Annotated in this window: 57 protein-coding genes, 1 pseudogene and 1 other annotated feature; of the genes and pseudogenes, 5 read left to right on the top strand and 53 right to left on the bottom strand. The window is 43.4% G+C overall.

Translation table 11 applies throughout. The features are described 5' to 3' along the window. Positions 1-369: 369 nt before the first annotated feature. The 8 genes from FD12_RS00380 to FD12_RS00345 form a co-directional block, all read right to left on the bottom strand. Complete coding sequence (locus FD12_RS00380) at positions 370-588, bottom strand: hypothetical protein (protein ID WP_054749010.1); 219 nt, start codon at positions 586-588, stop codon at positions 370-372. Between the two features lie 193 nt (positions 589-781). Further along, entirely contained in the window at positions 782-1699 is a 918-nt protein-coding gene (gene rbsK, locus FD12_RS00375) for a ribokinase (protein WP_054749009.1), read from the bottom strand. Between the two features lie 110 nt (positions 1700-1809). Beyond that, entirely contained in the window at positions 1810-2817 is a 1008-nt protein-coding gene (rbsR, locus tag FD12_RS00370) for a ribose utilization transcriptional repressor RbsR (RefSeq protein ID WP_056981051.1), read from the bottom strand. A gap of 86 nt (positions 2818-2903) precedes the next feature. Beyond that, positions 2904-3893, bottom strand: coding sequence for an aldo/keto reductase (locus FD12_RS00365; RefSeq protein WP_056981050.1), 990 nt, complete (start codon positions 3891-3893; stop codon positions 2904-2906). A 28-nt stretch (positions 3894-3921) separates the two neighbouring features. Continuing rightward, on the bottom strand, positions 3922-4881 hold the full coding sequence (locus tag FD12_RS00360) for a ribose-phosphate diphosphokinase (protein WP_054749008.1): 960 nt from the start codon (positions 4879-4881) through the stop codon (positions 3922-3924). A 76-nt stretch (positions 4882-4957) separates the two neighbouring features. Next, positions 4958-7405, bottom strand: a complete 2448-nt coding sequence (gene recD2 / locus FD12_RS00355; RefSeq protein ID WP_056981048.1) for an SF1B family DNA helicase RecD2 — start codon at positions 7403-7405, stop codon at positions 4958-4960. Between the two features lie 21 nt (positions 7406-7426). Continuing rightward, a complete protein-coding gene (locus FD12_RS00350) occupies positions 7427-8182 on the bottom strand; it encodes a tetratricopeptide repeat protein (protein ID WP_056981046.1) in 756 nt (251 codons plus the stop codon). 9 nt (positions 8183-8191) lie between these two features. After that, the gene (locus FD12_RS00345; protein ID WP_054749007.1) at positions 8192-8848 is read right to left on the bottom strand and encodes a histidine phosphatase family protein; all 657 of its coding nucleotides are present in this window, start codon (positions 8846-8848) and stop codon (positions 8192-8194) included. 178 nt (positions 8849-9026) lie between these two features. On the opposite strand from FD12_RS00345, the gene FD12_RS13785 reads away from it, so the two are divergent. Beyond that, a complete protein-coding gene (locus tag FD12_RS13785; protein WP_156404056.1) occupies positions 9027-9200 on the top strand; it encodes a hypothetical protein in 174 nt (57 codons plus the stop codon). Positions 9201-9494: 294 nt separating this feature from the next. Here FD12_RS13785 and mnmA read toward each other — a convergent pair whose 3' ends face one another. From mnmA to FD12_RS00285, 12 genes and pseudogenes are all read right to left on the bottom strand, one after another. Further along, on the bottom strand, positions 9495-10619 hold the full coding sequence (gene mnmA, locus FD12_RS00340) for a tRNA 2-thiouridine(34) synthase MnmA (RefSeq protein ID WP_056981043.1): 1125 nt from the start codon (positions 10617-10619) through the stop codon (positions 9495-9497). A 116-nt stretch (positions 10620-10735) separates the two neighbouring features. Then, a complete protein-coding gene (hisC, locus tag FD12_RS00335; protein WP_054749006.1) occupies positions 10736-11815 on the bottom strand; it encodes a histidinol-phosphate transaminase in 1080 nt (359 codons plus the stop codon). Positions 11816-11977: 162 nt separating this feature from the next. Next, positions 11978-12298 carry a phosphoribosyl-ATP diphosphatase gene (hisE, locus tag FD12_RS00330; protein WP_056981041.1) on the bottom strand — a complete coding sequence of 107 codons (321 nt, stop codon included), beginning with the start codon at positions 12296-12298 and terminating at the stop codon, positions 11978-11980. A 2-nt stretch (positions 12299-12300) separates the two neighbouring features. Further along, positions 12301-12633, bottom strand: a pseudogene (gene hisI / locus FD12_RS00325) (phosphoribosyl-AMP cyclohydrolase); the annotation flags it as partial. Continuing rightward, positions 12630-13388 (bottom strand): imidazole glycerol phosphate synthase subunit HisF, encoded by a 759-nt coding sequence (gene hisF, locus FD12_RS00320; protein WP_054748194.1) that lies wholly within the window; start codon positions 13386-13388, stop codon positions 12630-12632. The gene hisF and the pseudogene hisI, both read right to left, overlap by 4 nt. Beyond that, the gene (gene hisA / locus FD12_RS00315) at positions 13378-14106 is read right to left on the bottom strand and encodes a 1-(5-phosphoribosyl)-5-[(5-phosphoribosylamino)methylideneamino]imidazole-4-carboxamide isomerase (protein WP_054748192.1); all 729 of its coding nucleotides are present in this window, start codon (positions 14104-14106) and stop codon (positions 13378-13380) included. Before hisA ends, hisF begins: the two co-directional genes overlap by 11 nt. Beyond that, entirely contained in the window at positions 14084-14710 is a 627-nt protein-coding gene (hisH, locus tag FD12_RS00310) for an imidazole glycerol phosphate synthase subunit HisH (protein WP_056981039.1), read from the bottom strand. The genes hisA and hisH overlap by 23 nt, the downstream gene beginning before the upstream one ends. After that, positions 14710-15294, bottom strand: a complete 585-nt coding sequence (gene hisB / locus FD12_RS00305) for an imidazoleglycerol-phosphate dehydratase HisB (protein WP_054748187.1) — start codon at positions 15292-15294, stop codon at positions 14710-14712. Before hisB ends, hisH begins: the two co-directional genes overlap by 1 nt. A gap of 5 nt (positions 15295-15299) precedes the next feature. After that, positions 15300-15953, bottom strand: coding sequence for an ATP phosphoribosyltransferase (hisG, locus tag FD12_RS00300; protein ID WP_054748185.1), 654 nt, complete (start codon positions 15951-15953; stop codon positions 15300-15302). 4 nt (positions 15954-15957) lie between these two features. Continuing rightward, positions 15958-17097, bottom strand: a complete 1140-nt coding sequence (locus FD12_RS00295; protein ID WP_056981037.1) for an ATP phosphoribosyltransferase regulatory subunit — start codon at positions 17095-17097, stop codon at positions 15958-15960. Positions 17098-17227: 130 nt separating this feature from the next. Continuing rightward, positions 17228-17479 (bottom strand) — a binding site (T-box leader). A gap of 51 nt (positions 17480-17530) precedes the next feature. Beyond that, positions 17531-18385 carry a histidinol-phosphatase HisJ gene (gene hisJ, locus FD12_RS00290; protein ID WP_054748184.1) on the bottom strand — a complete coding sequence of 285 codons (855 nt, stop codon included), beginning with the start codon at positions 18383-18385 and terminating at the stop codon, positions 17531-17533. A gap of 20 nt (positions 18386-18405) precedes the next feature. Further along, on the bottom strand, positions 18406-19440 hold the full coding sequence (locus FD12_RS00285; protein ID WP_056981035.1) for a branched-chain amino acid aminotransferase: 1035 nt from the start codon (positions 19438-19440) through the stop codon (positions 18406-18408). Positions 19441-19647: 207 nt separating this feature from the next. On the opposite strand from FD12_RS00285, the gene FD12_RS00280 reads away from it, so the two are divergent. Beyond that, positions 19648-20391, top strand: coding sequence for an SDR family NAD(P)-dependent oxidoreductase (locus tag FD12_RS00280; protein WP_056981033.1), 744 nt, complete (start codon positions 19648-19650; stop codon positions 20389-20391). 207 nt (positions 20392-20598) lie between these two features. Here FD12_RS00280 and FD12_RS00275 read toward each other — a convergent pair whose 3' ends face one another. The 25 genes from FD12_RS00275 to FD12_RS00155 all read right to left on the bottom strand — a co-directional run bounded on the left by FD12_RS00275 (position 20599) and on the right by FD12_RS00155 (position 44729). Next, positions 20599-21630, bottom strand: coding sequence for a branched-chain amino acid aminotransferase (locus FD12_RS00275; RefSeq protein WP_056981031.1), 1032 nt, complete (start codon positions 21628-21630; stop codon positions 20599-20601). A 291-nt stretch (positions 21631-21921) separates the two neighbouring features. Continuing rightward, positions 21922-22608, bottom strand: a complete 687-nt coding sequence (locus tag FD12_RS00270) for a matrixin family metalloprotease (RefSeq protein WP_056981029.1) — start codon at positions 22606-22608, stop codon at positions 21922-21924. Continuing rightward, positions 22592-23152, bottom strand: a complete 561-nt coding sequence (locus FD12_RS00265) for a CvpA family protein (protein WP_056981027.1) — start codon at positions 23150-23152, stop codon at positions 22592-22594. Before FD12_RS00265 ends, FD12_RS00270 begins: the two co-directional genes overlap by 17 nt. A 467-nt stretch (positions 23153-23619) precedes the next feature. Continuing rightward, on the bottom strand, positions 23620-23964 hold the full coding sequence (locus FD12_RS00260) for a DUF1831 domain-containing protein (protein ID WP_054748176.1): 345 nt from the start codon (positions 23962-23964) through the stop codon (positions 23620-23622). Further along, positions 23964-25121, bottom strand: coding sequence for a cysteine desulfurase family protein (locus FD12_RS00255; RefSeq protein ID WP_056981024.1), 1158 nt, complete (start codon positions 25119-25121; stop codon positions 23964-23966). The genes FD12_RS00260 and FD12_RS00255 overlap by 1 nt, the downstream gene beginning before the upstream one ends. Before the next feature lie 5 nt (positions 25122-25126). Continuing rightward, entirely contained in the window at positions 25127-25828 is a 702-nt protein-coding gene (locus tag FD12_RS00250) for a 5'-methylthioadenosine/adenosylhomocysteine nucleosidase (protein ID WP_056981022.1), read from the bottom strand. An 11-nt stretch (positions 25829-25839) separates the two neighbouring features. Next, the gene (locus FD12_RS00245) at positions 25840-26151 is read right to left on the bottom strand and encodes a hypothetical protein (protein ID WP_056981020.1); all 312 of its coding nucleotides are present in this window, start codon (positions 26149-26151) and stop codon (positions 25840-25842) included. A 12-nt stretch (positions 26152-26163) separates the two neighbouring features. Next, the gene (locus FD12_RS00240; RefSeq protein WP_056981018.1) at positions 26164-26706 is read right to left on the bottom strand and encodes an NUDIX hydrolase; all 543 of its coding nucleotides are present in this window, start codon (positions 26704-26706) and stop codon (positions 26164-26166) included. 67 nt (positions 26707-26773) lie between these two features. Further along, positions 26774-26977, bottom strand: coding sequence for a cold-shock protein (locus tag FD12_RS00235; protein WP_054748174.1), 204 nt, complete (start codon positions 26975-26977; stop codon positions 26774-26776). Positions 26978-27288: 311 nt separating this feature from the next. Further along, positions 27289-30102, bottom strand: coding sequence for an isoleucine--tRNA ligase (gene ileS, locus FD12_RS00230; protein ID WP_056981055.1), 2814 nt, complete (start codon positions 30100-30102; stop codon positions 27289-27291). Positions 30103-30841: 739 nt separating this feature from the next. Next, on the bottom strand, positions 30842-31513 hold the full coding sequence (locus tag FD12_RS00225) for a DivIVA domain-containing protein (RefSeq protein ID WP_056981016.1): 672 nt from the start codon (positions 31511-31513) through the stop codon (positions 30842-30844). Between the two features lie 16 nt (positions 31514-31529). Continuing rightward, complete coding sequence (locus FD12_RS00220) at positions 31530-32318, bottom strand: YlmH family RNA-binding protein (RefSeq protein ID WP_225427278.1); 789 nt, start codon at positions 32316-32318, stop codon at positions 31530-31532. Between the two features lie 22 nt (positions 32319-32340). Then, complete coding sequence (locus tag FD12_RS00215) at positions 32341-32622, bottom strand: YggT family protein (protein WP_225427279.1); 282 nt, start codon at positions 32620-32622, stop codon at positions 32341-32343. A gap of 33 nt (positions 32623-32655) precedes the next feature. Next, positions 32656-33009 (bottom strand): cell division protein SepF, encoded by a 354-nt coding sequence (locus tag FD12_RS00210; RefSeq protein ID WP_056981014.1) that lies wholly within the window; start codon positions 33007-33009, stop codon positions 32656-32658. Between the two features lie 49 nt (positions 33010-33058). Beyond that, positions 33059-34363: a cell division protein FtsZ gene (gene ftsZ / locus FD12_RS00205; RefSeq protein WP_056981012.1), complete on the bottom strand. Its 1305-nt coding sequence runs from the start codon at positions 34361-34363 to the stop codon at positions 33059-33061. Between the two features lie 29 nt (positions 34364-34392). Then, positions 34393-35697, bottom strand: a complete 1305-nt coding sequence (gene ftsA, locus FD12_RS00200; protein WP_225427280.1) for a cell division protein FtsA — start codon at positions 35695-35697, stop codon at positions 34393-34395. Positions 35698-35785: 88 nt separating this feature from the next. Then, a complete protein-coding gene (locus FD12_RS00195; RefSeq protein ID WP_082622106.1) occupies positions 35786-36568 on the bottom strand; it encodes a cell division protein FtsQ/DivIB in 783 nt (260 codons plus the stop codon). Positions 36569-36591: 23 nt separating this feature from the next. Beyond that, positions 36592-37683 carry an undecaprenyldiphospho-muramoylpentapeptide beta-N-acetylglucosaminyltransferase gene (gene murG / locus FD12_RS00190; RefSeq protein ID WP_056981007.1) on the bottom strand — a complete coding sequence of 364 codons (1092 nt, stop codon included), beginning with the start codon at positions 37681-37683 and terminating at the stop codon, positions 36592-36594. Beyond that, positions 37683-39062 carry a UDP-N-acetylmuramoyl-L-alanine--D-glutamate ligase gene (gene murD, locus FD12_RS00185; RefSeq protein WP_056981004.1) on the bottom strand — a complete coding sequence of 460 codons (1380 nt, stop codon included), beginning with the start codon at positions 39060-39062 and terminating at the stop codon, positions 37683-37685. Before murD ends, murG begins: the two co-directional genes overlap by 1 nt. A 76-nt stretch (positions 39063-39138) precedes the next feature. Continuing rightward, positions 39139-40098 (bottom strand): phospho-N-acetylmuramoyl-pentapeptide-transferase, encoded by a 960-nt coding sequence (gene mraY, locus FD12_RS00180; protein WP_054748169.1) that lies wholly within the window; start codon positions 40096-40098, stop codon positions 39139-39141. 23 nt (positions 40099-40121) lie between these two features. Continuing rightward, a complete protein-coding gene (locus tag FD12_RS00175; protein ID WP_056981002.1) occupies positions 40122-42281 on the bottom strand; it encodes a penicillin-binding transpeptidase domain-containing protein in 2160 nt (719 codons plus the stop codon). Beyond that, the gene (gene ftsL / locus FD12_RS00170) at positions 42278-42664 is read right to left on the bottom strand and encodes a cell division protein FtsL (RefSeq protein ID WP_056981000.1); all 387 of its coding nucleotides are present in this window, start codon (positions 42662-42664) and stop codon (positions 42278-42280) included. Before ftsL ends, FD12_RS00175 begins: the two co-directional genes overlap by 4 nt. A 22-nt stretch (positions 42665-42686) precedes the next feature. Beyond that, a complete protein-coding gene (gene rsmH, locus FD12_RS00165; RefSeq protein ID WP_056980998.1) occupies positions 42687-43634 on the bottom strand; it encodes a 16S rRNA (cytosine(1402)-N(4))-methyltransferase RsmH in 948 nt (315 codons plus the stop codon). Between the two features lie 39 nt (positions 43635-43673). Beyond that, positions 43674-44099 (bottom strand): division/cell wall cluster transcriptional repressor MraZ, encoded by a 426-nt coding sequence (gene mraZ, locus FD12_RS00160; protein WP_056980996.1) that lies wholly within the window; start codon positions 44097-44099, stop codon positions 43674-43676. Between the two features lie 246 nt (positions 44100-44345). Then, positions 44346-44729, bottom strand: coding sequence for a DUF3397 family protein (locus tag FD12_RS00155; protein ID WP_056980993.1), 384 nt, complete (start codon positions 44727-44729; stop codon positions 44346-44348). A gap of 64 nt (positions 44730-44793) precedes the next feature. Here FD12_RS00155 and FD12_RS13335 point away from each other — a divergent pair, with 64 nt between their 5' ends. Further along, positions 44794-44937: a DUF4044 domain-containing protein gene (locus FD12_RS13335; protein WP_225427281.1), complete on the top strand. Its 144-nt coding sequence runs from the start codon at positions 44794-44796 to the stop codon at positions 44935-44937. Positions 44938-45122: 185 nt separating this feature from the next. Here the strand turns inward: FD12_RS13335 and FD12_RS00150 are convergent, their stop codons facing one another. From FD12_RS00150 to yjbM, 6 genes are all read right to left on the bottom strand, one after another. Next, positions 45123-47435, bottom strand: coding sequence for a DNA translocase FtsK (locus tag FD12_RS00150; RefSeq protein ID WP_054748167.1), 2313 nt, complete (start codon positions 47433-47435; stop codon positions 45123-45125). Between the two features lie 43 nt (positions 47436-47478). Beyond that, positions 47479-47991 (bottom strand): tRNA (cytidine(34)-2'-O)-methyltransferase, encoded by a 513-nt coding sequence (locus FD12_RS00145; RefSeq protein WP_054748164.1) that lies wholly within the window; start codon positions 47989-47991, stop codon positions 47479-47481. A 14-nt stretch (positions 47992-48005) separates the two neighbouring features. After that, complete coding sequence (locus FD12_RS00140; RefSeq protein ID WP_056980991.1) at positions 48006-48857, bottom strand: methyltransferase domain-containing protein; 852 nt, start codon at positions 48855-48857, stop codon at positions 48006-48008. 108 nt (positions 48858-48965) lie between these two features. After that, complete coding sequence (locus tag FD12_RS00135; RefSeq protein ID WP_056980989.1) at positions 48966-49859, bottom strand: RluA family pseudouridine synthase; 894 nt, start codon at positions 49857-49859, stop codon at positions 48966-48968. After that, complete coding sequence (locus FD12_RS00130; RefSeq protein ID WP_056980987.1) at positions 49852-50664, bottom strand: NAD kinase; 813 nt, start codon at positions 50662-50664, stop codon at positions 49852-49854. Before FD12_RS00130 ends, FD12_RS00135 begins: the two co-directional genes overlap by 8 nt. Further along, on the bottom strand, positions 50642-51295 hold the full coding sequence (gene yjbM, locus FD12_RS00125; protein ID WP_056980985.1) for a GTP diphosphokinase: 654 nt from the start codon (positions 51293-51295) through the stop codon (positions 50642-50644). The genes FD12_RS00130 and yjbM overlap by 23 nt, the downstream gene beginning before the upstream one ends. Before the next feature lie 215 nt (positions 51296-51510). Between yjbM and FD12_RS00120 the strand changes: the two genes are divergently transcribed. Next, the gene (locus FD12_RS00120) at positions 51511-52128 is read left to right on the top strand and encodes a DsbA family protein (RefSeq protein ID WP_225427282.1); all 618 of its coding nucleotides are present in this window, start codon (positions 51511-51513) and stop codon (positions 52126-52128) included. Between the two features lie 153 nt (positions 52129-52281). Here the strand turns inward: FD12_RS00120 and pepF are convergent, their stop codons facing one another. Continuing rightward, positions 52282-54093: an oligoendopeptidase F gene (gene pepF / locus FD12_RS00115; protein ID WP_054748162.1), complete on the bottom strand. Its 1812-nt coding sequence runs from the start codon at positions 54091-54093 to the stop codon at positions 52282-52284. A 37-nt stretch (positions 54094-54130) separates the two neighbouring features. After that, entirely contained in the window at positions 54131-55264 is a 1134-nt protein-coding gene (locus FD12_RS00110; RefSeq protein ID WP_056980981.1) for a competence protein CoiA, read from the bottom strand. A gap of 157 nt (positions 55265-55421) precedes the next feature. Between FD12_RS00110 and FD12_RS00105 the strand changes: the two genes are divergently transcribed. Then, on the top strand, positions 55422-56951 hold the full coding sequence (locus tag FD12_RS00105; protein WP_056980979.1) for a gamma-glutamylcysteine synthetase: 1530 nt from the start codon (positions 55422-55424) through the stop codon (positions 56949-56951). The last annotated feature ends 245 nt before the right edge of the window (positions 56952-57196 follow it).

Raw genomic sequence — 57196 nt, 5'->3', positions numbered from 1 at the left:
ACATAATAAAACCCCTTGAATTAGATTTCTCCAATTCAAGGGGTTCAGTTCATTTTGGAATGCATTACTTTTTTGGCTTAAATGACGGGGATCTGCCGTTTGTCGCAGCAGCTTCTATCTAAGTGGCTAGGGTCATCTAAACGAATGATTATGTACTATATGTCCCGGCCTGGTTCTGTTTGATATTCATTTAGCGCCAATTTCCCGGAGTAGCTTTCTCCCGACACACCCAGAAATGTTCGACATCAATATTCATTCCAGCGCTAAGACCATCGAAGCTGACTCAATCTAATTAAGCAAAAAATAGAGCTTCAAGCAATCATCAATTGCCCCAGCCCTATTCAATCAATAAACCTCTTTAATTAAAAACTAATCCTCAGAAGCATCCATTGCTTCCAAAATCATGTTTAACTGCATACACTCTTGATTCAAGTGCTTCATTTCATTACCAAATTGTGGTCGAATCACAACTGTATCGCTGGTACCGGTTGCCTGTGAATGCACAGACTGTGCTTCTTGATCTTTTAACTCACTTAGCTTGTTTGATGCTTGTTGGTACTCTTTAAGAATTTCTAACTTATTACTCATAGCTATAAACCCCTTTGAATGTAAAATTAAATTGTAATTCCATCGAATTTAAACTTCTCACAAGGAAATGTTAGGTATTTCTTAATCATTTCCTGCTAACGATTGGATATACTACCAGATAATTTCGCCTAAAGCAACACTTTACTAAAAATGATTTTAGCGCTAAATGTTAATCTAATTTTATCGATAACTTTTATTTATATTCGTTTTCAATTTCTTGTTTTGTAGGAATTGACGGGAGCGCTCCCAAGCGTTGAACCGTAATTGATGAGGCTTTTTGGGCATAAGTTAGGGCATCTTCAATATTAGAAAGATCCTTATTTATTTGTGAACTTAATGCGCCGATAAAAGTATCTCCGGCAGCCGTCGTATCTCGCGCATGAACTTTGAACGCCGGTACGAAACCATCGTCAGCCGGTGTATGATAATAAGCTCCTCGATCTCCAACGGTAATAATTAAGTTTTTAATCCCCATTTTAGTAAACTTATCGGCATTGGCAGCCATCGAAGCAGTATCAGTAACTTCAATCCCAGTCAGTGAAGCACTTTCGGTTTCATTTGGAACAATCAAATCCGTCACTTCCGCCAAACCAGCAATCAATTGTGAAGCCGGTGCAGGGTTCAAAATCGTGGTTACCCCATGCTTCTTGGCTAATTTAAAGGCCGCCAGCGTCACTTCCTGTGGGGTTTCAAATTCTGAGATGAGTATATCTGCACCATCAATCAACGATTCGCTGTCAGCGATAATTGCCGGCTTCATTGCTTGGTTTGCCCCACCGTATACCATAATACTGTTTTGACCATGTTCATCGAGCAAAATAACCGCAGAACCGGTGCCATCTGCCTCGTCAACGTTAATGTGATCAACATTAATACCGTCACGCTTTAACGCATCAATCATAAATTGACCGTTGCTGTCCCGGCCAACCTGGCCAATAAAGCTGGTAGTTGCACCAGATCTTGCTGCTGCAACTGCTTGATTGGCACCCTTACCACCGGCAGAGTTCGTTTTACTTTTTGCACTGATTGTCTCGCCCGGTTTCGGCATCTGGGCAATATGCAGGGTGGTATCAACGTTTAAACTACCAAGAACAACAACTTTATTCGTCATGTTACGCTCCTCTTATTCTTTAAAGTGTTTAGATTAAGCAAGTAAAACCTTTCACCAATGATTCTATCAGAGATGAAAGGGTTTAACAAGCTTTTTATTCGAATGATCCGTTAGTTAATCTTCTTCACACTTTCACGTTCAACCAGCTTAACTGGCAACGTGACGCTTTGAATTGGCTCATCGCGATTTTCGATCCGCTCAATAATCATTTCGGCGGAATGTTGCCCCATCTCAAAGGCTGCCTGGTGGACCGTCGTCAATTTAGGACTGATGTATTCGGTTAGATCAATATCATCGTAGCCGACCACTGAAATGTCAGCTGGCACGTTTAAACCAGCTTCATGGATCCCGCGGTAAAGACCAATCGCAATTTCATCATTAATGGCAAAAATAGCGGTTGGCTTCATCTCAATGACTTGTTGGGTTACTTGATAACCACCCATTTTTGTGAGATCGGTCTTAACAATATGATCATTGGAAATTGGCTGCCCTGCTTTTTTGTATGTCTCCAAAAAGCCAGCCAATCGATGTTCCATATTCAGGGTTGGGTTAGAGTCTGCAACAACGACCACATTTTGATGGCCTTTTGCCAACAGATATTCGGCCAATAATGAGCCGCCCTGGTAATTGTTGGCGTTAATTTGGTCACCTTCCACAACCGGGGCTTGATCAACCAACAGGTATGGCACTTCATTTTGACTCAAGATTTTATCAATATAGTTGAGGTCGGACACTGCAGAAGCGATTATCATGCCGTCTGCGGTCCGTCTGATCGATTCAAGTAGATAGTGGCTTTCAAGGGTTTCGCTGTTGTTAGAGCCAAAAATAAGCGGTACATAGTCATGCTCCATGGCAGTGGCTTCAATCCCCCTCAAGAAACGGCTGAAAAAAGGATTATTGATATTAGGGAGAAGCACCCCAATGGTTCGGCCACTTTTTTTGATTAAGCTTTGAGCATTAAAATCCGGCACATAGCCCATATCCCGTCGAAGTCGATGCACCTTCTCAACAGTTTTGTCGCTAAATCGATCCTGTTTACCATTCAAAATTTGGGACACAGTGGTAACCGAAACCCCTGCCTTGTGAGCAAGATCAGTAATTGTTACTTTTTTAGTCATGACAATTCTCCATTCATAGCTTACAAATGTGGGGTGCTTGAATCAAAACACCCGTTTTGTCCCAGCACCCCAGCAAACTATTTGATTTATTCCTTAACAATCTTGTCAATTTGAGCTAACTCATCATTAGTGAAATCAAGATTCTTAAGTGCTTTAAGATTATCTTCAAGATGGTTTACTTTTGAAGCGCCAGTCACAACACTGGCAACCGTCTTATTATGCAGCAGCCAAGCAAGCGACATCTGAGCCAGATTCTGATCACGATTCTTAGCCAAATCATTCAGCTCATTAAGTTTCTTGACCAGTTCATCCTTGCCATGCTTGATGACAAATTCGTTACTCCAATGGATCTTAACGTCATCATCCATCCCATTGAGGTATTTGTCGGTCAACAATCCTTCAGCCAATGGACCATAAGCAACCAATGCCTTGTTTTCACTGGCAAGCGTATCGATGAGACCATCATCTTCGACACCCCGATTTAGCATATTATACGAAGCTTGGTTGACGACAAACGGTGTGTGAAGTTCATTGAAGTACTTGGTAATTTCTTTGGTCTGTTCAGCATTATAATTAGAAATCCCGATATAAAGGGCCTTGCCGGAACGCACGATGCTGTCTAAGGCGTTGGCAGTCTCTTCCAAGCTGGTGTTGGGGTCAAATCGATGACTATAGTAAATATCAACGTAATCAAGCCCCATCCGCTTCAGGCTTCCGTCCAAGGCATTAATCAAAGTCTTTCGGGAAGAGAAGTTCCCGTAAGGCCCTGGCCACATATTGAAACCAGCTTTGGTGGTAATCACTAATTCATCACGATAGGGTTTCAAGTTTGCCCGATAAACTTCGCCAAACATGCGCTCGGCAGCTCCTGCACTAGGTCCGTAGTTAAATGCATTATCAAAACAAAAAATACCGGAGTCAAAGGCTTTCAACATGACTTTCTCACTGTCGCCATAGTTGGCATCATCGCCAAAACTGTGCCACAATCCAAATGATAATGCTGGTAATTGAAGACCAGAATTGCCCGCCCTTCGTACTACTGCGTTTTCATAACGATCGTCATTTGCCTTATACATAAATCAAATCACCTTCACAATAAATTTTTTATCTGCCAAAGAGCTTGCCAACTGATTTTTGATTATGAATCAGTGAAATTGCTTCACCAAATAAATCACCAACTGAAACAACTTCCAATTTTTCAAATTGGTCTTCTTTAGCAATACTAATTGAATCGGTCACAATGACCTTTTCAATTTGAGAATCTTGAAGCCGCTTTTGGGCATCTCCAGAAAATACCGCATGGGTGGCAATCGCATAAACGTCAGTTGCCCCAGCTTTCTTCAGCGTTTCTGCCGCAATTGTCAGCTTAAATGCGGTATCAATCATATCATCCACGATAATTGCCCGTTTCCCACGAACATTTCCAATCACGGATTCCGGAACAGTTGTGGCATCTTCTGGCGATCGATTGTCAATGATCGCAATGGGTGCCTTCAGCAGTTCAGCAAACTTTCTTGCCCGAGAAACCCCGGTATGATCAGGGGAAACAACGACTAAATCTGAATCATAATGCTTTTCGGTAAAATAATGGGCCAACAGTGTGTCGGCCTTTAAATGATCGACGGGAATATTGAAGAACCCTTGAATCTGGTCGGCATGCAGGTCAAGGGTCACAACCCGGTCAACGCCGTCCATTTCAAGAAATGATGCAACTAGCTTTGCGGTAATTGGTTCCCTGGAACGAGCCTTTCGGTCAGCTCTTGAATAACCGTAGTATGGGATCACAACATTAATTGAGGCCGCACTTGCTCGTCGCAAAGCATCGACCATAATCAGTAATTCCATCAAGTTAGAATTGACAGGGTCTGAAACCGACTGGATGACGTAAACTTCGTCACCCCGAATGCTTTCATCAACACTGATTTTAATTTCATCGTCACTGAATTTTTCAACGGTAGCTTTACCTAATGGCACGCCAACCTTTTTACTAATGGCTTCTGCCAAATGACGATTTGAATTGAGAGAAAACAACTTTAATTTAGGATGCGATTTCAACTCGGTCATGATGTCCTCCAAATATTCTTGTTTAACTAAATATTACCATAATCCCAGGGTTAAATTGTACAATTTTGTGCGGGAATCACATAAAATCTTTTGGCGAGGTACTCCCCATGCCAATCATTGGGTCAATTTCGTTGTTATTGATTACTGAAATGGTTAAACGATCAGGCTCAGCAGGTGCATCCGCTTTGGCTTGTTCTTGTTCACCATCCAGCGGCTTGTTAAGTTCATCAGTTACCACCGGATGATTCGTTGGCCGCCCAACTGCATCCACCAATCGCTTCACTAAACTGGTCCGCCGGTTGACCGAAACGCTTCTGACACATTGCTCAAAGGCGTCTTGTTCGCCAAGCATAATCAAGAAATCGCTTGCCCGCGTGACGGCTGTGTAGAGTAAATTCCGTTGCAGCATTCGCGAATACTGGTGAACAATCGGCAAAATCACCATTTTGAATTCACTACCCTGAGCCTTATGAATCGACGTACAATAAGCCAAAGTGAATTGACTCCACTCACTTTTTTCATAAGTGACTTCAGTCTCGTCAAAATCAATTGTAATCTTTGTGGGTGACTTTTGGTCCTTGACGGTTTCCATCGAGACAATAATCCCAATATCACCGTTGAACACGTTTTGCTCAGGATTATTCACCAGCTGGAGCACTTTGTCACCAATCCGATAGGCATGCTCGCGAATCCTCACGACTTTTTTAGTAGGCTTATCCTGCCAGACTTCCTGCACAATGTCATTCAAATGGTCAATTCCGGCATTGCCACGATACATCGGTGCCAATACTTGAACATCCATCAAGCCAAACTGCTTTTGCTTGGCCCGCTGAGTCACTTGTTCAATAACTGAGGGAATCTGATTATCCCGACACGGAATGAACGACCGATCGGACTGATTTTCCGCAAAATTCGGTGACAATTTGCCGCTATGAATATCGTGGGCCAATTGAATAATCGACGACCCCTTTTCCTGGCGATAAATCGTATCCAGTTGCATGGCTGGAATTTGTTTGGATACCAACAAATCGTGAAAGACTTGCCCTGGCCCGACTGACGGTAATTGATCCTGATCGCCAACCAGCACGACCTGCATGTGATTTGGAACTGCCCGGACCAACGAGCGAAACAGATAAGTATCAACCATTGACATTTCATCAATGATCAGTAGGTTTCCCTCAATATCCTTGGTGGGATCAGCGTCATTTGATTCCCGGCCGTTTAAGCCTAATAGGCGATGAATGGTACTGGCTGGCAGCCCCGTTGACTCCGACATATGTTTGGCAGCTCGACCAGTCGGTGCAGCTAAGACAACTGGGAAATTGCTGTCCTTATAAGAATTGACATCCAGGGAAAGTTCATGGAGCCGGGCATAGGTGTTGACAATTCCGTTAATGATCGTTGTTTTCCCTGTTCCGGGACCCCCAGTTAAAATGAAGACCGGTGATTGAATTGCCTGCACAATGGCGGCAACCTGGGAGTCATCGTAAGTGATATCGAATTGCTTCTCGACAATTTTAAGCTGCTTCTTGATTGCAGCATCATCAAACTCACTGTCATCCTTATTCTTGATAATTCGGTTGATGTGTTCGGCAATTTGAACTTCAGCCGTATACAAACGCGTTAAATAAATTCGATCGTCTTGGCCGACAATCTTGTTTTCCTTTGCTAATTCGACCATTGATTCAGCTAATTTTTTGCCAGGAATCTTCTGGTTGGAATTGCCTTCCAGCACACTAGTTGCCATGGCAACTAACGGCGCAGTCGTGGTATACGTATCGCCATTTCGTAAGCACAATTCGTCGATGGCATACATCAAGCCAGCTCGGATCCGTTCGTTGGCATCCGGAACCATGCCTAATTTTAGGGCAATCGAATCCGCCTTCCGGAAACTGATGCCATCAATATCTTCAACCAATTGATAGGGATTTTCAGAAATAATTTTCAGCGCATCTTCGTGATACTTTTGGTAAATTGCTGAAGCTATCGAACTGGAAAAGCCATAACTGTTTAAACCAATGATGACCTTCTCCAGATTATCATCCACGGTCAAATTATCGATAATCGCGTGCTTGAGCTTCTGACTGATCGGTACAACATCCAAGACCCGTCCGTCAGCGTTGATCTTTTCAATCGCATCCTCACCCAACGCATCAACTACCCGCTCAGCCGTTTTGCGGCCAACCCCAGGAAATTGATCGCCGGATAAGTACTTGATGACCCCATCCTTAGTTGTCGCGATCAGACTTGTATAGTTGGTTGCTTGAAACTGTTTACCATAACGCGGATGGTCAATGAGTTTGCCGGTAAAATGATAGCTGTTTTCTTCTACCAAATCACCAAAATTGCCGGTGACAACAATCTCGTCTTCCGGCCAATTAATGTTGGTATCAGTGATTTCAACGAGGACAACCTTGTAAAAGCTGTCATTACTGGAAAAGAAGATGGCCTTGAGCCGACCATCTACATATTTTGCCTCGTCGTGATGATTATCTGAATCAAATAAATCTACCGAGCGGTCCACGCCATCCCTCCTCACATAACATCATGACTCCTTAGAATCATGATCCTTCGATTTGTTCATTTGAACAACTTTTTCGATATCTTTAAGCTTTTGCTGACCACGGTTGAAGTAGTCCGGATCACTTTGTTTGGCGGTCTTGAAATACTTGTCGAAGTCCTCACCGTTAACCATGGCCACCAAGCCCCGATTGAAGTTGGCCTTACCGTTCTGCGGTTCGGCTTTGAGTACATTGTCGTAAAATTCCCCGGCCTGGGCAAAATTCCCCAAGGCCAACAAATTATCACCAATCATTTCATTGATAGACGGATCGTCACGTTTACCACTCTGGGCAGATAACGCAAAAACCATTGCCCGCTTGTTGTCGCCTTTTGCCATGTAACTTTGCGCTAACATGGCATAGGCTTCAGCCTGGAGCTTCGTATCGTTAATTTCCTGAAAAATCTTGATTGCTTTATCGTATTCCTGGGCAGCGTAATAGACATTGCCCAACCCAAACTTGAGGGTATCAATCACATCGTCGCCGCTATCCTTAAATAATCCAAGCGCCTTCATCAATAGCTCTTCAGCTTGTTCATAGTCTTTGCCTTCAACCAACAATGTTGCCAATTCGTAATAATGGCGGTAATTCTTGGGTTCATTGTCAATCTTTTGGACGAGGTCATGAACCAACTTGTGGGCTTTCTTCTCTTCCTGCTCACGTTTTTTTGTATAGTTACGTTGATTTTCACGATTTTTTTCTTGTAATTTTTTTACTTTATCTGAACTATTTTCTGCCATGTTTATCACCTAGACTAGATCGGTTTCATCTAATTTTCTGTTCAAATAACTGGTGTCATTCCAATCAATCAATTGAAAGGTTTTGCCAGAATCTTGGCTCTCCAAGATGGTGGTGCTGGTATTCGCCAAGCCACCCCGTTTCCTCAGGTCGGCCAGAGGCACTCCAAGCAATGCGTTCATTTCGGCATTCAGGGCAGCCCCGTGGCTCACAATCAACACGTTGCCCTCAGGATTGTTCTGCACAATATTAACAATGGCGGGGGTCATCCGGTCAATGACTTCTTGATAACTTTCGCCGCCGATTTCTTTTGGATCATACAGATCCGGATGGTTGCGAAAGTCCTCGAAATCTTCCGGATATAGCCGCTTAACGTCTTCAAATTTCATTCCTTCCATCTTGCCAAGATGAAATTCTTCCAACCGGGACAATAGCGAAATCGGTGGGTGCTTTTTCAACCGCCGATTAATGGTCGTTGCTGTCACCCGAGCACGTTTAATTGGGCTGGCATAAATGTGATTAAAAACAATTTTCGATAGATGCTTTCCAAGCAAATTCATTTCTTCATAGCTTTGGGGAAGTAATGGCGAGTCACCGCCTGCACCTTGATAACGACTTTGAAGGTTCCATTCAGTTTTTCCATGACGAACAAAGTACAACTTAGTCAAATTCCATTCCTCCAAAACTCATTTTACTTCTTACATTATGACAGGAAAAGGCTGTAAATTCAAAACGTTAAAGCAAAAAATCTGAAGATATCCTGAAAAACAGTTAATCAATTAACGACGAAATAAATGTCCAAAAGTCTTGACATTTTTCTGAATGAGACGTTGGGCGTACCCGTCAATGAATCATTTATCAGCGAGGAACGAAGAACATGCTGACAGTTCAAAAAGTGACTTCTTCGACAACCTGGAAACTGCCTTAACAGTTGGCAGCACTTTTGCTGGGCTCGCAGTTCTCCTCTTGTTTGTTGCGGCAATTGTCCAATTTAGCTGGCGGAGAAAAATTGAAAACTGAATTCATTGGATGAAAAAAAGCGGATTAGTCATATTGGGAATCCAAATTAAAGCAGCTGGAACATATATTAATTTTTCATCGATGATCATTCACTTGGATCGCCTCAGCCACTGGGATAAAAGCTGCGCCAAACGGCTGATCCCGGCCATTTAACGAAAAGAACCAACTATTCCAAAATCAGGAATAATTGGTTCTTTTCGTTAAATTCTGGGATCAAAACGCCGATTGTCGCAGTCTGCTTGTTTTTAAAAAGCTTAAATAAAATATAAAAATCTAGCTTAAAAATCAGTTCCACTAGACGTATTGTAACTCCTTGGCCTGCTTGTAAGCCGCATCAATAATGGCCGATCCCAAGCACTCATCGCCATCATAGAAGACAACCGCTTGGCCCGGTGTGATTGCGCGGACTGGGGCATCGAAATCTACCCGGACTGACTGACCATCTTTACTGATATGAACGGTCACACCAGTATCTTTTTGGCGATAACGGAACTTGGCAGTGCAATGGAAATCCTGACCACGATCCAAGTTATTGACCCAGTGAATATCTGAAGCCTCAAGATAGTCTGCATATAGCAAAGGATTATGGTACCCCTTGCCAACGTATAAGATGTTTTGTTTTAAGTCCTTGCCGACAACAAACCAAGGTTGGTTATCAACCCCGTCGCCGCCAATTCCTAAACCACGGCGCTGGCCAATCGTGTAATACATTAAGCCATCGTGCTGGCCTTTCACTTCGCCATCGACGGTCATCATCTTACCAGGCGTGGCTGGCAGGTAATGGCCTAAGAAGTTCTTGAAGTTTTTCTCGCCAATGAAACAAATCCCAACAGAGTCTTTCTTGTCAGCAGTTGCCAACCCAGCTTCTCGGGCAATCTTTCGAACATCCGGCTTAACCATGTTACCAATTGGAAACATCACCCGGTCAAGCTGATCTGCAGAAAGTTGGCTCAAGAAGTAGGTCTGATCTTTGTTACCATCACTTGCCCGCAACAAATGATTATGACCATCTTCATCACGAGTTAATTGGGCATAGTGCCCGGTTGCAATGTAATCGGCACCCAATTCCAAAGCGTAATCCAAAAATGCTTTGAACTTGATTTCCTTATTACAAATGACATCGGGATCGGGAGTTCTGCCCTTTTTATACTCATCCAAAAAGTACGTGAACACACGGTCCCAATACTCCTTTTCAAAGTTAACAGAATAGTATGGGATGCCGATCGTATTAGCGACTTTAGCAACATCTTTATAGTCTTCAGTTGCAGTACATACGCCGTTTTCATCAGTGTCATCCCAATTCTTCATGAAAACGCCAATCACATCGTATCCCTGTTGTTTGAGCAAATAGGCGACAACTGAAGAGTCGACGCCACCGCTCATCCCAACAACAACCCGAGTTTGACTGTTGTCTTGCATAAAACCACCATCATTTCAATTAGATTCTGGAGAATCCACGAGTTGAAGGTCGTAATTTCCAGTAAACTTTATACTAACTCATTCTCGAAATGATTGCCACAATTAATGAATAGAAATTAATTGGTCAGAAATTTGGTGATCAGTTCTTGGACAGCCTGATTATCTTCTGGCTTGCCAATTGTCACCCGCAGCCAGCCGTCTCGCAACCCGTCCCTTAACAGATAGCCATTTGAAAGCAGGTATTCATGAAGTTCCTTGGAATCACCATTCTTAACCTGAAAGAAAATAAAATTAGCAGCAGAATCATAGAAGGGAAGCCCTGCTTTCATCAAAAAGTGTTCCCATTTCTTTCGCTCCGCAATGACTGTTTCAACGACTTGATCCACAAAATCGGTGTCTTTAAATGACGCAGTCGCCGCAATTTCTGCAAAGGTACTCAAGTTATATGGCAACCGAGCAGCCTGCAGATAATCGATCAACGGTGACCCACACACGGCAAAGCCAACCCGAAAGTTTGCCAACCCATAGGCTTTGGAGAATGTCCGCAGCACCACCAAATTGGCATATTGCTTGGTTAGTTGAATGACTGACGCGTGTTTATCACCCGTAAAATCAATGTACGCTTCATCCACAATGACCGTTACCTCAGCTGGAAGATCGGCTAAAAAGCTTTGGATTGCTTGGGGCGAAATGAAGGTTCCAGTTGGATTATTAGGGTTACAGATCCAGACCATTCGTGTCTTTTCATCAACCTCGCGTTTCATAGCTGAAAGATTAATTCGACCGGATTCATCAAGGTCAACCGTTCGAATTTTTGCTCCCTCAATCTGAGCATGCAGTTGATATTCAGAAAAAGTTGGGGCCGGATCCAGCACCTCATCACCCGGCTGTAAAATGACCCGACTGAGTAACTCAATAATTTCATCCAACCCATTTCCGAAGATCAGGTTATCGGGACTGATATTAAATCTGGTAGCAATGCTTGACCGCAACTCTTCGGCGTTACTATCCGGATATAAATTCGAATCGGCATAATGCCATTTGTCCAATGCTTTGGCAACATCAGGAGACGTTCCAAATGCATTTTCGTTCGCCGATAAACGCACCAGCTTATCGAGCCCACGTTGCTTTTTTAGTTCCGCTAACGTCATCTCCGGAACGTACGGGTTTAAGTGTTTGACTGTTTCTTTAACCATAGGGAGCCTCCAATTTTAGTAAATATTGATTGGTTGTACCGTAACAGATTGTGGCGGCAGTGGCAATGTTTGGGTGAGATGAAAAATGCAACATAGCCGAATCGTGCTCCGCAAAGCAGAAGTCTGCTTATGTTCCGACTTCTAAGCGCTTTGCTGCGCACACTACCATTTTTGAATCTCCGCCCGATCCTTCGTCAAACTTTTCTTGCCTTCCCTGCTTGCCAGTTCCTTTTTAATCTGGTCTGGCGTAATTCCTCTTTGGGCCATCAAAACTTCCACGTGGTATGCCAAATCGGCAACCTCCAAGATAAAATCCGGGTCCGAGTCATTTTTTGCGGCGACAATCACCTCAGTCGACTCTTCGCCGACTTTTTTCAAAATTTTATCCAGTCCTTTATTAAACAGGTACTCCGTATATGAACCCGGCTTCGGGTTGTTTTTTCGATCTAAAATTAATTCATATAGTTCATCTAAGTTCTGCATGGCTATTCCTCCTGGTTCTTATCAACAACTGTTCTATAAAAACAACTCGTGTGCCCCGTGTGGCATGCAGGCCCCGCTGGGATTACCCGCATTAGCAACGTGTCTTCATCACAATCAATTTGGATGGCCACGATTTGCTGGGTATTGCCACTGGTTTCGCCCTTATGCCACAGCTCTTTTCGACTTCGGGACCAAAACCACGTTTGCATCGTTTTTAAGCTTAATTGATAACTTTCTTCATTAACATAGGCCATCATCAATACTTGATCCGTCTTGTCATCAACGACAATGGTTGGCACCAAGCCGTCTGAGTATTTTTCAAAATCTGGTTTTAACGTACGATCACCCCATTTTGGCTTAACTGGCTTTTGACGTCTGCAATGGTTAACTCGCCAAAATGAAAAACTGAAGCAGCAAGCGCGCCATCGACGTTGGCTGCCAAAAATACGTCGGTGAAATCTTGGATATTTCCGGCACCACCGGAAGCGATGATTGGGACATTAACTGCCTTGGTTAGTTCCTGATAGAGCTTAATATCAAAGCCACTCTTAGTCCCGTCTTTGTCCATGCTGGTCACAAGCAACTCACCAGCACCCCGGGCAACCCCTTGCTTAGCCCACTTAATTGCATCCAAATCAGTTTTCTTTCTGCCACCGTTAACATAAACATTATATTGGTTAGCTTCGGGATTCCATTTGGCATCAATCGCTAAAACTACGCACTGGCTGCCAAACTTCTTCGCGCCTTGGGTAATTAATTCCGGATTGTTAACCGCGGCGGAATTAACCGCTGTTTTATCCGCCCCGGCCTTCAACAAATTTTGCATATCGGCAACACTGTGAATGCCACCGCCAACTGTCAAAGGCATAAACACTTGGCTGGCAACGGCTTCAATCGTTTCAACAATGGCTTTGCGCCCTTCATTGGTCGCGGTAATGTCCAGAAAGACCAATTCATCGGCGCCCTGTTTTTGATAGGCAGCCGCAATTTGAGTCGGATCGCCGACGTCCTTGAGGTTCACAAAATTGACCCCTTTCATCACCCGACCATGATCGACGTCCAAACAGGGAATAATCCGTTTAGCGAGCATTGGCATCCACCTCCGCTAAAGTTTTTAAAGGTAGGTCACCAGTCGCCATTGCCTTGCCGACAATTGCGGCTTTAATATTGGCAGCCGCCAATTGGTTTAAGTCAAAAACATTGCGGATGCCCCCAGAGGCAATAATTGTCGCCGTGGGAAACTTGGCTTGCAACTCACCTAATTGATTAACGTTGGGCCCACCCATCGTGCCGTCACGAGAAATATCAGTCACCACGAAGCTGTTGACCCCGAATGCAACCATTGAAGCCATGAGTTCGGCCATTTTAACCGTGCTTTGTTCCAACCAACCGGAAACGGCTACCAGCCCATCCTTGCCATCGATGCCAACCACAATTTGGTCGGCTCCAAATTGGGCAATTGCCTCTTGAACCAGTTCAGGATCATTCAGCGCCGCCGAACCTAAGATGACTCTGGAAACACCAGATGTCAGATAGTCATTAATTTGTGCAAGCGAGCGGATTCCGCCGCCCACCTCAACGGCAAGCTTGGTTTGTTCACAAATTTCTTTGATGATTGATCGGTTAACTGGCTGGCCCGACTTTGCACCATCGAGATCGACCAAATGAAGATTGGTTAACCCAGCCTTCTCGATTGCCAGTGCTTGATCGAGTGGCGAGCGATTAATGACGGTCGTTTTGCTAAAATCGCCCTGGTAGAGCCGAACGCTCTGTTGACTCTTTAAATCAATTGCGGGAATAATCTTCATTTTGAATCATCTCCTTAAATTTTGTTAACCCGGCCAATCCCACTTGACCGCTTTTTTCAGGGTGAAATTGAATTCCAATGACGTTATCTTGACGCACGATGCTTGGAATTTGGACTCCATAATCAACTGTGGCGACTATTTTGGCCTTATCAGTCGCGACATAATATGAGTGAACGAAGTAAGTAAATTGATCATCAAAGACCGTCGCCAGCGGATCGGCTTGAACAGCTCGGTTTTTATCCCACCCCATGTGAGGCACTTTGACGCCCAAATTTTCAGGAATTGGGACCACTTCTCCGGGAATAATTCCCAGTCCGTTGGTTTCGCCGAATTCCAAGCTTTTGTCAAATAACAACTGCATCCCCAAACAAATTCCCAAAATCGGAATGCCCCGCTCGGCAGCCGCTTGAATGATCGGAACCAATTTTCTCTCATTTAAAGAATCCATTGCTTTTTGAAAGGCCCCAACGCCAGGTAGGATCAGGCCATCTGCAGCTAAGATCTTTTTAGGATCAGCAGTCAACTCATTTTCAAGGTTCAAATAGTCCAACGCCTTTTTGACATTTCGAGTATTACCCGTATCGTAATCAATCACCACGATCATTAGATGACCCCCTTGGTAGATGGAATCCCCTTAATTTCAGGATTTAGTGTCACGGCGGCTCTTAGTGCCCGGCCAAGGGCTTTAAACAGCGTTTCAATTTTGTGATGGGTATTTCTGCCGTAGAGAACTTCGGCGTGCAGGTTAAGCTCAGCATTGAAAGCAAAAGCTTGGAAGAAGTCCTCGGTCACTTCGGTGTCGTAACCGCCTAAATGGTCATTGGCAAATTCTGCGTTAAATACCAGGTAAGACCGCCCGGATAGATCGATCACAACCCGACTCAATGTTTCGTCCAATGGAATCAGCGCCGAACCAAACCGTTCAATACCGGCCTTATCTCCAAGGGCTTTTTTTAACGCCATCCCCAACGCAATCCCGACATCTTCGGTGGTGTGATGAGGATCAACGTCCAAGTCACCCTTAGCTTTCACAACCAGACCGAATCGGCCATGACGGGCAAACGCATCCAGCATGTGGTTAAAGAACCCAATTCCCGTATCAATGTCGATGGTTGAATAATCATCAAGATTCAGGCTGAGTTCGATCTGAGTTTCTTTGGTATCTCTGGAAATTGTGGCTTCTCTCATCGCAATCACTCCTTGATTAAATTTGATTTGGCATAATCGGCATCCGCTTGTTGTAAATTCGTAATTAATTCCCTAATTTGTGGTTTGAACTGACGCAAGGCCAACCGGTTCACAACCAACTTGGTATTGACCGGCTGAAGTTTGGCGTAAACGTGCAAATTGTTCTCACGCAACGTATTGCCAGTCTCAACAATATCCACGATCGCATCTGCTAACCCAATCAACGGTGAGAGTTCAACTGACCCCTCGATTTTGATGATTTCAACATCCTCGCCGATCCCTTGAAAATAGCGCTTGGTAATGTTGGGATATTTAGTGGCAATGATTTTGCGGCGGGGCTGTTGAGGATTAAATGAACTGGTTGAGGCCAAAACAAATCGACATTTACCAACGCTTAAATCCAACATTGCGTACTGTGAATTTTGCTGCTCATCTAAAATATCGCTGCCGACAATTCCAATCTGGACTGAACCGTTATTCAAATAGGTCAATACATCTGGGCCTTTAACCAAAATGATTTCATAGCGGGGATCCTCATCAAAAATTAGGCCCCGCTTCTTATTCTTTAAGCCCTCGCAATTGATCCCACTGGCTTCCAACAACGGAATGACCTGCTCTTCTGTTCGCCCTTTGGTAAGGGCAATTTTTAATGGTGTCATCTTTTCACCTGCTTTTTGTTAAATCAATTAATTGACTGCCAGTACTGGTGGCAAGGCGTTGAGCCGCCGCCAAGTTGTCTGCCAGACACAACGTGGCATTTTTTAACTCACGTAATTTTGCCTCTGCCAACTGCCACTGATCTTGATTAAAATAAATCAGCGTCACTGGTTTTTCGCTCTGAACAACGGTTCGTTCAACCAGCGAATCGACGTCAAATGCGACTCCCACGGCTGACACATGGACCTTCTGAAAGTTGGTCAGCAAGTCATCATAGCGGCCGCCACTAAACAAATAGTCGGCCGACTTATCGGTAAAGCCGCGAAAGGCCATTCCAGTGTAATAAGTTTGCGGAGACGGAATGCTCAGGTCGAGGGTTACTTTGTAATCTGGAAACTGCTGGTTAATGAAAGCCTTGGTTGCGGTCAAATCGTCAATAATCTGTTGGAGTTCGGCAATCTCCGGCATGGTTTTAACCAATCGCATGGCTTTGTCAAAATCGCCAAAGAGCCAGGGCCACTCGGCTAAGAATTTTGAATAAGCCGTATTGGCAAGTGGCGAGCATAAGCTGTTGTATTTGTTCAAGTCTTTGGCATACAAAGCCGCTTTTAAGCTATCCTTGGTCGGTTGAGGTAAATCCAATGTTTGGATGACGACATCAACGAACTTGGCGTGACTGAGTTCAATGGTCAAATCTTGAATGCCCATCTCCTGACAGCCAGCCAAGGCGACAACTAAACACTCCCAGTCTGCCTTAATCCCTTTGTAGCCGACAATTTCAATTCCGGCCTGCGTTAATTGATTGTAACTGCCGGATAACCGTTTTTTAACCCGGAAAACATCGCCGCCGTAATACCATTTAACCGGCAAATCCACGCCGGTTGTACTCATTACCCGGGCAACCGGCAAAGTCAGGTCAGGCCGAAGTACTAACGGTTCGCCCTGTTCATCCAATAACTGGTAAGGTCGATAGTTATTAGCATTCAATGGCTTAAAAACATCTGAATATTCCAGAACCGGGGTCGTCAGCTTACGAAAGCCCCGTTGGCGGAATCCTTTAAACAATCGTTTTTCAATGGCCTCTTTGGTTTCGGCTTGCGTGCCTAATTCGTCACGGGTCCCATTTGGTAAATTTTTATTTGTCATGCTGTCACTTCCTGTGAATGTTTGCCTGCTTTTGTCTGAGTCGATAACTAGTAAATTGAAAGTCTTGAAGGGTGGCCGCTTCTTAATGAAAAAACCGCGATCGATCACATCTTCGAAGCTTTAGAAAGTCTTCGAGGACGAGATTAATCGCGGTTCCACCTCAATTCGCACCTACCTCACGATAGAATGCCTTACGTTGCCAACAACTCGTCATTTTCATAACAGCTGTGGCAACCCTGATAACGCTAAACATGCGAATCGGCCTACTTGGTTCAACCGGTTAAGTTCATAGATGTGTGTTCACCAGCAGAATGATCCCTTCACAGCAACGGGATTCTCTTGTCATTCTTCACTGGCTACTTGTTCTAATCAAAACTTTATTTTATTAAGATTTACTAATTATTAGCTAATAATACCACGCTTTTTATCGAAGTCAAGCCAGATCTTGATAGCCATCAACCAGTGAAGCCATGCAATTATAGCCCTGACCTACAGCATCAATACTGTGAGCATCGCTACCATATACAAATGGAATCTTTAATAATTTAGCCATTTTAATGATTTCCAGAGTTGGATACTGTTCATTGCAATAAGTCTTGTATAGGCCAGCAGCATTTAAATCAAGTTGGCGGCCTTGTGCCTTGACTGCAAGGAGAATGCCGTTAATCAACCGTTCATTTTGAACCGAAAAAGAATGGTCCAAATCAAAATAATCCTGAAACTTCTTGATTAACGTCATATGGGCAATCCGCCGAGGGGCAAATTGACCCAAATCAGCGTTCACCGAAGCTAAGACTTGCTTAAAATAGCTGACATACAGCGCTTGGGAATCGGCTGCCTGACTTAACAACCCCTCTTGAAAATCAGCGACGGTATCATCAACACACCAATAGTGATTATTTTTGCCCTTCAAAAAGTGGACCGATAATAGATTCTCATCCGTTTGGGGACCATATTCATTCAGAAAATCTTTGGTCCATTCGGTGAATTCTGGCAAGTAGTCCACTTCAAAACCAATGTGAATCTGAATTTGATCCGCATATTTTTGCCGCATCCGATTCATTTTGGCAAAATAGGCATCCAAATCGCTGGCCGCCATTGATGCCTCCGTCAAGCCAGTTGTTTGCCCTTCATAATGGGCAGAAAAGTCTGGGGGCAAGGGCGCATGTTCGGTAATGCTGTATTCTTGAAAGCCAAGCTTGATGGCTTTTTGGATCATCAATTCAACATCATCGCCACTTCCATGGGGGCAAAATTCGGTATGTGAATGTCCTTCGCGCTTCAGCATTTTTAAGCCTCGTTCCTTATTTATTCAACCTTTTGAATCCAGCCGGCTGGCGCCTCGACATCCCCAAACTGAATGCCAGTCAGCTCGTTATACAACTTCTGGGTCACCGGGCCAACTTCAGTCTCACTGTAAAAGACATGTAGATTGTCTTGATATTCGATGCCGCCAATTGGGGCAATGACAGCAGCGGTTCCCATCGCCCCGGCTTCAGTAAACCGATCGAGGTCATTAATATAAACATCGCCTTGAACGGGTTTCAGGCCCAATCGATGTTCCGCCAACCAGAGCAGCGAATATTTGGTAATACTTGGCAAAATCGAATCGGACTTCGGTGTCACAAATTCGCCATCCTTGGTAATTCCAAAGAAATTGGCCGAACCAGCCTCTTCAATCTTGGTATGGGTTGCCGGATCCAAATAAATGACATCTGAATAACCGGCTTTATGAGCCTCGTCACCTGGTAACAAGCTCCCACCGTAGTTACCGCCGACCTTACTTTGGCCAGTTCCATGAGGAGCCGCCCGATCGTAATAGGAAGTGGTGAAGTTAGTGGGTTTTAAGCCACCTTTATAGTAAGCCCCCACTGGCATCGCAAAAATGGTAAAAATATACTCAGAAGCCGGATGAACTCCAATCGTGCCGCCAACCCCAATAAGCAGTGGCCGCAAATATAAAGTTGCCCCAGTGCCGTACGGTGGCACGTAATCGGCGTTAGCTTTAACCACTTGTTTAACAGCATCCACAAATTGATCCTCTGGGAATGCCGGCATCAACAAGCGTTGACTACTCTTGGTCATTCGTTTGGCATTTTGATCCGGACGAAACAGCTGAATACTGCCATCCTTAGTTCGATAAGCCTTCAAGCCCTCGAAATCCGCCTGGCCATAATGAAGGGAAATCGACCCCTCACTAATATGTAACGTCCCATCTTCACTGAGTTCGCCATCATCCCATTTACCGTCTTTGTAATGAGCAATAAATCGATAAGGCAGGTCCATATATTCGAAGCCAAGATTGTTCCAATCAATTTCTGATGCGGGTTTTGCTTTTGCCATGAGTGTTCCTCCTCAAAAATTCTTCCGTATTAAGTTGGTCTAACCAATTTTTCACATTCTAATTGTTTTAACAGACACTGTCAACTGAAATTATTTTTGTGTATTTATCCACAAGTGTCTTCAATTGTCAATGATTTTGTAAACGGTTACAATGAAGCTGTATTTAGGCTTGGTTTGTTTCTCAATGATTGAAAGGATGGATTCATCATGGCACGTTTTGATAACAAAGTTGCTATCGTCACCGGTGGTGCTTCAGGAATTGGATTAGAAACTGCTAAATTATTTTTGAACGAAGGCGCTAAAGTGGTTATCGGCGATTTTTCAGACAAGGGGCAAGAGATTGTTAACGAGTTGAATACAAACGACAATGCCTTGTTTGTTAAAACCAACGTTACCAACGAGGATCAAGTTAAGAACCTGATCAATAAGGCCGTTGAAAAGTTTGGCCATATCGATATCATGTTTGCCAACGCTGGAATCGCTAACGATGGCGACATCACAGCCCTACCGTTGGCAAAGTGGCAGCGAACCATTGACATCAACTTGACCGGCGTCTTCTTGTCAGACAAATATGCACTCGAGCAAATGTTGAAACAAGGAACTGGTGGCAATATCGTTAATTCCAGCTCAATTCACAGTATGGTCGCCTTACCAAACGTTACGGCGTACGGAGCTGCGAAGGGTGGCGTTAAGATCTTAACGCAAACTTTGGCGGCCACTTACGCTAAGGAAGGCATCCGGGTCAATGCCATTGCTCCAGGGTATATTGATACCCCATTGCTGGATAAGGTCAATCCCGGCGCCAAGGAACGGTTGGAAAAGCTTCATCCACTTGGCCGATTGGGTAAACCGGAAGAAATTGCCAAGGCGGTCGCTTTCTTAGCTAGTGATGACGCATCGTTTATCATCGGCTCAACGTTGGTAGCAGATGGTGGCTATACGTCAGTTTAAAGTAAGCCAATCTCCCTACCGTCACTTGGTTAGAAATCGATATTTCTGTTGTTTTTCAATATCAACTTAATAAACGTGAAAACGGCAATGCATTCAAGTTCAAATGCACTGCCGTTTTCATTTAAATCTGGGACCAAAAAAGCTTTCATCCCAGTTCTGCTCACTTTGATTATTTTAAACAAAGCAACCTTTTTTATTCAACCTATTTTAGTCGAGATCGACCTTTTCAACCCAGCCATACTTATCTTCAACGTCACCTGCTTGAATGCCAAACAAGGTATCGTAAAGCTTCTGAGTAACAGGGCCTGGTTCTGTTTCACTGTAGAAGACGTGCTTCTTACCATTGTTGGTTAATGAACCAACTGGTGAAATAACAGCAGCAGTTCCCATAGCACCGGCTTCAGTGAACTCGTCAAGATCATTAACGTCAATGTGCGTTTCAGTTGGATCCAAGCCTAAGTCTTTGGCGATGGTTAAAACTGATTTCTTCGTGATCGAAGGCAGAATTGAATCTGATTTTGGCGTGTAGAATTTGCCGTCTTTACCAATTGCGTAGAAGTTGGCACCGCCAAATTCATCAATATACTTGTGCTCACGTGGGTCCAAATATAATTCACCAGCGAAACCAGCATCTTTGGCTTCCTTACCTGGTAACAAACTACCAGCATAGTTACCAGCAGTCTTGGCTTGACCAGTTCCAGCATAAGCGGCCCGGTCGTACTGGCTGACCATATATGGCATTGGATGTAATCCTTTGATATAGGCACCAACTGGGGTGGCATAGATATGGAATGTATAGGTGCTTGATGGCGCAACCCCAACAACTGGCTCAGTTCCAATCATAAATGGACGAATGTAAAGTGAACCGCCAGATCCATAAGGTGGCACGAATTCTTGGTTTGCTTTAACGACTTCTTTAACGGCCGCAACGTATTTGTCTTCAGGATAAGTCTGCATCACTAATCGCTTGGCAGAATTATTTAATCGCTTGGCATTCATGTCAGGGCGGAATAAGTTAATACTGCCATCTTTGGTCCGATAAGCCTTCATTCCTTCAAAGACTTCTTGGCCGTAATGCAATTCTTCGGCACCTTCTGACAAGGTCAAGGTTGACTTGGTGGTCAAGCCACCATTTTGCCATTTGCCATCTTTAAATTCTTCATTGTAACTGTAAGGTAAATCTCTGTATTCAAATCCTAAATTTTTCCAATCAAGGTCTTTAACATCTTGTTTTGCCATGTATCAGGATCCTCCTTAAAATATTATTAAGTAGGTGATAAACGAGTTGCTAAGTATGGTTTCTCCGTATCAAATATGTAAGAAATCAGGTTCTGAATTGCGCTTTACTGAAGGTAATTCATGTGATCGTCACTTATGCGTTTATCATCATTTCTTAATTAATATCTAATTTATCGCTTTTAAAAAGGTGTGTCAATACAGAATTTGATTTCAATGATGAGAATAGCCTAAAAACACCGTCAATTTCCTTTTTCTACTCAAAAGAGGAAACTAACGGTGAATTGTAAGATCTTATTTTTTGTAAATAGCTTTCAAAGCCGCCAAATCGTCGGCTGATAAGGTTGTTTTTCCCTGATCAATGGGGAACATAATCGAGCTGCGTTTCATGCTATGATCCAATCCTAACACATGACCGATTTCGTGCATGGCAACAGAAAGTTGAAGGCTGGATTGCGGATACTCAATATTGAGACCGGCCTTTCCTCGATTCAAATCATCGTTGTGCTCACCCAGCAACGGATAAATCTTCGGTCCGCCAAGTCCTAATTCCACCGAACTGCTTTGGACCGAAACCCGTTTTCGGTAAACGTAAAAAGTCATGATATTGGCTTGGGTACTATTTTTGTCTGAAAATGGTGTGATTCGCACAATTCCCGTCTGGTTATATTTGTGAACCGCCTCTAAAAAGACGGCCCTGGCTTTGGCAGGAACCCCGGCTGCAAACCGGTACTCGTAATGATTAGAAAGCTGCCGTTCTTGAACAATGCTCTCAATCGGAGTTTCATCAGCTTTAGAAGTCGTTGACTGAGTGGATTGGGTCAAAGTGGCTGTCTTTTGAATCCGACTGATCAACATCGCCGGCATATCCACGGCATTGTTAATTTGTCGGCCAATTGTTTTCATTGATCCAGGTTGAATAAACACATTAACCGTCAACCCAACAATAATGACCGCCACTAGCCTATTTAGCCATTTCATTGCTGATCACCCCCAACTCTGATTTCTGCTTTGCAGGACTGTGAGTGATCAAATGCCGCGACTGCCATTCAGAAATGATTGGCGTCTTTTTAACGATCGTTTGGGAAATGGTTGACTCATGATATTGATCTTGCAGCCAAGACATCGGAAATAGGATTAAAATATTTAACAGAAAAAAAGTAACGAGATATCTGGTGAGCAGCCCCATCACCGAGCCAAGCAATTCGTCACCAAGATGGAGTCCGGGCAGACGCGTCGCCCCATTTAAATGCTTTCCAAGACTGGTATACACTGTCTGGGTGATCGAAAATAACAAGACAAAAGCGATTATATCACTCACATATAGCCATTGAATATCAGGCTTAAGCTGGAGTTGTTTGAGCAACTTAATCATCAAATTTCCGAATGGCTGAAAATAATACATCGCGACGATGAAGGCGAGTATCAATGACCCTGCCTGCACAGATTGTTTGATTAGGCCAATTCTATAACCACGAATCAGTCCACTAATCAGTATTAAAATCACAATTATATCTAAAATCATTTCGAATCCCTTCAGAATTGTTGAAACAGTCCGCAAAAATAGTTATTCCAGTTTACCACGTCTGTTCATCACAAAGCATCCGGACGGACGCAGCTTAAGGATTTTTTATAATAAACCGCCTTGAGATAAGCGGTTAGCCTGCTGATTCTTGAAATACAAACAGAGGCTGGGATGTTAATTTCAAATCGATCACCATTAATTTGGATTGCCATTAATATGTGCACAAAAGCTGCGACAAACGGCTGATCTCAGAATTTAAGCCAAAAAAGAAGCTGAGACATGAGTCGGCAAATTGTTTATAAATGCAGCCTGGCTTTTCCCACTTATATTGATAAAACTTGCGACAAACGGCTGATCCCAGAATTTAAGCAAAAAAGTAATGCATTCCAAAAACCAGAATGCATTACTTTTTTCACTTAAATTCTGGGATCAAATCGCCTTTCGTCCCAATCTCTCCAAAATCACAACTAATCAGCTCGTTTAATCACGTCACGATCAATCAAGTTATTAATAATGAAATTATATTGCTCAACACTGTCCGCAGTTGCATCGTCCTTAAAGATATTCACTTTCTTAAGGCCGTTGCCAGTGGTGATGGACATTCTGAAGCCATCCAAGTCTTTAGAAACCATCATTTTAAACTTGTAGCCGGCGTTATATGGAGAATTTGGATCTAATGAGCGATCTAGCGAGAAATTGCCGGCTTTGGTTTCAATAAAGCCTAAATCTTTAAGGGTATACCGCTTAATCCCCTCGCTAATCTGGTAAGTTTGTTGATCACCGTTTGCTTGCGCAGTCTTTGAAAATGCCATTATAGCTTCACCCCCTTAACTCGATTAGAAATTTTAGTAATTGCATCGACTAATTTATCTAGATCTTCAGTGGTGGTGTAGCGGCCAAAACTAATTCGAATTGACTCGCTAATTCGAGGGCTATCCTTGCCATACATCGCAACCAGCACATGGGATGGCTCGATACTGCCAGCTGTGCAGGCCGACCCGCCAGACACAGCAATTCCAGCAAGATCCAAGTTGGTTTGCATCACGTAGGTTGAAATCCCTTTAAGCCAAATATTAAAGACATGGTTCAAATTATGTTCATCAATGTCCCCATTGACTTCAAATTCAACCCCATTTTCAGTTAATTTAGCCGCAATATATTGCTTGAATTTGAAATACTTTGCTTGTCGGTGAGCCTTTTCAGCTTCGGTAATTGTCTCAACCGCTTTACCAAACCCAGCAATGGCGGGAACGTTTTCAGTTCCTGCTCGCCGTTTCTCCTCTTGATCGCCACCCTTCACAAAGCTTGGGAAGTTAATCCCATTGCGCTTGTAAAGAAAACCAATCATTTTGGGCCCGTTGATTTTATGAGCTGACGTTGACAACATATCAATGTGGTCACGGTTAACGTCAATATTCAGTAAGCCATAAGCCTGAACGGCATCTGTATGGAACCAAGCTTGGTGATCCTTCAAGATTTCCCCAATCTCATGAATGGGCATGACCGAACCGACTTCATTATTGCCCATCATGATGGAAACGAGAATCGTCTGGTCATCCAATGCGGCCTTAAAGTCGTCTAAAGAGATGTTTCCGTGCTCATCGACGGGTAAATAGGTAATCTTGAAGCCCATCTTTTCGAGGGCCTCACAGGTCTTTAAAACAGCCTCGTGTTCAATTGCGGTTGTGATGATATGCTTGCCAAGTGACTGACGGGCAATCGCCGTTTGCATAATCGCCGTGTTGTCGCTTTCTGAACCGCCACTGGTAAAAATAATGTCATCAGCATCCGCATTGATGCTCTTAGCGATGATCTCTCGGGCATGTTCCATAACTGCCCGTGCTTGACGTCCCAAGCCATACAACGTTGAGGCGTTCCCATAAACATTTTTATACTTATCCATCAGCTCCGCATATACTTCTTCGGAAACCGGTGTGGTTGCGGCATTGTCCAAATAAATCTCGTCCAAAGCTTTCACTCCTTTAATAACTCGTTCTTGAAGAAATCAATTAACATTTGCCCAGACTTTTTGCCGGCACTCACAATAAATTGGTCGAAATTAACATTGGCGTTCTCATCACCAACATCAGACATCGCCCGAATGACGACATAAGGCACCTTGTTTTCGTAGGCTACCTGGCCGACTGCGGCGCCTTCCATTTCGGAACAGAGGGCATCCGGAAAGTTTTGCTTGATTGTGGCAATTACTTTTGGATCGGCCACAAATTGATCGCCCGAAACAACGAGGCCGCGATGGGCAACCACACCACTTTCTTTAGCGGCCTTCAAGATCTTATCTTCAAGCTGTTGATCAGCCGGGAAACGGGCCGGAAAATTAGGCAGTTGACCCATTTTGTAGCCGGCAGCCGTCACATCTACATCGTGATAAGCCGTTTCAGATGAAACCACGACGTCCCCAATTGAAAGGCCATCACCAATTCCACCTGCTGAACCTGAGTTGATCAAACTGTCAACGTTAAAATGATTAATCAGGATGGCAGCGGTAATTCCTGCTTGGACTTTACCAATTCCAGATTTAACGATGACCATTTTTTGATGATGAATTTGGCCGATGAAAAAGTCAGCATGACCATAATGTTCAGTTGTTCCGTTGTCGAGGGCATCCTTTAAGATTGCCAATTCCTCGTCCATTGCACATATAATTCCGTAAGCCATATGAATTCTCCTTAATTAATGAAAAACAAGACTAAATAGACGATCAGGATTAAGAACAGCAGCACTGAAATTGTCCAATTTAATCGTCGATTGATCTTTCTCCATCTGAATGTTTTAAAGTCATCGGCAGCTTCAGTTGATGTTGCAGCCTCTGGGGCACGATCGTCTGGCGCCTCTTGATTATGCTCGCGGGCGTATTGGCGCTCGACCTGCACTCGGCGCTTGTCACGTTGCTTGAAGTCGTCATCTTGTTGCTGCCGTAATTTTCTGTATTGTTCTCGAGTGAGTGGTTCTGACTCTTTTTTATGATCGTCAATTGCCAATTAAGTGGTCACCTACTTTTGCATGAGCTGCCAGTGCTGGATTGCCATGATCGTTTTTGCGTCTTCAATTTCACCATTGGCAACCATTTCAACAGCTTCTGGAAGGGGCTTCTTGATAATCTCCAGGAATTCACCCTTGTCACGAGGCAGTTCGTCTTCAACTGGTTGGAGATCTTCGGCTAAATACAGTTGCATATATTCGTCACAAAAGCCAACCGATGAATAGAAACCGGCCAGTCGTTTAACTGTTCGAGGCACGTAGCGAATCTCTTCGTTGAGTTCACGAATCACCGCATGATGAAAATTAGTGTCGCGGCTATCCACTTTGCCCGCCGGAATTTCAATGGTGGTCTTGCCGATTGGGGCCCGCCACTGCTTTTCGAGAATCATTTGATTGTCGTGGGTCAATGCTAAAACACCGACTGCTCCCGAATGATGAACCACTTCGCGAAAGGCTTGCTCACCATTTGGCAGACGAACAGTTTGTTTTTCAACATTAATAATTGCCCCATCATAGATTTTTTCTGATCCAATGACGTGTTCTACAAAATTCAAAAAATCACCTTATTTTGTTTAATGATCTTATTCTACAAAGATTTGCCAGCTAATGCAATTGTGGCACTCAGTCAACCACGTGAGCCTTAGCAGCCTGGGGCCCCTTTTGACCTTCAACTACGACATAGGTCACTCTGGCGCCCACCTGAATGGTCCCATACTGATCTTCTGGAAAAGCATTTTTAAAGAAGAACAGGTCGTCGCCATCATCTTGGGTAATGAAGCCAAACGCATTCCTTGGACTGTAAGTTTTAATTTTTCCTTTTAACAAAATGGTTCCTCCTCGTGAAACGTTAATCGCACTTGAAAAGCGCTAACTTCTATTTTCTTGTTCAATTGTAGAAACTGCTTCGGTGAGCATTTAACCGACGCATCAAACCATTTATCTTATCGCCTGCTGACACACAACCTCGGGATAAAAGCTCAAACTCAGAATCCCGCCACACAGTACTTAGATTCCGATTACTATTCACCGAAAAAAATAAAGCTAGCACAAAATTAATTGTCACTAGCTTCATTTTACTGTTTAACGATTAAATATAAAATAGAATTTCAAAAAGTTCTGCTGAATTCTAAACTATCTTAATCTTTCTTGTCTGTAAAACCTTCAGTAGCGGTTTCAGGGAATTCACTACGGACAATTTCCGCACATGATTGACAGAATGTTGGGTAGTCGCTATCAGCACCAACATCGGTTTTCGTCAACCGACAACGTTCACAAACTTGACCATCGGCCTTTTCAACTAACAATGCCAGGCCGTCACTGTCAAACTTCGTGCTGTTACCTGGCGCGTCAGTGAAGTCGGTAACTTCCAACTGAGAAACCATCAGGACAGTTGCCAAATCGGTGTGGAGGCTTTCAAACAAATCAGCAACCTCTGACGTGGCATAAATCGTCAATTTGGCTTCTGAGGATTTACCAATCTGCTTGGCGTCCCGAGCTTCTTCAAGCACCTTCAAGACATCGTTTCGGTAAGTCATGAACTTGTTCCAGTTTGCCAAGATTGTTGCATCATTGTCAAAGTGTTGTGGTTCTGGAATGTCCGTCAGCTGAACGAATTCTTCGGGTTCCTTCAAGAATGGCCAGATTTCCTCGGTCGTATGAGGTAACACTGGGGTCATTAACTTAGTTAAGGTCACAGCTGCGTCATACATTACTGTTTGCATTGAACGACGCTTGTGGCCATCCTTGCGATCAATATACACAATATCCTTGGCAACATCCAGATAGAATGCCGACAAATCAGTTGAGATGAAACTAATTAATTTCTTGTTCAAATCCAAGAAGTCGTACTTTTCGTAACAATCACGAGCTTCTCCCAAGAACTTGTTCAATAGAATCATCATGTATTGATCTTGAGTTTCCAATTGATCAAATGGCACAGCATCCTTCTTTGGATCAAAGTCGGAAACGTTGGCAAGTAAGTAACGCATCGTGTTGCGGATCTTCTTATACGAATCTGAAACCTTCACGAAGTTTTCAGTACTTACGCGAACATCAGCGGAAGTATCAACTGATGTAACCCAGAGACGGACAATTTCTGCTCCCATCTTCTTAATCACGTCAATTGGCGCAATTGTGTTTCCAAGTGATTTACTCATTTTGTGGCCTTGACCATCAAGGGTGAATCCTTGTGATAAGACTTGTTTATACGGTGCTTTGTTCGAAACAGCAACACTGGTAATCAGGCTTGAATTGAACCAGCCACGATATTGGTCGGAGCCTTCCAAGTACATATCAGCAGGATAAGTTAAATCGTCTCTTTCCTCAAGAACCCCCTGATGAGATGAACCTGAATCAAACCACACATCCATAATGTCGTTTTCTTTGGTAAACTTGCCATTTGGTGAATGCTCGCTCTTAAAGCCGGCTGGTAATAAGTCTTTGGCATCCTTTTCGAACCAAATGTCTGAACCGTGCTTCTCGAACAAATCTGCAACGTGGTTGATGGTTTCTTCAGTGATAATCGCTTCACCGTCTTCACCATAGAAGATTGGTAGCGGCACACCCCAAACCCGTTGTCTGGAGATAACCCAGTCGCCCCGGTTCTTGATCATGTTGGCGAGGCGAACTTTCCCCCAATCAGGGAAGAATTGAACGTCGTCAAGCGATTTCAAAATATCGTCTTTGATCTTATCAACTGAGGCGAACCACTGAGGCGTTGCCCGGAAGATGATCGGCTTCTTGGTTCGCCAGTCAAATGGGTAGCTATGCTTCAACGGCATGTATCGGAGTAACAAATTAGCCTCTTTTAATTTATCCAAGGCAATCTTGTTGGCGTCATCATAGAAGACCCCAGCAAAGTCTTTACCGGATTCTTCAGTCAAATACCCTTTATCATCAACTGGCGCAAAAATATCAAGCCCATATTTGCGGCCAATGTTAAAGTCATCTTCACCATATCCAGGAGCGGTATGGACTAATCCAGTACCTTCTTCCAAATCAACGAAGTCGCCTAACATCGTCAATAATTTTCGACTATGATCAAATGGGTGTTCTGCAAGAACGCCCTCAAGCTCTTGGCCTTTAACCGTTTTGAGAGTCTTAACATTCTTCCAGCCAACCAATTCAGAAACCTTGTTGACCAATTCACTGGCAATCACAAAGTGACGGTCATCACCCTCTGGTTGAACAACTGAATAGTCAAATCCAGCATCAACGGTAATTCCTTCAGAAGCTGGAATCGTCCATGGCGTCGTTGTCCAGACAACCATGAATGTTGTGTCATTATTTAAGACGCCTTTTCCATCAACAACTTTTTCGCCATAAAAGGCAGTTGGGGAAGTAATATCGTGATATTCAACTTCGGCTTCGGCAAGAGCAGATTCTGACGACCATGACCAGTAAACGGGCTTCTTACCCTTGTAAATCAACCCACGTTTTGCAAATGCGCCAAACACCCGAATTTCTTGAGCTTCGAATTCAGGTTTCAAAGTCAAATAAGGATTATCCCAATCACCGGCAACTCCCAGTCGTTTGAATTCTGCCTTTTGACGTTCAACTTGCTTCAAGGCATACTCACGACAGAGCTTTCGGAAATCGTTAGTGGACATTTTCTTACGATCATAACCAGCTTGGGTTAATTTTTGTTCAATTGGTAATCCATGAGTGTCCCAACCGGGAACGTAAGGTGCCCGATAACCACTCATTGACTTGTATCGAACGATAATATCCTTTGAAATTTTATTCATCGCGTGACCCATATGGATATCACCATTGGCATATGGAGGGCCATCGTGGAGGACAAAGGTTGGTTTGCCCTCATTTAATTTTTGTCTTTGTTGATAAACATGATTTTCGTCCCATGCTTTTTGTCGGTCGACTTCTTTAACAGGAAGATTGCCGCGCATTTTGAACTTTGTTTTGCCTAGGTTTAATGTATCTTTTACCCGCATTGTTTGACTTCCCTTCTTAAATTGTTTGTTTTCAGGATAATGATGGGACCGGTGGTTTTTCTTGAATTGGGTCATGGAAACATGCTCAGCCGCTAGCTGCCTGGGAACTTCTCATTAAAATCCAAACCCAGGATTTTAACCTTTGGCTGCCTAGTGGAAACGGGCTTCTCCAAGCACAAGCTTCCACATAAGCACCGCCAACATAAATCCCAAAACCAGGATTCTATTCTCGGCCACTTAGTGGAAACGTGCTCAGAGCAACTGCCGCTAACTACCTGGGAACTTCTCATTAAAATCCAAACCCAGGATTTCAATCTTTGGCTGCCTAGTGGAAACGTGCTTCTCCAAGCACAAGTTTCCACATAAGCACCGCCAACATAAATCCCAAAACCAGGATTCTATTCTCGGCCACCTAGTGGAAACGTGCTCAGAGCAACTGACGCTAACTACCTGGGAACTTCTCATTAAAATCCAAACCCAGGATTTCAATGAGAAGTTCCCAGGTAAACGCGTCAACCCGTTGCTTTTCGCACTCTAACAAAAAGAGCCCTCGCCGCTAGGGACGAAGACTCTTCGTGGTACCACCCAAATTTAGAATTTTGCAATTCTCTCTAAAAGCAATCGATTTATGTACTAGAGCTGATCTATTCATTGATTGTTGACTGCTAAACTTTCACCATCTTTAGCTCGCTTACGTGTCAACCAATAAACTTTCTGGTCTCTAATCGATTCAAAATATTTACTTTGCGTCGTTGGGGTAATACACAACCGTTTTGCTTGGATCCTCGGTCGTTGTTGCATCTACCACCGTGTCCGCATCATTATCCTGTTTGGTTTCTGATTTTAACCCTGAATTTGTGTGGTTGTCAAGGCTGCCAACAACTTTTTCGATGTCCTCATAAGTCGTCGTTGGGGTTTCTTCAACCAGATGATCCCAATCTGATCCCTTGATCACTTCAAGCTGACTTTCCAACATCACTTGGAGCCGTTGGCGGAAAACTCTGGTATTCTTCCGTAAGTCATCAGTCTCGATAGCCAACTTCTTAGCTCGCTTGGAAGCTTCTTCCAGAATATTATTAGCCTTTTCGTCAGCGGCATTCAAAATGTCGTCAGCTTTCTTTTGGGCTTCCCGGTTGGTAATTTCGGCTTCCTTCTTAGAGTTGGTCTTAACCTTATCAGCAGCCTCTTGGGCAACCAAAATTGATTGGTTTAAAGAATCTTTCAAATCATTGAAATAGGATAATTTGTCCTTGGACTCGTCAAGTTTCGATGAGAGATCCTTATTCTCTTGAAGGACAATTTGGTAATCTTTAATGATTTGGTCTAAGAAATCATTAACCTCATCAATATTGTAACCTCTTAATTTGGTCGAAAATTCTTTGTTGTGAATGTCTTGTGGACTTAATACCATGGTGAATCAACCCCTCCTATTTATTTCGATTGTATACATCAATAACAATTCGAATTTTATCCTTTTTGGTCATTCCTAAAATATCCTTGATCACAATCCGGCCAAATCCGCGGACCGATACAATGTCCTTAATTGACAGTTCCAAGTCCGGCCGATCAGAAGTTACCCAGTTAATTCGAACTTGCCCGCCATCAACCAACTCTTTGGCATGATGCCGGGAAATATGAAAGCCGTCACTGACGAGGGTATCAACCCGCCGTGAAGAAACGGTGGTCGTAACTTCTTCACTTTCATCAGTTGGATGAATGATTTGTTCAGGATCAATTTCCTTAAGTTTGACCTTAATCTTGCCAATCTTATCAACCTGAGCATGAACATAGTCAGCCATTTCGGATTCACACATAAATTGCCAGTTAAGGCCATCTGTGATGATATCACCAATCACATCCCGATCAATTCCAGCTCCCATGATGGAGCCAAGAATTTGACCGTGTGACAACGTGGCAAACTTGCTTGGATAGTCGATTTGAAATGCGGTGATATTAAAATCACCATCGGTCGGGGTAAAATACTCTGGAAACGCAATCGCCCGCTTCATTTCAGCTTCTGCAAAGCCGCCAAACGTCTTAAATGTAATCCCATCGTATCGATTAACAATCGTTTCAAGAATATAAAGCTGCCTTGGATTTAAAAAATTAGTCAGGATCGGCCGATATTCATTTTCAACTCTTCCGCTCAAGCTATCGATTGACTCAAGAAATGGAAGCTCGTCTGGTCGGTAGTGTTGTGAAACGTTAGAATCCACCACGGTAATACCCCTCTTCATACTAGTAAAAGAAACCAATCAGTAAATTACCTACGTATGTCACCCCATACTGAACAAACGTGAGTACCGCCAATGCAACCAGCGGTGCCAGGCTAATCATCCCAATCGTTGCAAAATTGAATAGCCGTTCAAACGGTTCAACAATTCGCGCTAAAAATCTTCCAATTGCGGTTCCATACGAGTTCGGAAACCAACTCATCAAAGCATAAACAACAATTGCCAGCATGTAAGCACTGATCAGCTTGTTGATTATCTCAACTGCGTAAAAAACAAAAGTTGCCAATCGATCGCTCCTTATTCTTTTAAAGTGAAATCCTTACTTAGTTACTTGGAACTTTTTTGGTGAACACAAGAAAATATCTTTGTCCAACCGGTTGATGGAACCATGAATTGCAAACAAAACCCCATTCAAAAAGTCGACCATTCTGGCAGAAGAATTCACATCCAGTTTGTTTAACTTAATGATAACTGCGCTATCTTCCAAAAGCTTTTGAGCAATTGTATCCACATCTGTGTAGTTAATTGGCTCAAAAACAATTATTTTACTAGGATCAATGTTTTGTCTATTCATGAGAACCACGTTATCTGTTGACTTTTCGTTATCAGTATTTGGCTGATCTGCATCCGTGTCCATCCCGAAAAAATTAGCTAAATTAAATTTTTGTGGCATGTTGTTTCCTTTCGTATTCACCAATTCGATAAATACCGGTCACACAGAACTATTTGTCACGACGACGGTGTTTAAAGAACGGTGGAATATCGTCTTGAGAATCATCAGATTGATCTTGTTGAGTGGCATCATCAGAACTTACATCAGGTTGAAATGGGTCAAAATCCTTCTTTTCAACATCACTGAACTCATCATCTTCATTAACCGAAGGACGGGCAGCAGCTGGTTGTTTCCTAATATCCCAATTGCCCAATGGATCATTTTGAGATGTCGATTTGGATTTGTTGCTATCTGCGTTTGATTTATTACGATCAATTGCGTGAGGACGAGCAACGTTGTTGGTTTGTGGTCGAGCAGTTCGAGTTCTTCTTGAAGCTAATCGGCCCTCGTCAGCCCGCTTCTTGTCGATTCCAGTTGCAATTACTGTAACCCGAACTTCATCACCCAAGGATTCGTCAATTGAAGTCCCGAAGATGATGTTGACATCACTGGTAGCTGCCTGTGAAACAATGTCTGAAGCGTCTTGGGCTTCAAACAATGACAAATCTGGACCACCGGTAATGTTAAGTAAGACCTGTTCTGCACCATCAATTGAAACTTCCAACAACGGTGAAGAAATTGCCTTTTTGGTTGCTTCTGCCGTCCGGTTTTCGCCGTTGGCAGTACCAACTCCCATCAAAGCTGAACCTTGATCTTGCATAGTGGTCTTAACATCGGCAAAATCCAAGTTGACATAACCTGGGCTGGTAATGAGGTCTGAGATACCTTGAACACCTTGGCGAAGCACGTTATCTGCTTCCTTGAAGGCATCCATCATTGGCGTCTTTTTATCAACCATTTCAAGCAACTGATTATTAGAGATGACAATTAACGTATCAACATTTTCCTTGAGTTGAGCTACCCCCTGATCTGCGTATTTAACTCGGCGAGGGCCTTCAAAGCTAAACGGTTTGGTTACAACGCCAACCGTCAACGCGCCTTGGTCTTTGGCGATCTTAGCAACAATTGGAGCAGCACCGTTACCAGTACCACCACCCATTCCGGCAGTTACGAAGACCATGTCTGCGCCTTCAAGGGCTTCAGTAATGGCTTCTTCACTTTCTTCGGCGGCTTTAGCCCCAACGTCAGGGTTGGAACCTGCACCAAGTCCGCGGGTCAATTTCGGGCCAAGTTGGATTCTGGTTTCTGCTTTAGAAGTTGCTAAAGCTTGAACATCGGTGTTGGCAACAATGAACTCAACACCCTTAACATCTGCATTAATCATCGTGTTCACGGCATTGCTTCCGCCGCCGCCGACTCCGATAACTTTAATATTTGCACCGTGACTATCGGTGGAATCTAATGAGTACTCCATAATTATTTTTACCTCCGTAAAGTGCCTTATTAATCAAAGAAATCGCTAAAGAAATTCTTGATTCCTTCGCCACGTTTTTTCTTCTGTGTTTGTCGTTTGGGCTTTGCTGATTTCTCAGACACAGGGACTTGGACATCTTGAGAACTGGATAGCTTTGGAACCTTGGTTAACGTGGCACCAACGGCTGACCTAACAATCATATCGACGTCAGGTAAATCAGCAAAATATGACACCAGTGATAATGCGGCGGTAAACGATGGATGTCGCAATCCCATTTGATCAGGAATATAGACCCTGACGTTCGTATTGAACTGGTCAGCGGCTAATTCGGCAATTCCTGGAAGAGCAGCCACACCACCTGTCAGAACAATGCCCCCTGGTAAATCCAATGCCTGAATCTGATTGAGATGGTCCTTAATTCTATCAAAGATCTGACTTAACCGTGCTTCAATGATCTCAGCCAGATATCGTTCGTCAATGTAGGTTGGCTCAGATTGGCCAACAACTTCGACTGGAAATTCATTATCGGCAGACGCTTGTAATGAATCCGCATAACCGTAGTCTCGTTTAATCTTTTCAGCACTATTCATCGATGTGTTGAGAACAATTGAAATGTCTTTGGTAATATAGGCACCACCCTCAGGATCGGTTGTGGCGTACTTCAGTTGGTGATCGTGGATGACAGAAGCAGTTGTCTGGCCGCCACCGAGATCGACAATAATTGTCCCAAAGTCCTGTTCACCATCATTCAACAACTCGTGGCTCTCGGCCAAGGGTGTTAATACAGTGGACATAATATTTAAGCCGGCCTTTTCAACCGCTTTTTGCAAATTGTGCATAATTCCTTTAGATCCACTGATCAGCTTCCCGCGCATTTCGAGCCGGACGCCAACCATTCCCCGTGGATCTTTAATGCCATCGAATCCATCGACAATGAATTCTTCTGGTTGGATGTCAATAATTTCCCGTTCCGTAGGTAGACTGGTACCCAAGGCAGAAGCCGCCACATTTCTCACGTCTTCTTCAGTAATCTCTCGTGATTGATCATCAAGGGTGATTAACCCATTACATGGTTCGATCTTGAGCATGTTGGCTGGAACACTGACAATAACGTCTTTAATTTCAATACTTGCTTTTTCTTGAGCTTGATTTACAGCACTTCTGATTGCTTCAGCAGCCTGATCAATATCAACGATCACACCACGGCTCAATCCGTTAGAAGGCTGATTCCCCACACCAATAACGTTCAATTGCCCTTTGACTTTTTCTGCAACAATTACCTTTATTGAGGTAGTTCCTATATCAAGTCCCACATATAAACCCGAATTATCCATATATGTAAGGAACCTCCACATCTAGAATATTTTCTGAACATAACATAAGTTTAACACAATCATAACCATGGAAAAAGATTAATTGACCCTAATAACCCTGCGCCACATTTGTATTCACAGCCGATTGTTTTTTTGTAATTGGATATGAATACGCACCAACTTCCATATTGATAATACTCTTAACCTTGAGCTTTGAATTAATGCTTGGATAATAGTCCATTTTGTCACCAAAACTACTAATGGAAGCATACACTTTGTTACCATCCGTCATTTGCAAAAAGATCCGGTCCGGATTGCTTTTCGTTGGTGAATAACTGATCGTGTTAATCACGGCCCTAACTGGTGGATTAATCCGCCGATACTGCTTGATGGTTCGCTTAAGTTTCTTAGGATCATGAAACTTCTTCAGTACCGGGAACCCATCGCGCGGATTCAACACTTTGGTCTTGATGATGACACCACTTTGAAGGATTGGTTCATACCCTCTGTGATCATAAAGATACCCGATTGTGGGATACTCTTCAACCTTAATTTTAACTTGATTGAAATTAACGAGTTTGACCTTCACGGATTGCATCCTTTGACTGCGCTGCTTCAAGCGTTTAGCCAACTTCTTCTGCTTTCCCCAAACAGAAAATAATGAGGTGCCCTTCTTGACTGGCGAATAATGCTTAATCTGCTTCACACTGATAATCTCATTGCCAGAAATATCAACGGACTTTACTTTGCTGTATGGCGATATCAGGAATGCCATACACCCAATGATGATGATCGTTAATATAATTAACGGCCACATCTTTTTCAAATTTCGAATCTGGTAGTGGTGAAAAAGCCCCTTTTCAGATTCTGGAATGTCATTTCTCTGGCCCACCGATATCTACCCCCAGCAACTTATTAACGACTAATGGATCTTGCGAGATTTAAAATCTTGTCAGCCGAATCAACGACTCCCAATTTCTTTGAATTAACTGACATTTTCTCACGTTCCGCTGAATCATGCATCAATTGATCAACAGATTTAACTAAACTTTGACCATTTAATTCATCCTGCTTAATCATCAATGCGGCCCCGCGATTAACCAGGCTCATGGTATTCTTTGTTTGGTGATCGGCAGTCACATATGGGCTGGGAATCAAGACAGCTGGGATCCCCAGGGCCGTGATTTCAGCAATGCTGGTTGCCCCTGAACGCCCCACAATTAAGGACACCCGGGGCAACACCTTGGGCATATTATCTATGTAAGGCAGAATTTTGATATTATCGCTGATTCGGACTTTGTCGAGCTGCTCGATAACAGAATCATAGCGTTTCTGGCCAGTGACAAACACAACTTGATAGCTGCGCTTGTTAAAGTCACTGACGGCTTCGATTACTGCATTGTTAATTGCCGGAGCACCCTGGCTGCCACCAAAAATGAGGACGGTTGGCACGTCGTCTTGCATGCCAATTTCAGACCATTTAAAATCACTGTGCATATTAGCAACTTGTTGAGCGCGAGGATTGCCGGCAAAGACCACTTTCTCTTTTGGAAATTGATCAGCTGCTTCATGGAACCCGATCGCAATTTTATCAACGTAACGGCTTAAAAACTTGTTGGTGAGGCCAACAGCACTATTTTGCTCATGAATGATCGTTGGAATATGGGCTTTGGCAGCTGCATAAACCACTGCCCCGGAAACGTAGCCGCCAGTGCCGATCACCACATCAGGTTTAAAATCTTTAATGATTTTTTTAGAGGTATGAACACTTTTTAGAAAAAGAGCGACTGTTTTAAAATTCTCAAGCGAAAGGGATCGCTTAAATCCTTGAATCTCCAATTCGACAAACTTAATGCCCTGTTTAGGCACAATCGAACTTTCGAGGCCCCGTCTGGAACCAACATAAAGGACTTCTGAATCAGGCTCCTGTTTCATTAGGTCCTCGATGATCGCAAGGGCTGGATAAATATGGCCGCCAGTTCCGCCACCAGAAATGATTAATCGCATTAATGTTCCTCCTGCTTGTGCGTCAACTTCTCAACATCTTTGATAAATTGATCGCCTCGTTGTTCAAAGGTCTTGAACTGATCCCAACTGGCATTGGCTGGCGATAGCAAAACAATATCGCCCTCATCACTGTCCGCATAGGCTGCTGGAACGGCTTCGTCAAGGTTATCTACCTTTTGAATATGTTCAACTCCAGCTTTTTGAAGTGAATCTTCCAGTAAATCAGCAGTCTCACCAAATAAAACAGCGGCTTTGACATGTTCTTTAAATTGAGGGATTAACTTATCAAAGGTATAGCCTCGATCCAACCCACCGGCGAGTAAGACAACTGGCTTATCAAAGCCTTCAAGGGCCATTTGGGTTGCCTCAATATCAGTTGCCTTGGAATCGTTGTAAAAGCGGCGACCATTCGCTTCAAGAACAAATTGGCAGCGATGGCGAACCCCAGTAAATGTTTCCAAAACATTGGTAATTGCCAAATTTGATTTACCCAACACTTTGGCGGTGGCAATAGCAGCCAGCGCATTTTCAACATTTTGTTTGCCGGGAACTTTGATGTCGTCAGCATTCATAATGAATTCGTCGTTGTAATACAGCTTACCGTTCTTTTCGTATGCCCCATGATCAATTTCGCTGGTTCGGGCAAACGGAACCACCTTGGCTTGACTGCGATGGCTTAATTGGCGCCACTCGTCAGAATCAAAATTTACCACGAAGAAATCTTCCGGGGTCTGATTCATCGTGATCCGCATCTTGGCATTCACGTAATTTTCCCGGGTCTTATGGTAATCCAAGTGATTAGAAAAAATATTGGTCAAAACGGCAACGTGGGGGTGGAGATTTTTAATTCCCAGCAACATAAAGCTGGACAATTCCATCACAATTGTGTCATCGGCAGTTGCCTTTTTAGCGGTCTCAGTCGCGGAAATGCCAATATTCCCAGCAGCGTAGGCTTGGCCTTTTTGCCGTTCTTCATTCAAAATCTTGGTAATCATCGTCACCGTCGTCGTTTTACCATTACTTCCGGTAACCCCCACAATTTCGGCATCGGTAATCTGGGCGGCCAACTCAACTTCAGTGATGATTGGTAAATGGTGATTAACGGCCGAGTTTACAACCGGGTTGTCATAAGGGATTCCCGGATTCTTAACCATCAGATCAAAGCCACGATCCAAAATATCTGCGGGCTGTTCACCAGTGAGCGTTTCAATCCCACGGTCATTGAGCTCTTTAACTTCGGGCAACTCGCTGGCTGGCTTAGAGTCGCTCAGCGTCACTGTTGCCCCGAGTTCCTGCATGGTTTCTGCTGCGTGAGTGCCACTTTTACCGGCACCCAATACTAATACTTTTTTATTTTTATAATCATCAATAGATTTCATCGTCAATTCCCTCATTCAAAGTTATTTCAGTATAGTCAAAGAGGCTGGATACAAAACAGCCGTTTTGCTCCAACCTTTAAACAATCGTTATGATACTTGCAGCTGCTGCAATCAAGGCAATCGACCAAAACACAATGTCGATCTTCCACTCATTCCAGCCGAGCATTTCAAAATGATGATGAATCGGTGTCATCTTGAAAACCCGTTTGCCGGTGAGCTTGAAAGAGGCCACTTGAATCATAACGCTGGCTGTCTCACCTACATAAATGATTCCGATAATGAGCAATGAGAATTCATGGTGAACCAAGATCGACACGCAGGCAAGTGCAGCCCCAAGTGCCAAGGAACCCATATCCCCCATGAAAATCTTTGCCGGTTTGTGATTAAAGATAAAGAAGCCTAACAGGCCACCGACAATGGTGAAACAGAAGACAGCGACTTGCATTTGGTGCTGGTACAATGCAATGATGCCATAAGCCCCAAACGAAATGATGCCGAGACCAGCAACTAACCCATCCAAGCCGTCGGTCAGGTTGACAGCATTTGAAAAGCCAACCAACCAAAAAACAATGAACAGAATGTACCAGTATGACACACTTAAATCGTGGGCAAACGGAATTTTGAAAGCCATTGGAAAACCTTCATGAAGATAAACCAACGAAAAGACAATCGCGGCCACGATTTGACCCAAAAATTTCTGCCAAGCTTTCAAGCCTTCATTCTGACGCTTGAACAACTTAATGCTGTCGTCCCACATACCAATTAATCCATAGGCAATCAAAACAAACAGTAAGATTAACAGAGTCGGATTTAAAATGTGTTGGATCCAGCCAAATATCAAATCAGTTAAAACGGTCGCAATGATAAACAGGATACCGCCCATGGTGGGAGTTCCCGACTTCTTCTCATGCCAAGTCGGACCTTCTTCTCGAATCATCTGACCCTCATGCTTGCTTCTAAAGTACTTGATTAGGCTTGGCATAAACAAAGCCGTAATTATAAATCCACTTAATAAAGGTATCGCCCAATTAATCATTATCCCGTTAACCCATCCTTAACCTATTCAAAATTTACTTTTAGTGTTTCTTTTCCATTAATCGATTGAGAGAAATTAATACTTTGGCTGTTGGCGTAGCCCGTTCCAGTTGACTGCAATTTCATCCCAGTCATTTCACAGAGCTTCTGAACGTCAGCCTTACTCCAACCAATAATTCTCGGCATCTTCCAACCGCCGTTAGTCAAAATGAAGACGCGGCTTTGTTCATTAATCTTTTCACCAGCCACTGGCGATTGCTTGGTCACCGTGCTGCCACTTCCAATTGTCACAACATCGAACCCTTTTTCATTCAAAGCTCGTTTAGCTTGCACCGTTGTGTTGTATAGAACGGAAGGCATTGTCTTTTTAACCGCAGATTGCTTGGTGTTCGAGTTTTGCAAAGCTCTGGTAATCACTGGTTTGAAAATTTCTGCCAATAATTGGGTGGCAGTTTTGGTTCCAGTGAGTTGTGGTTGCTTCATCGTGATAAACATCACGTACCGTGGATTATTTGCCGGTACCATTCCAGCAACAGAGTACAGGTAGCTATCATCACCGGAAGCATAGCCCCCATATCCGTTACTGACTTGAGCAGTCCCGGTTTTAGCGGCAATTCGATAACCCTTGATTTTATAGTCTTGGCCAATTCCGTAACTCTTATAAACCACATCCTGCATGTGTTTGCGAACCTTTTTGGCTGTTGCGGCACTGATTGGGTGCCCAACGACTTTTTTGCCATACTTTTTGATCGTCTTACCATTGCTGGGATTCGTGATTTTTGAAATAAAGTACGGCTTCACCATTGTACCATTATTTGAAACAGCAGTTAATGCCTGCATCATCTGCATGGTCGTGACTTCGATCCCTTGACCAAACGACGTATCAGCCTGTTCAATTGGGTAATTAAATTGAATCCGCCCACTTAATTCGCCCGGCAATCCAGAATTAGTTGACTTCAAGAAACCAAATCGTTGAATATACTTCTTCCAAGTCTTCGGCCCCATTTGCTGTTCAAGGTGGGCCATGGCAACGTTACTTGAAAGGGCAAACCCCTTGTTGAATGTAATGTAGCCCCAACCAGCCGGATCCCAATCAGGAACAATCTTGCCGTCAATCGAATAACGACCAGATTCGTATGTTTCATTTCCGTTGAAGTGCCCAGAGTTAATCGCAGCTGAGAGGGTAAACACCTTCATCGTTGAACCAGGTTCATACGTATCAGCAGTGAGTGTATTGGTCCAAGCCTTGTTAATCCCCTTGAGAGTCGAGGCATTAAACGTTGGCCGTTGAGAAGCAGCAACAATCTTGCCAGTCTTAGCGTCCATCAATACAGCATTCATTCCCGCTGGATGAACTTGGGAGGCCACTGAATTCATTTCACTTTCAAGCAGCGTTTGAATTCGGGAATCAATGGTCGTGTAAATATTATCGCCATTTTGGACCCGTTTTTCTTTCTGCTTTCTACCTGGCAGTTTATAACCATAGACATCGTATTGAGCATCCTTATACCCATTCTTGCCGGCCAGTACTTTGTTAAAAGCCTTCTCAATTCCCATTTGGCCAACGAGATTTGTGCCACCAGTCTTTTTGTTGTTTTGAGAAGTTGCGACCCCAATCAGATTAGACGAAAAGACCCCGTTTGGATAGAGTCGGGCTTGTTGCTGGACAAAATCGATTCCCGGAAGATGTTCTGCTTCGATCTTCTTCTTGGTAATCAAGGAAATATTGGTTCCAGCGCTACCGAACTCAACCTGAAACGGTTGTTTATTTTTTGGAGACAGAATTTTCAAGGCTTTCTTTTCGGAAATTGGTAAATATTTGGCCAAAATCCTGGCAGTCTTGTCCTTATTCACCACATAAAGTGGCTTGTCATTTAAACCGCGCTGGCTTTTATCCAAGACGGCATAGAGCGAATATGTACTTGTATCTTCTGCAATTGGGTTCCCATCAGCATCATAAATAGTCCCACGCCTAGCTTTAAGGGTCTGGGTCTGGGTATAGAGTTTTTGGGCCTGGTCGTTAAGATTAACATTCTTAACATTTTTGCCAACTGCAATAACGAGAAGCCGCGTTGATAAGAAGACGAACACGCCCACAAAAAAAAGAAGGAGAAACTTTCCCACTATCCTTCGATTCCAAGCGTCGCCCTTTTTACCTGCGGAATGGTTAGATGAACCTTTCATTTGGTAACATTCCTTATATTAGCGTTTTTAAGTGACATATTACCCTGCTTGGCAACCTTTTCTAACCGGCTGCTGCTTTGAAGCTCTCCAATTTGTTGATTCAAATTCGTATTATCGTTACGCACATTGACAATTTGGGTGTCAACATGCTGGAGCTGATGTTGCGCATTCGACAGGGCAATTTTTGACGATACAACTAATAACATTAACACAGTTAAGATGACACTGCCACTCACAATCAGTAGCTTTTCAAAAGGGGAAATCTGGAGCTTAGTGGCGACATGAACCTGTTTGGTGGCAACTTCATCGGGTGTCTGTTCCGGCGACGAAACGTAAGTCTTTGGTTCTTCAGCAATATTACGAGCTAAATTATTTTGTGCCATAATTATGTATTCTTCCTTTAGTTTATTTTTTGATTCGCTCAATTATCCTTAATTTTGCACTGTGAGAACGGTGATTCTCTTCTAGCTCAGACTCACTCGGGGTAATTGGCTTTCGCGTAATACTTTTATATTTTGGCTTAATACCTTCTGGAATAATCGGTAAGTTTGGTGGTAATTCAGGCAACGACGTCTTCTCCCGAAACATGGTCTTAACCAGCCGGTCCTCTAATGATTGGAAGGTAATCACACTAATTCGGCCGCCAACAGCCAGCAGGTCAATTGCCTGTTCCAACGAATCTTCCAACGCAGACAGTTCATCGTTCACCGCGATCCGAATCGCTTGAAAGACTTTCTTGGCTGGATGGCCGCCGTGGCGACGAGCTGCAGCCGGGATTGCCTCCTTGATCACTTCGACCAACTCGTCCGTCGTATCAATCGGCTGGCTCTCTCGCCGTTTCTCAATCAGTCTGGCAATTTGTTTTGAAAACCGTTCTTCGCCGTAGCGATAAAATATCCGAACTAATTTTTCATATGGCCATTCGTTCACGACTTTCCACGCATCCACTGGATTGTTTTGATCCATCCGCATGTCCAAGCGGGCATTGAACCGGTAACTAAAGCCGCGGCCAGCTTCATCAAATTGCGGTGAAGAAACCCCCAGGTCGTACACAATGCCATCAATTTCTGTGACTCCGAGTTCTTGGAGGGCAGCAGTCAAATGCCTGAAATTATCATGAACTAATGTTAATTTGTTGGCAGCAATAAATTTCTTAAGGTGCTTTTCATTGTAGGCAATCGCTTCTTCGTCCTGATCAAAAGCGTAAAGATGCCCAGTTGTTAGTTGTTCTAATATTTTGGTGGAATGGCCCCCACCACCCAGTGTTGCATCAACATATGTACCGGCCGGATTAATGTTCAAACCCGCGACCGCTTCATTAAGTAAAACGGTTACATGCTCAAATTTTGGCATCAGACCACCCCCTCATTCGCTATTAGTTTATGATGCTTGTTAAAAATCAATCATATTTTCCGCAATTTCATTAAAGTTCTTTTCAGCATCGTCACTGAAATCGTTCCAGCGGTCATCACTCCAAATTTCAAAGCGATTTGAAACGCCGACGACCACACATTTTTTCTCAATTTGGGCGTATTTCCTCAATACATTAGGAATATTGATTCGCCCCTGTTTATCAAATTCGCACTCAACTGCCGCCGAGAAGAAAAACCTGGTAAAGTATCGGGCATCCTTCTTGTTAACTGGCAGATTGTCGATTTTATCCTGAATCTTTTCCCATTCAGCCATTGGATAACCAAATAGGCATCCGTCCATCCCTCGGGTCACAACAAATTTATCACCGAGATCTTGACGAAATTTTGCGGGGATAATAATTCGTCCTTTGGCGTCAATATTATGTTGATATTCGCCCATGAACATAGAATTATCCCCCTTTTTTCAGCTTGCAATCACATTCTACCACAATTCCCCACTATCAACCACAAGCCCTCCATTTTTGTAAAAATAATGTTATATAGTGATTTAATGCTTTCAATTAAGGGCTCAATCCCTTGACCCATCAAGGATTATGACAGATGGGGGCTTTTCCCCATTTTTAGTCAAAAAAAGAACAACCGCTCCGAAAAGCCATTGTTCATCCCGATAAAAATGATTTTAAAAATTAAATTAAAATTTTCCGATGATAATATAGAATCCCACCACAATCCAACACAAAAATAACAGCAAATCACTAAATCGCCAGAAAAAGACAAAGAATTTTTTGTAAGTTAGCGTCTCATCAGTAAAAATCTTCCATAACAGTATCATTAAGCACAGGCTGAGCCAGACGATGACCACTTCTGGAATATAGGACTCCGCAAGGCTGTTTCGACTGATCTGATGAATGAAAACTAATAATACAGGCGGCCAAAGATCCAGTGGGGCAATTCTGATGTGGGATTTAAAGGGCGCACTTTTCTTCAGCGCCCGAATAAAACCGGCAATCAAAATTAAGATGACAAATTGAAGCAGAAACGTGATGATAGCAGTCATCCACGGATACAAGTGCATGGTACAACCCTCCTGACTTTGACAAAACGTATTGCATTGAATCATAATGATAGTTAAACTGTTTATGGAATACATTGAGAAAGTGGTGCAAATATTGGCGCGTAAAAAGAGAACTCGATTTCAAAAAATTACATTAGTTTTTGTTTGGATTATGATTATTGCAACGATTGGTTCATTGGTTATTTCGGCAATCATGACATTTGTATAAAATGGCACTGGTTGAAAATCGCTGAACCATTAGCGATTTGAACTTTTCTAGAGGCCACTCCTGAATTTGGCGTGTGTAGAAATGCCGATTTCGGGATTTTGGCTTTTCAGGGTCCGTTTTAACAGTCGAATAAGGCCGCAGGCTGGAGACAATTAAATTTGTCCCAGCTTTTTTTCTGTCTCAAGCTAAGACTGTTTCTCTTTATAAACCTGCCGCGGCCGTGACCCATCCTGTGGACCGATATAGCCCTTGTTTTGCAAATCATCGATTAACCTTGCAGCCCGGTTGTATCCAATTCTAAAGTGACGTTGCAATAATGACGTGCTGGCCTTTTGCTGATCAACCACAAAATCCAAAGCATCTTGGAATAATTCATCTTCCGAATCGGCCTGATCTTCTTGCTTAATCTCCTCATCGCTAACCATCATCGATTCATCATAATCTGCTGATTGTTGGTCAGTAATGAACTTAACCACTTTGGCAACATCTTGATCAGGGATAAACGCTCCCTGAACTCGAATGGGCGTATTTGAGTCAATTGGTAAGAATAGCATATCGCCACGTCCCAAAAGCTTCTCAGCCCCGTTCGTGTCGATAATTGTCCGTGAATCGATCCCGCTGGATACCGCAAACGCAATTCTTGACGGCACATTCGCTTTGATCAAGCCGGTAATTACATCAACGGATGGTCGTTGAGTTGCTAAAATCATATGGATACCAGCGGCTCGGCCCATTTGAGCCAAACGAATAATTGCCGCTTCAACATCGTTTGAAACGGTCATCATCAAGTCGGCTAATTCATCCACAATTACCACGATATAAGGCATTGGTTGAATTTTGGTGTCATTCTCTTGATTGTTTTTGGCGACAAAATCGTTATAGGTGCTGATTTTTCGTTGCCCGAATTTTGCGAACAACTCGTAACGATTTTCCATTTCAGAAACAACTTTTTGAAGCGCCCTGGCCGCTTTCTTGGGTTCAGAAACCACCGGACTCAGCAAATGAGGAATGCCGTTATAAACGCCCAATTCAACTTTTTTGGGATCAATCAGCATCAATTTTACCTGACTGGGCTTGGCATTGAGCAAAATGCTTGTGATAATCCCGTTAATCGCAACGGATTTCCCACTTCCGGTTGAACCGGCAATCAGTAAATGCGGCATCTTGGTTAAATCAGCCGTGATCACATTCCCATTAACGTCCTTACCAAGTGGTACCTGCAGCAAATGACCGTGGTTATCTGGCTGATGTTCGACCACGTCCCGAAAGGAAACTGTGGCAATTTTCTTATTTGGCACTTCAATTCCAATGAGTGATTTACCAGGAATCGGGGCTTCAATTCGAATATCTTTGGCCGCCAGAGCCAACGCTATATCATCCGACAAATTCACAATTCGGCTTACTTTAACCCCGATGTCTGGGTGCAATTCATATTTGGTGACAGACGGGCCTAAGCTAACATGCTTAATTTCTGCTTTCACACCGAAACTGTCCAACGTCTTTTGGAGCACCTTGGCATTATGATCAATTGACTTAAGCTCACTTGATTGATCGCCTTGGGGAATTTCTGTCAGCAGCTCTTTTGTTGGCAACTTATACGAATCATCCTCTTGAACATCGACCAAGTCAGTTTCAGACTTTGGTTCAACCTCATTCTTTTCAGTCGCTTTGGCGGATTGGCTTTCCGGATCGGGCGTCGTTTGTTTTGAAACCGGCATCCCAGAAATGGTAATGGCAGAAGTCGAGAATTTTTTGGACTCAGCCTGATCAGGTTCAGTTGGGCCCTTTTCGGCATCCGTCGGCTTAACATCCATTTGTTCAGCGGAAGTGGGGTGTTGTTTAGCCGGTTTGGCCCGCATTGCCTTTGCTTTACCTGCCACTGTCGAAACAGCGTTTTTACAGAAGAGCAGCCCCTTATGGAGACCAACAAATAATTTACCAAACGAAATGTCAAATAAAACAAAGATACCAGAAAGGGCAATCAAACTTGCAATGATGCCAGTTCCAATTTTGCCCAAAAGAATATGGCAAACATCAAAAATGCAAGTGGCAATGATGCCACCGCCAATATTGGAAGTGGTATTAGCAGAAGCCATGTCATCGGTTAATTTGCCCCAGTTGGCAGCGATGAAATTAACTGGCTGGGCCGTTTGGATATATTCAACCAAAGTCAGCCACAGCAAGATTCCAATGACCAGCAGCGTCGTCCCGATCCAATATCGAGGCTTAATCTTTGGTAACTTCGAAAAGCCGGCCAACCAAAAGCCGGCCACAATCATCCCGATGAGCCCCACCGGATACAAGCTGCCAATCAAGATCCGGACCAAATTAATGACCAAAACACCAACAATTCCCGCATGAAACAGGCCCAACAATGCCAGAATTGCCATTACCGCCCCACAGAGATTGCTTGAATACTTAGCTAAAAAGCCCTGCTGTTTGGTACTGGTCTTTCGCGGTTTGCGAGTTGTTTTCCGACGCGTTCGTTTTGTCGCCATACGTGGCATTCCTCCTTTCTTCAAGAATGACTGGTGCTTGCTTTTATTTTAACTTGTCATGTTCATACTTGTGAGTCCGTTCAAGGTGATTAAACCCTTGCTGCCGCAACACTTCATAAATGACGATAGCACAAGTGTTTGAGAGATTAAGTGCCCGAATATGGTCATCATCTTGAGGGATGCGAATCGCCTTTTCAGGATTCTGACGCATGAATGGTTCCGGTAGGCCCGTGGTTTCTTTGCCAAACAACAGGTAATAATCTTGACTGGAATCGGAATAATCAGGATCGGTATAATCCTGGTTTGCAAATTTAGAAACCAAAAACAGGTTTTTAGGATCCTTAACGGTCGCCAAAAATGCCGGTAAATTCTCGTGATAGTTGATTTGAACTTTGTTCCAGTAATCCAATCCAGCTCGTTTCAGGTGCTTGTCATCAATGCTAAACCCGAGTGGTTCAATTAAATCTAAAACGGTGTCCGTCCCTGCACAGGTTCGGGCAATATTACCGGTGTTGGCCGGCATTAATGGTTCAAATAATACAATGTGATTTGTCATGTTGTCCTCCGAAATTAATTAAATTGCTGAGTTAAAATTGAAACATCAACCGTCACTGACTTCATATTTTCGACTAATCGGGTTGCATCCGCATTCTGATTTTTTCCCCAATGAAGTGGGGTCATGATCATCAGTGAGCGCTGCAAGCCGGCTGGAATCTGAAAGGAATAGCGCAACTGGTGGACGGTGGCGTCAGGATAATGCTCGAAAAAGAGATCGTAAACTTTCTGATTTGAATATGAACTGTTGGGCTGATCGGCACCAAATAGCAATTCCCGCAATTCATGAAGGTAGTGACTGTTGGGGATAATCTTAATCAGTTGCCCACCCGGCTTAATTACCCGATTAAACTCATCGTACGCAGAGGGTGAAAATAAGTCGATCACCGTGCTGAAAGCATCATCATTAAACGGCAAATGAGCCAAATCAGCAACGCAAAAGAATGCATCCGCCCCATGTTGGGTCGCTAAGTTAATCCCATCTTTTGAGATGTCAAAACCAACTGCCACATCCTGAGCCTGCCGTAACTTCACCAGCTTAGCCAATGGCGTTCCTTCCCCGCAGCCAACATCTAAAATGGTTTCAGGAGAGCTGTCCAGTCGCTCATAAATCGCTTTGATAATTGGGTCAAACAACCCTGCTTGAAGGATCCGATTGCGGGCAGTCAACATCTCAGAATCATATTCATTATTGGAATGATGCGTGAGAAAATACAGGGTGCCCTTTTTAGAAATATCAAAGCCATGACCATTTGGACATTTCAAACTCGTGCCTTCAACCTGCTGGAATGGTTGGTCACAAATTGGGCAGCGAAAGATGTTGATATTTTGAGTGACAAATTGTGTTCCGAATTCGATTTTTTTCACGCGAAGACCCTCTCCTAAACCAGTTAATTATATCACAGGCAGCAAACTAAGAGCCCCCACCTCACGATTCAACAAAATGACGGTGGAAGCTCAATTTCTAATTTGTAATTAAAATCGATTTAACGTAATAAAACTTTTCATATCACCAGGCAGCGATGATGTACAACTAATTTGGCGATCATTGAATGGATCGTAAAATTCCAAGTGGTAACAGTGCAATGCTTGGCGAGCCATTAAATGATCAGCTGGGTTGTATAGCCAGTCGCCAATCAATGGGTGGCCCAGCGCACTTAAGTGAACCCGAATCTGATGGGTTCTACCCGTGTGCAACTGAAGCCGGACCAAAGTTTGCTTGGGCATTCGATCCACGACCCATCCCTCAGTAATCGACATCTTACCGGAGTCGATAACTTGTCGTTTGACAAATGAGGCTTCATCACGACCAATTGGCAGGTAAACCTCAAAATGGTCGGCAGAAATTCTGCCAGCTGCAATTGCCAAATAAGCTTTCTGAATGGTTCGATCCTTCAACTGCTTATCTAAAACCGAATGGGCAAAATGATGCTTGGCAAAAATTACCAAGCCACTGGTATCTTTATCCAAGCGGGTCACAATGTGAATTTTTTGGTTGGCGTAGCCTTTTCGTTGGTAATAACCCTTCACGCGGTTCACCAACGTGTCTTGCACATACCCATGCGATGGGACTGAAGCAACCCCGGCCGGCTTATCAACCACGAGAAAGTTAGGGTCTTCATGAACAATCTTGATCGGCACCTGCGAGGCGTTGACGTGATCGTTTTCAGGCTCTGGCGGCAAAACAACCGTCACCACATCGTTCTTAGCCAACATTCGGTTCACCAGCGATGCTTGGCCGTTAACCAAAGTTTGGCCGCCATGATACTTGATCTTCTTGAGTAAGGTTCGCGTAATCCCATACCCCATGATGAACGTCCGAACTTTAATTGGGCTATCCCCTTGATATTGCCAAGTAAACTCAGTCATCGGCTTTTGCCCGGCCAATGAAGGAGTTGCTGACCCGCCGCCAAAATTGGGTGTGCCGATACTGAGCAAACGCAATTCGCCGCTTGGAAATTCGGTATTCGATTGAGGCAATCGGTTCAGTGGAAATCACCTGATGATCACATGTCAAAATTGTTTGGCCCGAAGACTTCAAAACAACCTTAATCCACTCATCGGGCGCAATGATCAGCGGTGATCCCAATGTTCGAAAGACCCGGTTATTGATCGAAGAAATTTCGGCCACCTGAATGGCGTTGAGGAGTGGGTTAATAATCGCTCCGCCGACTGATTTGTTATAAGCAGTTGAACCGCTGGGCGTTGAAACACACAGGCCATCCCCCCGAAAACTTTCGAACAATTGATTTTTAATATAGAGATCGGCCACCATGGTCCCGTTAATCTGCTTAAGCGTCGATTCATTCAAGGCCAAGCCGACATCGGCAAGCCCGCCAGTCACGTAATTCACGCGAATATCAAGCAGCGGATAGGTCACACTTTGACCGTTATCATGCTCCAAACTATCAACCAATTCGCTGACTTCATAATCCCGCCAGTCGGTATAAAAACCTAGATGTCCAGTATGAATACCGACCATTCGAATCCGGTCGCTAATGTCTTGATAATGGTGAAATGCGGACAATAAAGTCCCGTCGCCGCCAACGGAAATCACCATTTCGGGGTTCAGGCCGTCCACACTCAGTGACTGAGACTGGTCAATTTCTTGTTTTAAGGAGGTTGCCACGTTGTTCGACGACTCTCCGAGATTACTGTAAATCGCTATTTTCATCTGAAGACTTCCTCAACTTGCCGCCTGATGACTTATTATTGGTTTCTTGAAGCTCATCTCGAATTTCAGACATCTCTTCATCCAATTTAAACGCAGCCTCTGCGGAGCGCTTTAAACGAACTTTCAAGTCATCTGGAAATTCGCCTTGGTATTTGTAATTCAATGAATGCTCGACAGTTGCCCAGAAGTTCATCGCCAAAGTTCTGACTTGAATTTCAGCTAAAATCACCTTTTCTCCTGACAACATCTGAACCGGGTATTCAAAAATGATGTGGTAAGAACGATAACCACTCGGCTTTTTATTGTGGACATAGTCACGTTCTTCTAGAATATTAATGTCGGTCCGTTTTCTCAACAAATCAACAACTTGATAAATATCTTCAACAAACTGGCACATAATCCGCAAGCCAGCGATATCTTCCATATCCTCTTCCAAACGATTCTCGGAAATATGACGTCTGACCATTTTTTCTTTAATACTATCAACGGGTTTAACCCGCCCGGTCACAAACTCAATTGGACTGCGCCCATCAATTTTTAAGAACTGCGCTCTAATCCCACGCAATTTTACTTTTAATTCATCTACAGCTTGTTTGTAAGGTATCAAAAAATTATCCCAATTTTCAACCAAGCTAACACTTCCATTCTATCATGCTCGAGTGAGCACCTTATCCAGTTAAAAATCAAACCGAAGTTAATTTTACCATACTCCACCCCCTTTCCAAAGATTCTAACGTGTCTTTGTGAGCAAATATGTTGTTTTTACTTGAAAATTTGGTATTCTTAGTTAAGTAAATAATTAGTATATTACTTAAAATTGTCGGTTAAAAACTGGAGGGCAATATTGTGTTAGAGATATATTTATTTATTGATCCGCTAAATCGACATTGTTATGACGCCGAAAAAGTAATCAACAAAATTTCGCAACAGCTTAAATCAAATGTCTCGGTTAGATTCTTATCGATGTTAAACCTCAAGATTCTAAACGACCTGACACCCAAACATGATGCTAACGTGCTTGATCACGATCTGCCTTTTAAAATGATTTTGGATACCAAAGCTGCTTCATTTCAAGGCAAACGTTACGGTCGGGAATTTTTAATGGATCTCCAACATGAAATCCTTGATAATTCAGCCGACTATTGTGACGATTTGGTTTTGGAATTAGCGGAAAAAAATGGCTTGGATTGTGATATGTTTCGCGAAGACCGCCGCTCAAGCTTAGCTGAGAAGATGTTCCGATCCGATCAGCGAGTGGCCAACGAAATGTCCGTCAAGACACCATCAAGCACGGTGCTGTTTAACTCGGCTGTTGATAGCAATGGTCTCTTAATTAAAGATTATGACTATAATTCATTGTATAATTTCTGTTCTCGCAGTATCAGCTCCGCAAAGCACTTCGAAGAACTTGCAAAACCAACGCACTCGGATGCAACGGTCGTGCAGTTTGTGAGCTTAAGATAACGATGCAGCGACCAATAAGTTGCCGCAATTACATAAAGGCCTACCATCAGTCATCCTCATTTTGAGTGACTGACGGTAGGCCTTTATTATGATGTGTTGAGTTAGGTAATCGCTGTTTCGGTTTCGTCTAAACAGCGCCAATGACACGTCAACTTACTTCATTGTCAACTTTTCAAACTCATTCAGTCGCTGCTCAAAAATTTCAAACGCATGTTCAAGGTAATCCGGCTTCGTCATGTCCACGCCTGCCTTCTTCATCACGTTGGTTGGGATATCCGAACTCCCCGACTTTAGGAAGTTTAAGTATTTTTCAACGTTGTCTTTGGTGCCATGAACGATCCCATCGGCCAATGTTGAAGAGGCTGCGAATCCCGTCGCATACTGATAGACATAAAAGTTGTAATAGAAGTGTGGAATCCGTGACCATTCCAAACCGATTTCATCGTCAGAAATAACCGCATCCCCATAATATTTATGATTCAAGTCCCGATAATAGTTATCCATAAAATCAGCCGTTAGTGGTTGGCCTTTGGCATCCTGCTCGTGAATATATTGTTCAAACTCCGCAAATTGAGTCTGCCGAAAGACCGTTCCCTTGAAACCATCAAGATAATAGTTCAGAACAATCTTCTTCATTTCTGGGTCGTCCTTAAATTGATCCAGCAAATAATCCGTCAAAATATTTTCATTGGTCGTTGAGGCAATCTCAGCCACAAAAATCGAATAGTCACCATACTGGTAGGGTTGATTGTGAGCGGAATAGTAACTGTGCATACTATGGCCGGTTTCATGAATCAACGTATACAAATTATCCAGGTTATCCTTCCAATTCAATAAAATGAACGGGTTGGTATCATATGTGCCAGAGGAATAGCCACCAGATCGCTTGAACTGATTTTCAACCACATCAATCCAGCGGTGATCAAATTCTTCCTTCACATGGCTCACATAATCCGGTCCCATCACCTGCAATGCATCCAAAGCAATCTCTTTGGAGCGGTCAAACGTGTACTTGGGCGACTTCTTGTCCACCAATGAGGTATACAAATCATACATATGCAAGTTATCTAAATCCAGAATCCGTTTGCGTAACGCCACGTAGCGATGCAGCAAGTCCAAATGGTTATTCACCACGTCAATCAGATTTTGATAAACGTTGGTTGGCACTTCATTGGCAGCCAGCGCAGCTTCGAGGGCACTGTTGTATTTTCGTACTTGGGCCTTGAAATTATGGTTCTTAACGTTTGTGGTCAAAGTTGCGGCCAGTGTGTGCTGAAATTGACCATAAACTTCGTATAATTTCTTAAAGGCTTGCTTGCGAACAGCCTGACTGGTTGATTCCAAGAGAATGCCATAAACGCCTTGGGATAACTGAACCTGATTGCCATTATCATCCGTCACAACTGGGAATGGCAAATCAGTATTGTCGAGAATGCCAAACGTTTTTTCACCAGCTGAGAAAATATCGCTGGCACCGGCGAGGACTTTCTCCACGTCGTTGCTCAAAATGTGACCACGCTTTTCAAAGGTCTGGTCAAATAAACGCTTATAATCGCTTAATTTTGGTTCCTGATCATAATACTGTTTCATTGTGCTTTCAGATAACGTCAATAATTCAGGATCGAACCATGAAACCGCTGCGCCAAATTTAGCAACCATTGATTCGACCCGTGAAAACATCGCTTGATATTTGGTTTCACTGGTATCTTGATCATTTTTCAGCTGGGCATATACATATACTTTTTCCAACTTTCGGTTCAAATCCAGATAAAGGCCAGTCGCCTTCAACAGGGCATCGGCACCATTTTCAAGGCTTCCAGCAAGTTGCGCAATCACTGGTAATTGGTCTTGAACAGCTGAAAAGTCTTTTTCAAAATCAGCATCCGTTTTGTAAACAGTGGTTAAGTCCCAAGTTAATTTCTCAGGGACATCTTTTCTGAGAGGTAATTTTTGCGTATTAGCCATGTGATCCTCCTTTAAACATTCGATTGTTTCAAGGTTATCACATTAAATGGCCGCTCGTCATGATAAAGCGTCGTTTTTGGTCATACCCAGAGAACCATTCGGGCTGACGGATAATTTTAATCCCATCAATCGTGTGCCGGACATACCCTTGTGTTCGCAGCGCAATAATGAAATTAGTGAATTCAATTTGAAAAAAGCGGACGTAATTATCCACTTGGGCCATTTGACGGCCAAATAATTTTACTGACTGGACAAATAGGTCGTTCAACTGATCATTGGAGGCGTCAGATTGCCCCGATTCAAACAATTGTAAGACCAGCCACACTTTCCAACAGAGAATCGTTCGTTTGAAAAGTGGCACGCCCATCCCCTGCTTGCTGTGGCAAATCATCGGGCAGCCGACAAATATTCGTCCGCTTGCATAACAGCGCGTTACCATATCTCGATAGGTAGCGTTTTTGAGCACAATACTCTGCTGAATGCGTTTTAGTTGATTTAACAGGGAGGTCCGATTCTTATTCAGTGAAATCGCGGTTGTTGCCGGTTGTTTGTAACCCTTCACGAATTTCAAAATCGCGGCCAGCGTCGAAAAATTCCGGGCCTGACTCACAATTTTACCTGCCAATTCCCGCAACTGAAAATATAACCAAAACTGATTATTGGCAACGGAATAAAATATGATGTAAAAGCCTAATTGCGGGTGGAATCTCGCAAACTTGGCAACCGCCTCTGAACGTAAAATTCCAGTTCGCCGGCGATCGCCAAGAATCCAAATCACATCATAGCCGAGGGAGCGGTAATTCCGTGTCCGCCGGGCGATTTCTGAAAACGAAATTGGACTGCATTGATACTCTAGCACTAACTGATCGTCCGGCAAAAAAACATCTGCGCGCTGTTCAATCGACATCATGGTTGCTTCGATTTCAACCGGATGCCCCATCGCTTCGACCTGCTGTTTAAACATCAATTTCCCTTTCAAATGCGTCTGACTTTCATTTTCACTAAAGCCAATGCAGTCTACTTTGGATTTATGGCTAAAGTGGGGAATTCGATATTGTCCATGCTTATAAATCACTGGTTGCCGGCAACACGGGCAGATAAAATCATCCTGATCGTGATTTCCAACCGAAGTGGCTGACACCAATTGATTATGACTCATTGCTACTATCATTTCATCACCTTCTATAGTTTAAATACGGAAAGCAAGTCGCAGATCTCGAAAAAGTTTACGAAATCGCGAAGATTTTAGCGAATTGGTGTCTATTACTACCATTTGAGTCAAACTTGGTTATAATTATGAGTAAATTAATCTGGTTGGGAGACTAATGATGCTTAAAAATTTACTCGCATACATCAAAGAAGAGGGCGTCGCCGAGCAACTTTATCATAGTTTAGTTGGCGTCGAAGTTGAGGAACACCGAATTGACAGCAAAGGAAAGCTAAGTCAACTGCCCTACCCCGATAATCTGGGGTCCAGAAAATACCATCCCTACCTGCAGTCCGACTTCTCGGAATCAATGAACGAACTGATTACCGATCCAAATCCCAATATCGGCGGTGTTCTCAACCAACTTGACACGTTACAAACCGTTCTTTATCGATCAATCGCCGATCAGGAATATATTTGGCCGTTAAGTATGCCACCTGCCTTGACCAGTGAGGATACCGATTTTATCAAAGCTCACTTTGGCCGCCCAGCCTATCAAAAATATCGTGACTATCTCACCGAAAAATATGGCGTTTCCCACAAAATTATCACAGGCGTTCACGTTAACTTTAGTATTCCAGAACCCGTTGTTAATCGGCTCTACACTCATTATGAAGACCAATTTAAAAGTCTAGTTGAATTTAAAAATGCGTTGTATTTACAATTAGCTCAAAACATTGTGCTTCATCGCTGGTTAATTACATACCTGTTTGGGGCCAGCCCAATTACCGAAAAAGGCTATCTGAACGATGTCGTGCCAACGTTGGTGGATCACCCCGTCCGGAGCATTCGAAACAGCATTTACGGCTATGTGAATAATCCGGAAGATCACGTCGACACAACCATGTATTCCAGCCTCAACCATTACATTGATACCATCACCAAAGCCGTTGATGATGGCCGTCTATACTCGCCGATGGAATTTTACGGACCAGTCCGTTTTCGGGGTCAAGGCAACTTAAAGGATTATCGGACAAAAGGTGTTTCCTACCTTGAACTACGGATTCTTGACAATACTCCCTTCACGCCCAACGGTATCAGCCGCCATGCAATGTATTTTCTCAAATTTTTCTTGATGTACATGTTAGTGACGCCAGTTGATCCAACTAATCTAAAGCAGGATCTTGCCCAGTCATTTGATGATAATAATCAAGTTGCCTTGGAAATGCCTGACCAACCAACTTTTAAAATGGATGAAGGCATCAAAATATTTGATGAGTTGCTCGCTATGGCTAAATCTTTGCACGCCCACTCTGAACAATTACAGGCATTGGATGATTTCAGTGAAGTGATTACCCACCCGGAACTTACGGCCTCAGCAATGCTCCTGCCCCATATTAAGGACCATAGTTTAATGGCATTTGGGGTGAACGTCGCGAAGAAATGGAAAGCTTCGCGGCTGAACAATCCCACGCTGTTACCTGCCATGGCCAATCTAACCGTGGCCACTCAACGTTTAATCTTTCATGCCATTCGCCTGGGGATCAGATACTACATGGTCCGAGATGAAGATGGCGAAGAACTATTAATGTTGACATACGATAACGTCACCCAAGTGGTTTATTCAAACAAAATTGGTGACCAAGATCCGGTGAAGTATTTATACGACTTATTCCCGGAAATTGAAAAAATGGCATTTGAAGCAAAGTAATCGATAAGATTGGGATGAAGGGCGATTTGATCCCAGAAAGTGGCCGAAGCCGTGACATTAATTTTCAATTGATGATCATTCACTTAGATCGCCCTAGCCACTTGGATAAAAGCTGCGCCAAACGGCTGATCCCGGCAATTTAACAAAAAAGACCAACTATTCCAAAAAATCAGGAATAGTTGGTTTTTTTCGTTAAATTCTGGGATCAAAACGCCTATTCCTATAGAAAGTCAAACTTACTATTT

This window comes from Lentilactobacillus rapi DSM 19907 = JCM 15042 (genome assembly GCF_001436255.1).
In the GTDB taxonomy this organism is placed as follows: Bacteria; Bacillota; Bacilli; order Lactobacillales; family Lactobacillaceae; genus Lentilactobacillus; species Lentilactobacillus rapi.
The sequence above is the reverse complement of the archived record's forward strand: the minus strand, read 5'-3'. Positions and strand labels throughout refer to the sequence as shown.

What these genes read in the sequence shown, in the direction of transcription:
- FD12_RS00225 (WP_056981016.1), bottom strand. Translation starts at nt 31,513, where the DNA reads ATGGTATTAAGTCCACAAGACATTCACAACAAAGAATTTTCGACCAAA.
- mnmA (WP_056981043.1), bottom strand. Translation starts at nt 10,619, where the DNA reads ATGCAAGACAACAGTCAAACTCGGGTTGTTGTTGGGATGAGCGGTGGC.
- hisH (WP_056981039.1), bottom strand. Translation starts at nt 14,710, where the DNA reads ATGATCGTGGTGATTGATTACGATACGGGTAATACTCGAAATGTCAAA.
- FD12_RS13335 (WP_225427281.1), top strand. Translation starts at nt 44,794, where the DNA reads ATGGAATACATTGAGAAAGTGGTGCAAATATTGGCGCGTAAAAAGAGA.
- hisA (WP_054748192.1), bottom strand. Translation starts at nt 14,106, where the DNA reads ATGAAGATTATTCCCGCAATTGATTTAAAGAGTCAACAGAGCGTTCGG.
- FD12_RS00295 (WP_056981037.1), bottom strand. Translation starts at nt 17,097, where the DNA reads ATGACAAATAAAAATTTACCAAATGGGACCCGTGACGAATTAGGCACG.
- FD12_RS00105 (WP_056980979.1), top strand. Translation starts at nt 55,422, where the DNA reads ATGCTTAAAAATTTACTCGCATACATCAAAGAAGAGGGCGTCGCCGAG.
- ftsA (WP_225427280.1), bottom strand. Translation starts at nt 35,697, where the DNA reads ATGGATAATTCGGGTTTATATGTGGGACTTGATATAGGAACTACCTCA.
- rbsR (WP_056981051.1), bottom strand. Translation starts at nt 2,817, where the DNA reads ATGACTAAAAAAGTAACAATTACTGATCTTGCTCACAAGGCAGGGGTT.
- FD12_RS00210 (WP_056981014.1), bottom strand. Translation starts at nt 33,009, where the DNA reads ATGCCACAAAAATTTAATTTAGCTAATTTTTTCGGGATGGACACGGAT.
- FD12_RS00250 (WP_056981022.1), bottom strand. Translation starts at nt 25,828, where the DNA reads ATGGCTTACGGAATTATATGTGCAATGGACGAGGAATTGGCAATCTTA.
- FD12_RS00285 (WP_056981035.1), bottom strand. Translation starts at nt 19,440, where the DNA reads ATGGCAAAAGCAAAACCCGCATCAGAAATTGATTGGAACAATCTTGGC.
- rbsK (WP_054749009.1), bottom strand. Translation starts at nt 1,699, where the DNA reads ATGACGAATAAAGTTGTTGTTCTTGGTAGTTTAAACGTTGATACCACC.
- FD12_RS00150 (WP_054748167.1), bottom strand. Translation starts at nt 47,435, where the DNA reads ATGGCGACAAAACGAACGCGTCGGAAAACAACTCGCAAACCGCGAAAG.
- FD12_RS00260 (WP_054748176.1), bottom strand. Translation starts at nt 23,964, where the DNA reads ATGGCATTTTCAAAGACTGCGCAAGCAAACGGTGATCAACAAACTTAC.
- hisB (WP_054748187.1), bottom strand. Translation starts at nt 15,294, where the DNA reads ATGAGAGAAGCCACAATTTCCAGAGATACCAAAGAAACTCAGATCGAA.
- FD12_RS13785 (WP_156404056.1), top strand. Translation starts at nt 9,027, where the DNA reads ATGAATCATTTATCAGCGAGGAACGAAGAACATGCTGACAGTTCAAAA.
- FD12_RS00130 (WP_056980987.1), bottom strand. Translation starts at nt 50,664, where the DNA reads ATGAAAATAGCGATTTACAGTAATCTCGGAGAGTCGTCGAACAACGTG.
- pepF (WP_054748162.1), bottom strand. Translation starts at nt 54,093, where the DNA reads ATGGCTAATACGCAAAAATTACCTCTCAGAAAAGATGTCCCTGAGAAA.
- hisG (WP_054748185.1), bottom strand. Translation starts at nt 15,953, where the DNA reads ATGACACCATTAAAAATTGCCCTTACCAAAGGGCGAACAGAAGAGCAG.
- FD12_RS00275 (WP_056981031.1), bottom strand. Translation starts at nt 21,630, where the DNA reads ATGGCAAAACAAGATGTTAAAGACCTTGATTGGAAAAATTTAGGATTT.
- FD12_RS00270 (WP_056981029.1), bottom strand. Translation starts at nt 22,608, where the DNA reads ATGAAATGGCTAAATAGGCTAGTGGCGGTCATTATTGTTGGGTTGACG.
- FD12_RS00360 (WP_054749008.1), bottom strand. Translation starts at nt 4,881, where the DNA reads ATGACCGAGTTGAAATCGCATCCTAAATTAAAGTTGTTTTCTCTCAAT.
- hisJ (WP_054748184.1), bottom strand. Translation starts at nt 18,385, where the DNA reads ATGCTGAAGCGCGAAGGACATTCACATACCGAATTTTGCCCCCATGGA.
- hisC (WP_054749006.1), bottom strand. Translation starts at nt 11,815, where the DNA reads ATGGTTAAAGAAACAGTCAAACACTTAAACCCGTACGTTCCGGAGATG.
- FD12_RS00265 (WP_056981027.1), bottom strand. Translation starts at nt 23,152, where the DNA reads ATGATTTTAGATATAATTGTGATTTTAATACTGATTAGTGGACTGATT.
- FD12_RS00145 (WP_054748164.1), bottom strand. Translation starts at nt 47,991, where the DNA reads ATGACAAATCACATTGTATTATTTGAACCATTAATGCCGGCCAACACC.
- murG (WP_056981007.1), bottom strand. Translation starts at nt 37,683, where the DNA reads ATGCGATTAATCATTTCTGGTGGCGGAACTGGCGGCCATATTTATCCA.
- ftsL (WP_056981000.1), bottom strand. Translation starts at nt 42,664, where the DNA reads ATGGCACAAAATAATTTAGCTCGTAATATTGCTGAAGAACCAAAGACT.
- FD12_RS00280 (WP_056981033.1), top strand. Translation starts at nt 19,648, where the DNA reads ATGGCACGTTTTGATAACAAAGTTGCTATCGTCACCGGTGGTGCTTCA.
- FD12_RS00380 (WP_054749010.1), bottom strand. Translation starts at nt 588, where the DNA reads ATGAGTAATAAGTTAGAAATTCTTAAAGAGTACCAACAAGCATCAAAC.
- ftsZ (WP_056981012.1), bottom strand. Translation starts at nt 34,363, where the DNA reads ATGGAGTACTCATTAGATTCCACCGATAGTCACGGTGCAAATATTAAA.
- FD12_RS00175 (WP_056981002.1), bottom strand. Translation starts at nt 42,281, where the DNA reads ATGAAAGGTTCATCTAACCATTCCGCAGGTAAAAAGGGCGACGCTTGG.
- FD12_RS00110 (WP_056980981.1), bottom strand. Translation starts at nt 55,264, where the DNA reads ATGATAGTAGCAATGAGTCATAATCAATTGGTGTCAGCCACTTCGGTT.
- ileS (WP_056981055.1), bottom strand. Translation starts at nt 30,102, where the DNA reads ATGCGGGTAAAAGATACATTAAACCTAGGCAAAACAAAGTTCAAAATG.
- mraY (WP_054748169.1), bottom strand. Translation starts at nt 40,098, where the DNA reads ATGATTAATTGGGCGATACCTTTATTAAGTGGATTTATAATTACGGCT.
- murD (WP_056981004.1), bottom strand. Translation starts at nt 39,062, where the DNA reads ATGAAATCTATTGATGATTATAAAAATAAAAAAGTATTAGTATTGGGT.
- FD12_RS00350 (WP_056981046.1), bottom strand. Translation starts at nt 8,182, where the DNA reads ATGGCAGAAAATAGTTCAGATAAAGTAAAAAAATTACAAGAAAAAAAT.
- rsmH (WP_056980998.1), bottom strand. Translation starts at nt 43,634, where the DNA reads ATGCCAAAATTTGAGCATGTAACCGTTTTACTTAATGAAGCGGTCGCG.
- hisF (WP_054748194.1), bottom strand. Translation starts at nt 13,388, where the DNA reads ATGCTCGCTAAACGGATTATTCCCTGTTTGGACGTCGATCATGGTCGG.
- hisE (WP_056981041.1), bottom strand. Translation starts at nt 12,298, where the DNA reads ATGCAGAACTTAGATGAACTATATGAATTAATTTTAGATCGAAAAAAC.
- FD12_RS00365 (WP_056981050.1), bottom strand. Translation starts at nt 3,893, where the DNA reads ATGTATAAGGCAAATGACGATCGTTATGAAAACGCAGTAGTACGAAGG.
- mraZ (WP_056980996.1), bottom strand. Translation starts at nt 44,099, where the DNA reads ATGTTCATGGGCGAATATCAACATAATATTGACGCCAAAGGACGAATT.
- FD12_RS00135 (WP_056980989.1), bottom strand. Translation starts at nt 49,859, where the DNA reads ATGACTGAGTTTACTTGGCAATATCAAGGGGATAGCCCAATTAAAGTT.
- FD12_RS00155 (WP_056980993.1), bottom strand. Translation starts at nt 44,729, where the DNA reads ATGCACTTGTATCCGTGGATGACTGCTATCATCACGTTTCTGCTTCAA.